Origin of the sequence: Ginsengibacter hankyongi (genome assembly GCF_008710285.1) — a bacterium.
GTDB lineage: Bacteria > Bacteroidota > Bacteroidia > Chitinophagales > Chitinophagaceae > Ginsengibacter > Ginsengibacter hankyongi.
Window position 1 is genome coordinate 1 of sequence record NZ_VYQF01000006.1, and the last position, 57,121, is coordinate 57,121.

General features: G+C 38.0%; 65 protein-coding genes and 2 pseudogenes (1 of these 67 cut by a window edge). 37 read left to right on the forward strand and 30 right to left on the reverse strand.

Going from position 1 to position 57,121, the window contains the following annotated elements; genetic code table 11:
* Positions 1-867: relaxase (locus FW778_RS23230; RefSeq protein ID WP_202552319.1), on the forward strand; the 867-nt coding region annotated here is incomplete at its 5' end.
* 11 nt (positions 868-878) lie between these two features.
* Positions 879-2,864, forward strand: a complete 1,986-nt coding sequence (mobC, locus tag FW778_RS16975; RefSeq protein WP_150416019.1) for a conjugal transfer protein MobC — start codon at positions 879-881, stop codon at positions 2,862-2,864.
* A 647-nt stretch (positions 2,865-3,511) separates the two neighbouring features.
* Here mobC and FW778_RS16980 read toward each other — a convergent pair.
* Positions 3,512-4,123 (reverse strand): 2'-5' RNA ligase family protein, encoded by a 612-nt coding sequence (locus FW778_RS16980; protein ID WP_150416020.1) that lies wholly within the window; start codon positions 4,121-4,123, stop codon positions 3,512-3,514.
* A gap of 2 nt (positions 4,124-4,125) precedes the next feature.
* Positions 4,126-4,653, reverse strand: a complete 528-nt coding sequence (locus FW778_RS16985; protein WP_150416021.1) for a hypothetical protein — start codon at positions 4,651-4,653, stop codon at positions 4,126-4,128.
* 85 nt (positions 4,654-4,738) lie between these two features.
* Between FW778_RS16985 and FW778_RS16990 the strand changes: the two genes are divergently transcribed.
* From FW778_RS16990 to FW778_RS17035, 11 genes and pseudogenes are all read left to right on the forward strand, one after another.
* A complete protein-coding gene (locus tag FW778_RS16990; RefSeq protein WP_202552320.1) occupies positions 4,739-5,176 on the forward strand; it encodes a LexA family protein in 438 nt (145 codons plus the stop codon).
* Positions 5,164-6,429 carry a Y-family DNA polymerase gene (locus FW778_RS16995; RefSeq protein WP_150416022.1) on the forward strand — a complete coding sequence of 422 codons (1,266 nt, stop codon included), beginning with the start codon at positions 5,164-5,166 and terminating at the stop codon, positions 6,427-6,429. Before FW778_RS16990 ends, FW778_RS16995 begins: the two co-directional genes overlap by 13 nt.
* 3 nt (positions 6,430-6,432) lie before the next feature.
* Positions 6,433-6,930, forward strand: coding sequence for a hypothetical protein (locus FW778_RS17000; RefSeq protein WP_150416023.1), 498 nt, complete (start codon positions 6,433-6,435; stop codon positions 6,928-6,930).
* A 64-nt stretch (positions 6,931-6,994) separates the two neighbouring features.
* Positions 6,995-7,768 (forward strand): SOS response-associated peptidase, encoded by a 774-nt coding sequence (locus FW778_RS17005; protein ID WP_150416024.1) that lies wholly within the window; start codon positions 6,995-6,997, stop codon positions 7,766-7,768.
* Between the two features lie 52 nt (positions 7,769-7,820).
* Positions 7,821-8,036, forward strand: a complete 216-nt coding sequence (locus FW778_RS17010; RefSeq protein WP_150416025.1) for a hypothetical protein — start codon at positions 7,821-7,823, stop codon at positions 8,034-8,036.
* Positions 8,037-8,301: 265 nt separating this feature from the next.
* Entirely contained in the window at positions 8,302-8,739 is a 438-nt protein-coding gene (locus FW778_RS17015; RefSeq protein WP_150416026.1) for a DNA-formamidopyrimidine glycosylase family protein, read from the forward strand.
* Between the two features lie 442 nt (positions 8,740-9,181).
* Positions 9,182-9,689 (forward strand): annotated as a pseudogene (locus FW778_RS23765) (AMP-binding protein); the annotation flags it as partial.
* Positions 9,690-9,935: 246 nt separating this feature from the next.
* The gene (locus FW778_RS23770) at positions 9,936-10,250 is read left to right on the forward strand and encodes an AMP-binding enzyme (RefSeq protein WP_394349803.1); all 315 of its coding nucleotides are present in this window, start codon (positions 9,936-9,938) and stop codon (positions 10,248-10,250) included.
* Between the two features lie 391 nt (positions 10,251-10,641).
* Positions 10,642-11,532, forward strand: a complete 891-nt coding sequence (locus FW778_RS17025; protein WP_150416027.1) for a hypothetical protein — start codon at positions 10,642-10,644, stop codon at positions 11,530-11,532.
* A 613-nt stretch (positions 11,533-12,145) separates the two neighbouring features.
* Positions 12,146-12,760 carry a hypothetical protein gene (locus tag FW778_RS17030; RefSeq protein WP_150416028.1) on the forward strand — a complete coding sequence of 205 codons (615 nt, stop codon included), beginning with the start codon at positions 12,146-12,148 and terminating at the stop codon, positions 12,758-12,760.
* A gap of 199 nt (positions 12,761-12,959) precedes the next feature.
* Entirely contained in the window at positions 12,960-13,703 is a 744-nt protein-coding gene (locus tag FW778_RS17035) for an ankyrin repeat domain-containing protein (protein ID WP_150416029.1), read from the forward strand.
* Positions 13,704-14,065: 362 nt separating this feature from the next.
* Here FW778_RS17035 and FW778_RS17040 read toward each other — a convergent pair whose 3' ends face one another.
* Positions 14,066-14,731 (reverse strand): NADPH-dependent F420 reductase, encoded by a 666-nt coding sequence (locus FW778_RS17040; protein ID WP_202552323.1) that lies wholly within the window; start codon positions 14,729-14,731, stop codon positions 14,066-14,068.
* Positions 14,732-14,938: 207 nt separating this feature from the next.
* Entirely contained in the window at positions 14,939-16,204 is a 1,266-nt protein-coding gene (locus FW778_RS17045) for a serine hydrolase domain-containing protein (protein ID WP_150416030.1), read from the reverse strand.
* A gap of 273 nt (positions 16,205-16,477) precedes the next feature.
* Between FW778_RS17045 and FW778_RS23600 the strand changes: the two genes are divergently transcribed.
* The 5 genes from FW778_RS23600 to FW778_RS17065 all read left to right on the forward strand — a co-directional run bounded on the left by FW778_RS23600 (position 16,478) and on the right by FW778_RS17065 (position 19,249).
* A complete protein-coding gene (locus FW778_RS23600; protein WP_262714418.1) occupies positions 16,478-16,606 on the forward strand; it encodes a hypothetical protein in 129 nt (42 codons plus the stop codon).
* Positions 16,607-16,662: 56 nt separating this feature from the next.
* Positions 16,663-17,307: a hypothetical protein gene (locus FW778_RS17050; protein WP_150416033.1), complete on the forward strand. Its 645-nt coding sequence runs from the start codon at positions 16,663-16,665 to the stop codon at positions 17,305-17,307.
* Positions 17,308-17,699: 392 nt separating this feature from the next.
* On the forward strand, positions 17,700-18,152 hold the full coding sequence (locus tag FW778_RS17055) for a hypothetical protein (protein WP_150416035.1): 453 nt from the start codon (positions 17,700-17,702) through the stop codon (positions 18,150-18,152).
* A 77-nt stretch (positions 18,153-18,229) separates the two neighbouring features.
* Positions 18,230-18,790, forward strand: coding sequence for a hypothetical protein (locus FW778_RS17060; protein ID WP_150416037.1), 561 nt, complete (start codon positions 18,230-18,232; stop codon positions 18,788-18,790).
* A gap of 189 nt (positions 18,791-18,979) precedes the next feature.
* The gene (locus FW778_RS17065) at positions 18,980-19,249 is read left to right on the forward strand and encodes a hypothetical protein (RefSeq protein WP_150416039.1); all 270 of its coding nucleotides are present in this window, start codon (positions 18,980-18,982) and stop codon (positions 19,247-19,249) included.
* A gap of 82 nt (positions 19,250-19,331) precedes the next feature.
* Here the strand turns inward: FW778_RS17065 and FW778_RS17070 are convergent.
* From FW778_RS17070 to FW778_RS17080, 3 genes and pseudogenes are all read right to left on the reverse strand, one after another.
* A pseudogene (locus tag FW778_RS17070) lies at positions 19,332-19,594 on the reverse strand (transposase); the annotation flags it as partial.
* Positions 19,595-19,799: 205 nt separating this feature from the next.
* Complete coding sequence (locus FW778_RS17075) at positions 19,800-20,456, reverse strand: NADPH-dependent F420 reductase (RefSeq protein WP_150416043.1); 657 nt, start codon at positions 20,454-20,456, stop codon at positions 19,800-19,802.
* A 276-nt stretch (positions 20,457-20,732) separates the two neighbouring features.
* A complete protein-coding gene (locus FW778_RS17080) occupies positions 20,733-21,371 on the reverse strand; it encodes a helix-turn-helix domain-containing protein (protein WP_150416045.1) in 639 nt (212 codons plus the stop codon).
* Between the two features lie 142 nt (positions 21,372-21,513).
* On the opposite strand from FW778_RS17080, the gene FW778_RS17085 reads away from it, so the two are divergent.
* Together FW778_RS17085 and FW778_RS23240 are read left to right on the forward strand one after the other, a co-directional pair.
* Positions 21,514-21,747, forward strand: a complete 234-nt coding sequence (locus FW778_RS17085) for a hypothetical protein (protein WP_150416046.1) — start codon at positions 21,514-21,516, stop codon at positions 21,745-21,747.
* Positions 21,748-21,912: 165 nt separating this feature from the next.
* Positions 21,913-22,062, forward strand: coding sequence for a hypothetical protein (locus tag FW778_RS23240; protein WP_202552324.1), 150 nt, complete (start codon positions 21,913-21,915; stop codon positions 22,060-22,062).
* A gap of 81 nt (positions 22,063-22,143) precedes the next feature.
* Here the strand turns inward: FW778_RS23240 and FW778_RS17090 are convergent, their stop codons facing one another.
* From FW778_RS17090 to FW778_RS17100, 3 genes are all read right to left on the reverse strand, one after another.
* On the reverse strand, positions 22,144-22,551 hold the full coding sequence (locus tag FW778_RS17090; RefSeq protein WP_150416048.1) for a VOC family protein: 408 nt from the start codon (positions 22,549-22,551) through the stop codon (positions 22,144-22,146).
* 17 nt (positions 22,552-22,568) lie between these two features.
* On the reverse strand, positions 22,569-23,171 hold the full coding sequence (locus tag FW778_RS17095; RefSeq protein ID WP_150416050.1) for a thioredoxin family protein: 603 nt from the start codon (positions 23,169-23,171) through the stop codon (positions 22,569-22,571).
* Between the two features lie 64 nt (positions 23,172-23,235).
* A complete protein-coding gene (locus tag FW778_RS17100; protein ID WP_150416052.1) occupies positions 23,236-23,808 on the reverse strand; it encodes a Crp/Fnr family transcriptional regulator in 573 nt (190 codons plus the stop codon).
* Between the two features lie 456 nt (positions 23,809-24,264).
* Here FW778_RS17100 and FW778_RS17105 point away from each other — a divergent pair, with 456 nt between their 5' ends.
* Complete coding sequence (locus FW778_RS17105) at positions 24,265-24,894, forward strand: endonuclease III domain-containing protein (RefSeq protein WP_150416054.1); 630 nt, start codon at positions 24,265-24,267, stop codon at positions 24,892-24,894.
* 11 nt (positions 24,895-24,905) lie between these two features.
* Here FW778_RS17105 and FW778_RS17110 read toward each other — a convergent pair whose 3' ends face one another.
* Positions 24,906-25,178 carry a hypothetical protein gene (locus tag FW778_RS17110; protein ID WP_150416055.1) on the reverse strand — a complete coding sequence of 91 codons (273 nt, stop codon included), beginning with the start codon at positions 25,176-25,178 and terminating at the stop codon, positions 24,906-24,908.
* A 419-nt stretch (positions 25,179-25,597) separates the two neighbouring features.
* On the opposite strand from FW778_RS17110, the gene ligD reads away from it, so the two are divergent.
* Positions 25,598-28,219 carry a DNA ligase D gene (gene ligD / locus FW778_RS17115; protein WP_150416057.1) on the forward strand — a complete coding sequence of 874 codons (2,622 nt, stop codon included), beginning with the start codon at positions 25,598-25,600 and terminating at the stop codon, positions 28,217-28,219.
* A gap of 22 nt (positions 28,220-28,241) precedes the next feature.
* A complete protein-coding gene (locus tag FW778_RS17120; RefSeq protein WP_150416059.1) occupies positions 28,242-29,018 on the forward strand; it encodes a DNA-formamidopyrimidine glycosylase family protein in 777 nt (258 codons plus the stop codon).
* 201 nt (positions 29,019-29,219) lie between these two features.
* Here the strand turns inward: FW778_RS17120 and FW778_RS17125 are convergent, their stop codons facing one another.
* Both FW778_RS17125 and FW778_RS17130 read right to left on the reverse strand, forming a co-directional pair.
* Positions 29,220-29,921 carry a hypothetical protein gene (locus FW778_RS17125; protein ID WP_150416061.1) on the reverse strand — a complete coding sequence of 234 codons (702 nt, stop codon included), beginning with the start codon at positions 29,919-29,921 and terminating at the stop codon, positions 29,220-29,222.
* A 77-nt stretch (positions 29,922-29,998) separates the two neighbouring features.
* Complete coding sequence (locus FW778_RS17130; RefSeq protein WP_202552325.1) at positions 29,999-30,586, reverse strand: Crp/Fnr family transcriptional regulator; 588 nt, start codon at positions 30,584-30,586, stop codon at positions 29,999-30,001.
* A gap of 120 nt (positions 30,587-30,706) precedes the next feature.
* On the opposite strand from FW778_RS17130, the gene FW778_RS17135 reads away from it, so the two are divergent.
* The 9 genes from FW778_RS17135 to FW778_RS17175 all read left to right on the forward strand — a co-directional run bounded on the left by FW778_RS17135 (position 30,707) and on the right by FW778_RS17175 (position 39,112).
* On the forward strand, positions 30,707-31,324 hold the full coding sequence (locus tag FW778_RS17135) for a TetR/AcrR family transcriptional regulator (RefSeq protein ID WP_150416064.1): 618 nt from the start codon (positions 30,707-30,709) through the stop codon (positions 31,322-31,324).
* Positions 31,325-31,373: 49 nt separating this feature from the next.
* A complete protein-coding gene (locus tag FW778_RS17140) occupies positions 31,374-32,714 on the forward strand; it encodes a TolC family protein (protein WP_150416066.1) in 1,341 nt (446 codons plus the stop codon).
* Between the two features lie 8 nt (positions 32,715-32,722).
* Positions 32,723-33,778, forward strand: coding sequence for an efflux RND transporter periplasmic adaptor subunit (locus FW778_RS17145; protein WP_150416068.1), 1,056 nt, complete (start codon positions 32,723-32,725; stop codon positions 33,776-33,778).
* 6 nt (positions 33,779-33,784) lie between these two features.
* Positions 33,785-36,832 (forward strand): efflux RND transporter permease subunit, encoded by a 3,048-nt coding sequence (locus FW778_RS17150; protein ID WP_150416070.1) that lies wholly within the window; start codon positions 33,785-33,787, stop codon positions 36,830-36,832.
* A 427-nt stretch (positions 36,833-37,259) separates the two neighbouring features.
* On the forward strand, positions 37,260-37,739 hold the full coding sequence (locus FW778_RS17155) for a DinB family protein (protein WP_150416071.1): 480 nt from the start codon (positions 37,260-37,262) through the stop codon (positions 37,737-37,739).
* Positions 37,740-37,867: 128 nt separating this feature from the next.
* Positions 37,868-38,173 (forward strand): hypothetical protein, encoded by a 306-nt coding sequence (locus FW778_RS17160; RefSeq protein ID WP_150416073.1) that lies wholly within the window; start codon positions 37,868-37,870, stop codon positions 38,171-38,173.
* A 10-nt stretch (positions 38,174-38,183) separates the two neighbouring features.
* Positions 38,184-38,564, forward strand: a complete 381-nt coding sequence (locus tag FW778_RS17165) for a hypothetical protein (RefSeq protein ID WP_150416074.1) — start codon at positions 38,184-38,186, stop codon at positions 38,562-38,564.
* A gap of 28 nt (positions 38,565-38,592) precedes the next feature.
* Positions 38,593-38,874 (forward strand): hypothetical protein, encoded by a 282-nt coding sequence (locus FW778_RS17170; RefSeq protein ID WP_150416076.1) that lies wholly within the window; start codon positions 38,593-38,595, stop codon positions 38,872-38,874.
* A gap of 13 nt (positions 38,875-38,887) precedes the next feature.
* Entirely contained in the window at positions 38,888-39,112 is a 225-nt protein-coding gene (locus tag FW778_RS17175; RefSeq protein WP_150416077.1) for a hypothetical protein, read from the forward strand.
* Between the two features lie 144 nt (positions 39,113-39,256).
* Here FW778_RS17175 and FW778_RS17180 read toward each other — a convergent pair whose 3' ends face one another.
* Positions 39,257-39,955: a hypothetical protein gene (locus FW778_RS17180; protein WP_150416079.1), complete on the reverse strand. Its 699-nt coding sequence runs from the start codon at positions 39,953-39,955 to the stop codon at positions 39,257-39,259.
* Positions 39,956-40,119: 164 nt separating this feature from the next.
* The gene (locus FW778_RS17185; RefSeq protein ID WP_150416080.1) at positions 40,120-40,413 is read right to left on the reverse strand and encodes a hypothetical protein; all 294 of its coding nucleotides are present in this window, start codon (positions 40,411-40,413) and stop codon (positions 40,120-40,122) included.
* 658 nt (positions 40,414-41,071) lie between these two features.
* On the opposite strand from FW778_RS17185, the gene FW778_RS23245 reads away from it, so the two are divergent.
* Positions 41,072-41,230, forward strand: coding sequence for a hypothetical protein (locus tag FW778_RS23245; protein WP_202552326.1), 159 nt, complete (start codon positions 41,072-41,074; stop codon positions 41,228-41,230).
* A 683-nt stretch (positions 41,231-41,913) separates the two neighbouring features.
* The gene (locus tag FW778_RS17190; RefSeq protein WP_150416082.1) at positions 41,914-42,114 is read left to right on the forward strand and encodes a hypothetical protein; all 201 of its coding nucleotides are present in this window, start codon (positions 41,914-41,916) and stop codon (positions 42,112-42,114) included.
* Positions 42,115-42,154: 40 nt separating this feature from the next.
* Here FW778_RS17190 and FW778_RS17195 read toward each other — a convergent pair whose 3' ends face one another.
* Complete coding sequence (locus FW778_RS17195; RefSeq protein ID WP_150416084.1) at positions 42,155-43,093, reverse strand: hypothetical protein; 939 nt, start codon at positions 43,091-43,093, stop codon at positions 42,155-42,157.
* 517 nt (positions 43,094-43,610) lie between these two features.
* Positions 43,611-45,968, reverse strand: coding sequence for a cold shock domain-containing protein (locus tag FW778_RS17200; RefSeq protein ID WP_150416085.1), 2,358 nt, complete (start codon positions 45,966-45,968; stop codon positions 43,611-43,613).
* A 386-nt stretch (positions 45,969-46,354) separates the two neighbouring features.
* On the opposite strand from FW778_RS17200, the gene FW778_RS17205 reads away from it, so the two are divergent.
* Together FW778_RS17205 and FW778_RS17210 are read left to right on the forward strand one after the other, a co-directional pair.
* The gene (locus FW778_RS17205; RefSeq protein ID WP_150416087.1) at positions 46,355-46,705 is read left to right on the forward strand and encodes a DUF6876 family protein; all 351 of its coding nucleotides are present in this window, start codon (positions 46,355-46,357) and stop codon (positions 46,703-46,705) included.
* Positions 46,706-46,766: 61 nt separating this feature from the next.
* Complete coding sequence (locus FW778_RS17210) at positions 46,767-47,291, forward strand: hypothetical protein (protein WP_150416089.1); 525 nt, start codon at positions 46,767-46,769, stop codon at positions 47,289-47,291.
* Between the two features lie 344 nt (positions 47,292-47,635).
* Here FW778_RS17210 and FW778_RS17215 read toward each other — a convergent pair whose 3' ends face one another.
* The 12 genes from FW778_RS17215 to FW778_RS17270 form a co-directional block, all read right to left on the reverse strand.
* Complete coding sequence (locus tag FW778_RS17215; protein ID WP_150416091.1) at positions 47,636-47,971, reverse strand: 2Fe-2S iron-sulfur cluster-binding protein; 336 nt, start codon at positions 47,969-47,971, stop codon at positions 47,636-47,638.
* A 120-nt stretch (positions 47,972-48,091) separates the two neighbouring features.
* On the reverse strand, positions 48,092-48,529 hold the full coding sequence (locus tag FW778_RS17220; RefSeq protein WP_150416093.1) for a hypothetical protein: 438 nt from the start codon (positions 48,527-48,529) through the stop codon (positions 48,092-48,094).
* A complete protein-coding gene (locus tag FW778_RS17225) occupies positions 48,529-48,921 on the reverse strand; it encodes a group III truncated hemoglobin (protein WP_150416094.1) in 393 nt (130 codons plus the stop codon). The genes FW778_RS17220 and FW778_RS17225 overlap by 1 nt, the downstream gene beginning before the upstream one ends.
* 4 nt (positions 48,922-48,925) lie before the next feature.
* On the reverse strand, positions 48,926-49,333 hold the full coding sequence (locus FW778_RS17230) for a cytochrome C (RefSeq protein WP_150416096.1): 408 nt from the start codon (positions 49,331-49,333) through the stop codon (positions 48,926-48,928).
* Positions 49,334-49,594, reverse strand: a complete 261-nt coding sequence (locus FW778_RS17235; protein WP_150416098.1) for a hypothetical protein — start codon at positions 49,592-49,594, stop codon at positions 49,334-49,336.
* A gap of 45 nt (positions 49,595-49,639) precedes the next feature.
* The gene (locus FW778_RS23830; protein WP_150416099.1) at positions 49,640-50,647 is read right to left on the reverse strand and encodes a cbb3-type cytochrome c oxidase subunit II; all 1,008 of its coding nucleotides are present in this window, start codon (positions 50,645-50,647) and stop codon (positions 49,640-49,642) included.
* A 13-nt stretch (positions 50,648-50,660) separates the two neighbouring features.
* Positions 50,661-52,835, reverse strand: coding sequence for a cbb3-type cytochrome c oxidase subunit I (locus tag FW778_RS17245; protein WP_150416100.1), 2,175 nt, complete (start codon positions 52,833-52,835; stop codon positions 50,661-50,663).
* Positions 52,836-52,881: 46 nt separating this feature from the next.
* Positions 52,882-53,367, reverse strand: coding sequence for an RrF2 family transcriptional regulator (locus FW778_RS17250; protein WP_235906383.1), 486 nt, complete (start codon positions 53,365-53,367; stop codon positions 52,882-52,884).
* Between the two features lie 59 nt (positions 53,368-53,426).
* Positions 53,427-53,816 carry a cupredoxin domain-containing protein gene (locus tag FW778_RS17255; RefSeq protein WP_150416101.1) on the reverse strand — a complete coding sequence of 130 codons (390 nt, stop codon included), beginning with the start codon at positions 53,814-53,816 and terminating at the stop codon, positions 53,427-53,429.
* Positions 53,813-54,349: a DUF4142 domain-containing protein gene (locus FW778_RS17260; RefSeq protein WP_202552327.1), complete on the reverse strand. Its 537-nt coding sequence runs from the start codon at positions 54,347-54,349 to the stop codon at positions 53,813-53,815. The genes FW778_RS17255 and FW778_RS17260 overlap by 4 nt, the downstream gene beginning before the upstream one ends.
* 99 nt (positions 54,350-54,448) lie before the next feature.
* Positions 54,449-55,120, reverse strand: a complete 672-nt coding sequence (locus FW778_RS17265; RefSeq protein ID WP_150416102.1) for a sigma-70 family RNA polymerase sigma factor — start codon at positions 55,118-55,120, stop codon at positions 54,449-54,451.
* 160 nt (positions 55,121-55,280) lie between these two features.
* Positions 55,281-55,907 (reverse strand): GNAT family N-acetyltransferase, encoded by a 627-nt coding sequence (locus FW778_RS17270; RefSeq protein WP_150416103.1) that lies wholly within the window; start codon positions 55,905-55,907, stop codon positions 55,281-55,283.
* Between the two features lie 238 nt (positions 55,908-56,145).
* Between FW778_RS17270 and FW778_RS17275 the strand changes: the two genes are divergently transcribed.
* The gene (locus FW778_RS17275) at positions 56,146-56,625 is read left to right on the forward strand and encodes a low affinity iron permease family protein (RefSeq protein ID WP_150416104.1); all 480 of its coding nucleotides are present in this window, start codon (positions 56,146-56,148) and stop codon (positions 56,623-56,625) included.
* Between the two features lie 141 nt (positions 56,626-56,766).
* On the opposite strand, the gene FW778_RS17280 is transcribed toward FW778_RS17275, so the two are convergent.
* Positions 56,767-57,121, reverse strand: the 3' portion of a protein-coding gene (locus tag FW778_RS17280; protein ID WP_150416105.1) for a collagen-like triple helix repeat-containing protein. It continues 233 nt past the right edge of the window; only the last 355 of its 588 coding nucleotides appear in the window; its start codon lies beyond the right edge, outside the window — the gene reads right to left on this strand; it ends in the stop codon at positions 56,767-56,769.

Genomic DNA, 57,121 nt, shown 5'->3' on the forward strand with positions numbered 1-57,121 from the left:
AACATCGGAAAAAATCAATCTGCAAAGGCAAGAAAGGAAATTGAAATTGCCTTTAAACTTATAAAACCCGAAGACCAGAAGAAAGAAAAATCAGAAGAAATCACGACATTGGATTTGCGTCGTTTGACTTACGGAAAATCTCCAACAAAAAGAGGAATTACCAATGTACTTGATGCTGTGCTCCCGAAATATAGATACGCTTCTCTCGCAGAACTAAATGCAATTCTTAAAATATATAACCTGGTGGCTGACCGCGGAAAAGAAGGTGGAATTATTTTCAAAAAAAATGGGCTTATTTACAGGATACTCGATGAGAAGGGAAATAAGATTGGAGTTCCCATTAAAGCGAGTTCTGTCTACAATAAGCCTACCCTCTCCTACCTCGAAACAAAATTTAAAGAAAATGAAGTGTTGAAACAAGGTCATAAAAAGAGTTTAAAGACCACCCTTGACTGGATTATGTTAAGGCCTCCGAAAAATTTAGAGGCATTTAAAGAAGCGCTTGAAAAAGAAAAAATAAATCTCGTTGTCCGGCAGAATACTGATGGCATCATTTACGGCCTCACTTATATTGACCATAAAACAAAATGTGTTTTTAATGGCAGCGATATCGGGAAAGAATACAGCGCCAAATCCATTCTCGCTACATGCGGAATCGAGCAATTAATTCCTAAACAGGAGTTATCTGCGGAATTCAAAATCTCAACTTCAAAAAGCGGCAATATGCACACTGAGATCGACAGGCAACCTGAGTTGAAAAAGAATTTGCTAAGTGCACTTGATGCAGTCCTTTCCCCTGAAGAAACATTTAATTATGTTCCTTATCACCTTAGAAAACAAAAAAAGAAAAAAAGAAAATCACCATAAAATTATATAAAATGCAAACCGGGGAAAATGAACAGGGCTTAAGGAAGATCCTTGACATGACGAGAATGATTAGCATTGCGCTGTTGCTTCTCCATATTTATTATTACTGTTATGCCGCATTTAAAGCATGGGACTTTCGGTTGGATACAACGGACCGGCTATTACAAAATATTTACAGAACAGGTTTATTCAGCAACTTCAATAAGTCAAAGCTGATTGCATTGGGCATGCTTATTATCTCCCTGATTGGAGTAAGGGGGAAAAGAGATGAGAAAATCAGTTTTAAGAAAGCATTCTATTATATCATAATCGGATTATTGCTATACTATTTTAGTTATACAATTATGCTCTTTAAGGTTAACATTTTTATCATCGCTGAATCTTACATTACGGTAACCGCACTAGGATTTATTTTTATTCTTACCGGTGGAAGTCTGTTGTCTCGGATCATTAACACCAGGCTAAATAACGGTGTCTTCAATTCTCTCAATGAAACATTCCCGCAGGAAGAAAGATTGTTGCACAATGAATATTCCATCAATCTACCGGCCACGTATAACCTAAAAGGGAAATTGCGTAAAAGCTGGATCAATATTATCAATCCCTTTCGCGGACTACTGGTAATGGGTTCGCCTGGCAGTGGCAAATCTTATTTTATTATTCAGCACATAATTAAACAACATGTTCAAAAAGGGTTCAGCATGTTCGTTTATGACTTTAAGTATGATGACTTAAGTAAGATTACCTATAATCAATATTTGAAAAATAAAAAGAACTATAAGGTAGAGCCGAAATTCTACGTTATAAATTTTGATGACCTGAACCGTTCAAGCCGTTGCAATCCGCTAGACCCTTCAACAATGAATGACATTACCGATGCAGCGGAATCTTCAAGAACTATAATGCTTGGCTTGAACCGGGAATGGATAAAGAAGAGCGGCGATTTTTTTGTCGAATCACCCATCAATTTTGTTACGGCTTTAATCTGGTTTTTGCGAAAATATAAAAATGGAAAATATTGTACGCTTCCGCACGTGATTGAACTTGCGCAAGTATCCTATGATAAATTATTTTCCATATTAAGAGCAGAACCGCAGATTGAAGTTTTGGTTAACCCTTTTGTAACTGCTTACCTCAATGAAGCAAAGGAACAATTGGAAGGACAGATCGCGAGCGCGAAGATTAGCTTAAGCAAATTATCTTCTGAAAAATTATATTATATCCTTTCCGGAAATGATTTTTCTCTTGATATAAATAATCCCATACAACCCAAAATAGTTTGCATGGGTAACAATCCACAAAAGACTTTAACTTATGGGGCTGTTTTATCGCTTTACATTACTGCTATCACGAGGGTGATGAATAAAAAGAACTGCAACAAGAGTTCTTTAATTTTCGATGAATTTCCGACGATCTATTTTAATGGAATGGATAACCTTATCGCCACCGCCCGTTCCAATAAAGTTGCGACGACTTTAGCTGTGCAGGACGCAAGCCAGTTAAAACTTCATTATGGAAAAGAACAGGCAGATGTTATTATGAATATTGTTGGGAATATCATCAGCGGCCAGGTTAGCGGTGAAACTGCCAAACAACTTTCAGAAAAGTTTGGGAAGATTTTACAGGACAGGCAGAGCATTGCGATTAATCGAACCGATACATCCATTACAAAATCAAAGCAACTGGATCTTGCCATTCCGATCAATAAAATCTCATCACTTTCAAGTGGTGAATTTGTTGGAATGGTTGCTGATAATCCTGATGAGAAAATTGAGCTAAAAGCTTTTTGTGCCGAGGTTATTAATGATCATGAGGGCTTATCGAAAGAACAAGAAAGGTATAAGGAATTACCTGTAATTTCAGGCATTAATACAGGTGATGTTTTGAACAATTTTCTTCAGATTAAAAAAGATGTGGAAGAGATTATTCAAACAGAAATTGAACGGATGATGGATACCCCGGGATTGATGGACCTGATAATTAGAAAGAGTGCGTAAGGTCATTCTCAAAAGGGAAACAGAACGTATTGAAAGCTCAGAAACTAATATTATTTAAATTTCCATGATTGTTAGAGAGCAAGTGTCAGTAGATCATTGAGCTGGCTCTTATATTGCTCACATTTATTTTCCAACCTTTCTTTTAACCCTAACAATTGCCTTCTTTACTCAAAACATAAACAAGCAGGCCATTATTCTTTTCATCCTCATCAAACACCATATAGTCGCAATTAAAGACCCTCACATGACAGGTATTTTATCATCATGATTTGTGGCCTCCACAAATTTAAGCAATGGTGTTGCGGTAGGTTGATCCGGAAATTTGAAGGTTAAACCGGTATCCAAATCATTAATAGATAGTCCGACAATTGTGCTGTTGTGATGTGTTTTTATGGAAAGCATCGGGTATTTATCATTAAGAAGATCAACGGTAATTTTTTTTATTCCATAATCCTTAATGCTGACAAACGTTTCTCTATCAAGACCAGGCAAAGTATAGGGTGACCCAAAGTTCTAGTTTACTTCCTTTTGGAATAAGCATTACTCCCTTAACATTATCAAAAAACTTCTGCAGTTCTTTTGAATGTAAAGAATTACGCCCTTATTTTCTTGCATATGAGTTCTCCTCGTCTTTACAGTCAAGGTGGTTAGAATAATTCACCCTGTTTTATATCAACGGGCAAATTCTGAAAATCAAAACTTTCAATTGGTTTAAATTTATTTTCACCTTCCTTCTTTCTCAATAGTATCATTCTATTTGCAATAAACTTTCCAGTGAAATGAATGTGACTGTATTCAACCCATCCCTTTTCGTATTGCCAGGGCTTAAGTTTTCTTGCTATGGTAATATGGGCGTCAGTGATAAAATGCGGTTTATTGTCAGCATCAAATTTCATCAGGCGTTGACTATCTTCTCTAATCTTTCTCACCAGTTCTATTATTTCATTCCTGCTTGTAACATTTATGAATATAGTATGCGAAGGAAAGCTGCCAAAATCTTTTAGTTCAATTTTTATAGGATGGAAAGCCATTGCGACAATCCTCAATCGGTTTATGATCCTTTCTTCAAATGCCTGTATTTGCTTAAAGGTAACAAGGATCAGTTGCGGGAGATAGACTGACTTATATTCTATCTTGTACTTTTCTATAAAATCCTTTTGGACAGCCATTATCTTTCGGGCAAGGTCGTCGTGTGGGGTTAGAATAATTTTATATTCGTTTACCCTGTACCCCGGAAGATTGATGAGAGGTGTGTCCATTGTCATTTAAATTTCCGGTTACAAATAAATTCTTTTTTGCATTCATGCACAACTTTATGAACAATCTCCCGGTCAATCGGTGCAGGGTCTATCATCCGTACAGAAATGGATTCCCAATTAGGTTTGCCCTCCTTTAAATTAAACTGGTAATCACCATCAAAATGTATAGAGTACGGATAATCATCTCCTTCGCGATAGGCTACCCATACCAACATATTCCTCTCACCATGTGTAATTTCGAACTTATACCAGTCCTCATGCATTACTGCTAAAAAGCTTTTCAGTTCATTCTGCATCGCAAGTAGGTAGGGCCCATATCTCTCTTCGCTAACAACCCAACCGCCATCATCTTCGCTTGTGATAGCCTCAAAACTCACACCATTAGAAAACGTTATCATAAGGCCATATTGAACAGGATTCTTTGTTTCGCCTAAAATCTCCGCGAGCATTTTCTTACCATTAACTACGCATTTAATAGTTACCGGCTCTTTAAAGGGCTTGTAACCTGGCTCAAATATCTTTTGTTTCATGAAATATAATTTTATCTCAAATTTAAAAAAACTAATTAATTTAGCAAAATAAAACTAAAAAATGTACCAACACCTAAAATAATTCATGATGCAACCTGAACAAGTCATCTCAAAAAGTTCAATATTAATTTTCGAAGGTAAGGTGCCCACAGGCTTTCCTTCACCGGCTATGGATTATATGGAAAAGCGTATCGACCTTAATGAAGTATTAATAAAACATCCCCTGTCCACTTTTATATGCGAATCGGAAGGATTGTCGATGATCAATGCCTTTATACCGCCAAGAGCGAAATTGATTGTGGACAGATCAATTACACCTAAAAATGGAGATATCGTTTTAGCCTCCATAAATGGAGAATTCACGGTTAAATATTTAAAGAAGAACGATTTTAAATGCTGGCTTTGCCCTGCCAATTCTACGTTTAAGGATATAGAAATCACCGAAGAAATGGACATGCAGGTCTTTGGCGTCGTAACAACAATACTGATAACTCCGAATGAAATAAAATCATGTATGCATTAGTGGACTGTAATAATTTCTATGCAAGCTGTGAACGCTTGTTTCAGCCACATCTCAATGGAAGGCCTGTCGTTGTATTAAGCAACAACGATGGATGCGTAATTTCGAGAAGCGATGAAGCGAAAGCACTCGGTATTGCAATGGGTACGCCTGCATACATGAGTGAACCTTCCTTCAAAAAAAACGATGTAAAGGTTTTTAGCAGTAATTATACCTTGTACGGTGATCTCAGCGATAGGGTGATAAAAACACTCGCTGCATTTGCTCCCAGGATGGAGGTGTATAGCATTGATGAGTCTTTTCTGGATCTAAGCGACTTATACAACACCGATCTTCTTCAACTCGGAATTAACATTCGCAAAACAGTTCTGCAGAACATAGGAATTCCAGTATGCGTCGGCATTGCTCCCACGAAAACATTGGCCAAGATGGCTAACCGTTATGCAAAGAAAAAATATAAATCTGTTGGAGTTTTTTACGCTGCCAATGAGCAGCTGAAAAATGAAATGCTGGAATATACTGAAGTTGGGGACATTTGGGGCGTCGGGCATCAATATGCTTTATTATTAAAAAAAAATGGTTTTCACACTGCCAAAGATGTAACCCATATACCAGCAGATTGGATGCGACAAAACATGAGCGTAGTTGGCCTGAGAATGCTAAATGAACTAAACGGAATACCTTCTATTGAGTGGGAATATGATGCTAAATCAAAAAAAAACATCTGTACCAGCAGATCGTTTGGAAAATTAACCAATGACTATTCACTCATAAAGGAAGCGGTAAGCAACCACGCCGCAACATGCGCATTAAAACTAAGAACTCAAAGTTCCGTGTGTACAGAAATAAATGTTTTTATTGGTACCAATCCACATAAGGTCGAACATAAACAGTTGCATCATGCCATTACCATCCGGTGTTCCACTCCAACCAATCTTACAAAGGAAATTATCGGCTATGCCCTCAAAGGACTTGATATTATCTTTCGCCCTGATGAATACCTTTACATGAAGTGTGGAGTAATGGTATTAAATATAATGCCGGAAAACTCGGTACAGGCAAATATGTTTGATGGTGTGCATCGCTCCAGGGATAAGATACTTTCAAAGACCGTTGACCTGGTAAACAAGTCTATGGGTAAAGATACTGTGAGGATGGCAGTTCAGCGTTTCGAACGACGATACAAGTTACGAGCCGGCCATCTGAGCAGCAAATACACAACTGACATTAACCAGATATTAAAGGTGAGAATTTAAAATATGCTACAGCCTTTCGTTCCATTCGAAAAAATTCATTTAAAACAACTTATTGATTTAGGATGTATTTATATTGTTACGCAAACTTATCACCGGGTTGATCATTTTAAGGAAAGAAAAGAAGTACAATTATTATTAACTGATTATAAGGATTTGGGACCAGCCACCATGCACTACAATGCGGTAAGGAGTGATAAGTATGCGGCAATTATAAATTTAAAAAACCGTAAACATCTGGCCAAGATTGAGGAGATGATGACGGGAAATAAATACGACCTGTTTTGGGGAATTTTAAAAAGTTCCGCTGATTTAAAAAAAAGATTAGAGGCATCGTATAAACCTAAAATTCGCCAATTTTTAATGACCAAAACGTCCTGGCGAATTGCTACGGATGAAGAAGTAAAAACCCAGTTTGAAGTAACGTTCGGAGAGCTGTTTTTAATTCTGAAATGGCGCACGCAAAAATTAAGAATTAAATTTGAGGAAATAGAAAAAATATGAATATTTGTTGATTTGCGCATATTTGCGAAATACTTGATATGATTAAAATCAAAGAAATTAAATAATGTGTTACGATATAAGTTTTACAATTAATGTTCGTGAGCTATCAGATTACTTTCCGGATTTGGTTTTCGATGACCAGTTGGAAATTAATTTTCAAGGTGCCGTTCACATAATGGGGCATGGTTATGGAAAACATCCTATAATCTATTATAATAAAGAAGATAATCGTATTCACTGCAAAGCTATGGAATGGGGATGTATTCCATTTTATGTAAAGGATGAAGATACCTTTAAGAAACAACGTGCTACTATGCTAAATGCCAGAAGCGAAAGAATATTGGAGGATACTAAAAGTTATTGGTATAAAATTAGGAACAGACGCTGTTTGATACCTATGAATGCGATGTATGAACACCGGGAAATAGAAGGATGGCAAAAGAAGGTTCCATATATCATCGGACTTAAACACCAGGATACTTTTTTTATACCGGGATTATATTCTGTGGTGGAATTGCCCGATAAGTCAACAGGGGAGCTAATAAAAAGATGGACTTATACCCTTATTACGAGGGAGGCAAACAGCGTCATGCGATTAATACATAACGGAGGCGATAACAAATGGAGAATGCCTTTGTATCTAACGCCTGAGCTTACCCGAAAATGGTTAAAGGATGATTTAACACTTGAAGAATATAAGGATATTTTAAATTTCGAGATGCCTACGGAAGAATTACAATATCATACGGTGTATACAATCAGAAGTCCTAAATCACGCCCTGATGACAAAGAAAAGAATGAATTTTATGAATGGCCTGGGTTACCCGAATTAATATGAGAGTTCTTAAAAAAGTAAAGCCGTAAAAAAAAGAATCATCAACTAATATATTATGACCGATAAGTATGTTACAATAGACGTTTCAGGAGTAATAATTGTCATAGCTGAAAGAATAGATAATTCGGGAATGACTAAGGCTATCCTTAAAGTTGCGATCGACCCCACCGAAGCCGCAAAATTTACTAAAGCACAGGAAGAAAAGTGGACATCAAAAAATAATAAACGTATGCAAGCTATATGCAAGTTTATGAATGAAAATGATTTGTGATAGTTTAATCCCGAGAAATGTTGTAAGGCCCTATAAAGGAAGATGAAGGTTGGCGAGATTTACAAGCTGAGATAAATGTGTCGGCATAAAAAAGCTCCTGAATAAAATCCAGGAGCTCCTTGCGTCGGCCGTTCCAAAATAGAACCAGACCAAAAATAAGATTGAAGTTTGAAAACGTTGAGTGTTTTATTCACAAACAATCCACTTTCAGACGAATAAATTTACAGAACGCTACAAGATATTGTTTACATATTAGTGTTATAAAATGTCCGAATTACCCGATATAGATGTATTCTCCGCTAATTTGAATTCAATTTTTGCGGGGAAAAAAGTGGTGAAAGTAAAAGTAGTTAACGGTAACAAATTAAAAGATAAACCGCAAGATATTATAACTAACGTACAAGGTAAAACGCTGAAATCGATCTACAGGTCAGGAAAAGAGATGAGATTTGAATTTAAGGATGGCTCTTTGTTAGGGATGCACCTAATGCTTACGGGAGATGTTTTTGTTTTTGATAAAGAAAACGATCATAACTCTACGATCATTGAATTCCATTTTAATAATGGTAAAGGCCTGGCCTTAACTGACAGGATGAAAAATGCCAATGTGAAGCTCAAGCCGGAAGACAAAGACGCTGTCGAGGCATTGGATAAAAGGCCGACAGGCAAGACACAGAGCACCATATTTTACTTTACAAAATAGAGGATTTGTATGTTGAAGTTTATTATTCCAAAGAACACAACATCAGAACAAAATTCAATCCTTTCAGCGAGAATGAACTACTCGACGTTTACTTACCTAAAAATTAATATTGAAGAATAAAAAACCAGGTGTTAATCTGACCGTTTAGTTATGTTGCCGATATATTTTCGTCTAACCGTCACAGTTACCTTTGGTATAAGATTTAAATAGACCGGGATGTTTCTTAAAAGTTTTCAACAATTCGATAAACCTGCGGTACTGGCATGATTTATGACCTATAAGTATAATCTCATGGATATCGGATCGGAAGGGGTGGATTAATATCTGCCCCTTTTTTATTCAAGTTGTTTGAGTAACACTTTTCGGCTTATTATTAGTAATTGTACTTGATACAAATGCCGATGATCCGTTGTTTTTATTCTTTACATCCGGCACTACGGGTATGCCAAAGGTGGTAACACATACACATATTAGTTATCCAATAGGACATTTGACCACGGCTTCATGGATTGGTATAAGGCAGGGCGATGTGCATTACAATATCTCACAGCCGGGCTGGGCAAAATTTGCATGGAGCAGTTTTTTTTGCGCCCTGGAATGTTGGGGCCACTATTTTTGCTTTTTATCAACCAGGGCGTTTTAGTGCGAGTGAACAACTGTCCATGCTTGAAAAGCATAAAATCACGACATTTTGTGCGCCTCCTACTGCATTACGCATGCTCATACTCGAAGATCTTAAATCCTATTCCTTAAGCATACGGGAGTGTGCGGCTGCCGGTGAACCATTAAACCCCGAGATCATTGAAGTTTGGAAGAAAGGCACTGGCCTCACGATTCGCGATGGATACGGACAAACAGAAAGCACCTTGCTCGTTGCAAATTTACCGGGCGAGCAATTAAAATACGGATCCATGGGGAAACCAACTTTCCTGTATGATATCGTTATCGCTGATGAAGATGGAAATGAATTACCGCCGAATGGTGAAGGCGACATTACAGTGAAAACCAATACCGGCAGAACCAATGGATTATTTACGGAATACTTTGGCGAACCGGATAAAAAGAAAGAAGTGTTCAGGCATAATTTGTATTACACGGGTGATAAAGCATATAAAGATGAGGATGGGTACATCTGGTTCGTTGGCAGGGATGATGATGTTATTAAGTCTTCTGATTACCGGGTAGGTCCTTTTGAAGTGGAAAGTGTTTTGCTTGAACATGAATGTGTGGTGGAATCTGCAGTGGTTGGGAGCAGGCATGCCGTAAAAGGATTTGTGGTAAAAGCATTTATTGTTTTGAGTGCAGGCTATGCTCCGGATGAACAAATTGCTAAAGAAATTTTTGCATTCGCTAAAAAGAATCTGGCGGCTTATAAGACTCCCCGCATTATTGAATTTGTAACAGAGCTTCCTAAAACGATCAGCGGAAAAATAAGACGCATTGAACTACGGGCCAGCGAAGAACAGAAGATAATTCAGCATCTAAAAGGAGACCATGAATATTATTTTTAACGAGTCGTGATGATGAACAGCACTCAACATTTAGATACCATATTTCAATCGTGGTCGCCCTTAATTTACTTAGTAGGCTAACAAAACGAAACTAGCCTTTCCTCTTAGCACCCTCTCTACTTAAGAAACTTACCTCCACACAGTGTGTCTCTACTTTTCGCCCTGAGCTACGGAGGACAAGGCCGGCCAAACTATAAGAGCTTTGGCTTTTAAAGATTGAAGGCTGTTCTAAAATAGAGTATTTGTATATATCTTCATCAACAGTTTTTCAACCCGATAACTATCGGGTGGGCTAGCGTTGCCGGCTAAACGAATAGGGTGCCAGCATATCAGCCAGTCCAATCATTGATGGGCAACCCAGGGGCAAATCGAGAATTTAAAAATATAACAAATGATGATTAAGGGCTTTATTGCGCTTTTACTACTTACTTTTTCGTCATTTGTATTTGCACAAGGGAACTTACTGGACAGAAAATACAAATTAGGGGATTCTTATCAGTACAAATTAACCTGTATAGAATACCATAATGGCAAATGGGAATCAACTATTGTTTCAATTTGTAAATTAAGCGTTGGACGGGATAGTAATGGAGTGTATTTTGACGAAATTCACTGGGTAAGCAAAAAGGTATTTTCACAAAAAGATACCATTGACCAAAAAGAAAAAGCAATATTAGTTAAACCATATCATATTTCACTTCAGAAAAATGGGAAGCTCGATTTGCCTAAAATTGAAATCCCTGCAATGACCGAACCGATACAAGATTTTAATACTTTTTTTGTTGCAATAAGCCCCCAAATGGGAACGACCGAACTAAAGTCAGCAGGAGATTCTATTTCAAAAAAAGATTTAGTGAAAGCAGACTTTTCAAATGGCGACTTCATACTTAAAGGAGATGACTGTTTTTCTATCAAATTAAAAATGACAGGTGTTACAAAAATAACAGTGATGACTGAAGTTGATTTTTTACCTCCACAAGTAATATGCTTTCCATACTTGCTGGATGACATGAAAACCCCTGTTATTGACGGCATAATCAATAATTTTCAAATGGTACAGCCAACAGGCAATCAAAAATTTAATGTCCAATATGGGAGAGAAATATTTTACATAAACTCTATAAACCAAAGAAGTGATGGCAAGCTTTTAAGCGCTACAATGAATAATACATTAAACCTAAAGTTGAAAATAAATTGTGACAAAGATTATAAAAATAGCCAGACCGAAATACCGTTTACTATTCAACGTAACCTTAAATTGGAATTACTCAAAATTAATTGAATTGTGAAGGGCTTACCCATTTGGTTCCTATGTAAAGCGGTTCCTGGGGAAAGATAATTATAAAGGGCTCGCATAATATTTTGGCAAAGCAGATTTATAAAATTGAAATGAATTTTGGCGCTAATATTAGCCCCGCAAGAGTTCTGAACCATAACAGTTTCCGGCCATTTAAACAATTGACCTTTTCGCATGTTTCTTTAATTCACTTTGAGGTTAATATTAACTTCAATAATTATTAAAACAATAGCTGATTATACTAAAAATGATTATTAAAAAGATTGATGATAAAAGTGTATTTATTCAAACTCAAATAACATGAAATGTACAGAAAAGTATAATAAAAGAGAATAAGGATGTTATACACTGACCTATATATTTTATCTTTTCATACCCAAAGGGTACGGCTTATGAATACCTATCATCATCTGTTCACATATAAAAAGAAAGATTGACAAATAGCCATACGTTTTGTTGAGCTAAATAAAACGTTTACTTTAGACTGGTAGTTGCATTGACTCACCTAAACAATACAAAAAACGAAACGATTGGTATATGGAAATTAAGAACTTGTATAAATTGGGAGTGTCGTGCCAGTTGATAAAACTCCAATTAAATGACAAATCTTTTTAATGCCATTCTATTATCTATAAGTCATTGTAAAAGATGGATTCTTACGATTTTTATTATTTATTGTGTTTCCTGTTTGACTGGAATTATTATGGTACATTCTGGTAATTCATTTGCTTTGTCTTACGCAGACAAGATAGTTGGCAATGCCAACACCAATGACAATGCATCAATTAACTATCATAAGGGCAACAGGTTTAAAGCAGCTTTAATTGACTTTAGTGGAAATCTGTTTATCGGTTCAATTACGCAATCATTTTTGGGGCTTGGAGTAATTTTTCCATTCTTTACCACTGCATATCAAGGTTGGATTGGTGGAATTATTTCAGTTGACATGAAGCATCAAAGCAGATTAATAAAACCAAAAACGGCTTTGTATTATATTATTGTACTTATTTTAGAATGGATACCATATTCATTAACGATAGGCTCAGGGCTTGCACTTGGTATTAAAACTTATAAGCTAAATAAAGGTCGAAAATTATTCAAATACCAAATAGATCAATCCAGTTTAAAAGACGTTTTGCATATTTACTTATTTGCTATTCCTATATTTTTCTTTGCATCATGTTTTGAATTTTTAAGTAACTGGAATAATTAAAGCCTGCTCCAATGATGAATGACGGAAGAACAATCTGCATTTAAGCGGCTATCAGCTAATATTGGGCATACGGAATTCTTTTCGGCATTTGTTGTTAACTTCAACTAAAATTTTTCAATTGGGCTAAAGTTGTGGACTGAACGATATTAATGTCCAGCGGGCAGCAAGCGCTCACGTAGCGGTTATTTTATTTTTTTAAATGGACTATCTACGAAAAATAATAGGAGACTTTGAAATACATTCTGTAGAGAGCATCAAAGAATGCTTTGGAAATGGTGTTGACCCCAATCAGTTGTATAAAGGAAAGCCTCTTATTTACGAAATGATAAATATGTATTTACGAGGACCTAAGTTCAAAAACTGTATTAAAGCATTCGTGGACTTTGGTTTAAAGTTCGACGACAAAGTTTTATTGTCAGTTCTACTTGATGACGCAGCCTCACTTGACAAACTTTTGGCTGACAATAGGGACTTATTATTCAAGACATATTCCTTAGACTGCACTTTTACGCCACTTTATGAAGCATCTCTTTTACATATTTGTGCGGAATACAATCACTTAGCTTGTGCAAAAAAGCTTGTAGAACATGGCGCAGATATTAATATAAAAGCAGGGCTTGATGATAACGGCTTCGGTGGACAAACCCCAATTTTCCATACGGTTAATCAACATGCAAATACTTGCATAGATGTAATGAAATTTTTTATTTCTCAAAAGGCAGACTTGACCTTAACCGTACAAGGATTCATTTGGGGAAAAGGTTACGAATGGGAAACATTTATTCCTTCAGTTAATCCTATAAGTTATGCAATGATGGGACTACTTAGGCAATTTCAAAGAACTGAACCACAGATTTATGAAGTTGTATCTATACTATTAAAAGCTAATTATGGAATAGATTATTTTCCAGCAAATGTTCCAAATAAATATTTGAGCAGTTAATAATAACAAAAGAAAAAACAACCGCTAACAAGAGGTGACCGGTGCACAATTGCCACTTAATAAAAATAGCTAAGGCGCAAAATCCATCAGAATAGTTTCAACAAACAGATAAGAAACAATTTCGACTAACCTTTACTGTTACCCTCCATAAACCCTATTACAAAAAACGATGGATTTCAAAAATGAAAAAGTTTTTATGAAAGGCTGAGAGGGAAAATTTCTTTTTTGGTGACGGCAAAACAATCTACTGACAGCAGAAGGCTAGTGCTAACAATGAACTTTTAATTATAAATTTGGCAATGGTTACGAGCAGACGAAATTCTTCCACAATGGCACACAACCCACCCTTCTCCAAGCTTAAACTACCTCTTGAGAAGTTTAAAAGCGATGTTTCTGCCTTTCCCTTGCATGATGGCAAGATTTATCCAGGACAAGGCAAATTTTTCTAACAATTCCACTTTGTCTGACTTGCCAAAATCTATACAAGAGCCAAAACCTGCGTCTTTAGCCAATTGAGATGCAATTGATTTTGCTTTCTCACTATCACCAGCCATATACATATCGATTGCAACACCATTATAAATTGGATTTGACATGTTTTCAAATCCTGTACTATTGAAACACTTTACAATTTCGGCATTAGTTTTATCAGCAAGACAGTGGTAAACGGTTGGATAAGGTTCAGGCTTATTCACAACAGCATTTGTAGCATCAAGAATCACTTTCCCTTCAACATTACCCATTTGCTCTATAATTTCAAAAATGGCTGTTGGCGGTGTAGCTATTAAAACAACTTCTGATTTTGCAACGGCTTCTTTTATAGAAAAGACTCTTGTATTTTCATTGTTCAATAATTCTTTTCCTTTGAAGTTTGAGATATTCTGAACCCCTAAATATATTTTGTGCCCCTTCTTTGCCCAGTTTGTTGCTAATGCACCGCCTACATTCCCCGTACCAATTATTGCTATTTCCATCTCGTTTAATTTAATATTTTGGCAATTTAAAAAGATTGTTTTCAGATTAACCATTCGTCCACGCTGCTATGACCAATTTTTCCGTTTCTGCAACCGCTTTTGTCTACAGTAAGATGCAAAAATAGGTGGACAATGGAAGAACAACTTTGTGAGATTTATAAAATTGAAATAGATTTTAAAGGTCCATATTAACCCCGGTAACTAGCGGTTTTTAAGGTAAGATAATTACTTTGAACCAACAATCATAAAATACAGTCCAGATCAATTGTCGATCAATTGATACGCTGAGGCCCAAAAGTCGTGCGTAATAGCTGGAAGTTTCAGAAAGTCCGGACGCCGCTGAATCATGAGTACACCCACCAATTGTTCTTTGGGGTCAACGTACCATGATGTGCCAAAAGCCCCGTCCCAACCAAAGCGACCGGTTACTTCACCAAGATCCGTGTTCTTGGTCGTAACGCCCAACCCCAGGCCCCAGCCACGCGTATCCCAGAAGTTCTCAAAGAATGGCGATGCAGCCTTCTGCTCTGCAGTGAGATGATCCATGGTCATCAATTCGATGGATGGCCTGGAAAGGATGCGCTCCCCGTTATAAGTACCCTTGTGCACCATCATGAGGCCGAAGGCGGCCATGTCATCAACAGTGGAGACGAGTCCTCCTGCACCAGCTTCAAACAGAGGAGGCTGGGCTACTTGTCCACCGCGTGCCTCATCTAACACAACGAGTTCTTTGGTAAACAGGTCCGTTCCGTAGCAAGTTGGGAGCCGGTCGATTTTCGCTTCGGGTACAAAAAATCCCGTGTCCTTCATGCCGAGTGGTTCGAAAATACGCTCACAAAGAAACTGGCCAAGCGATTGGCCTGAAACGCGGCTGATCAGCACACCTAATATTTCGGCACTCATGTGATACAGCCATCGTTCGCCTGGTTGAGATGCAAGTGGCAGGTTTCCTAAACGTTTCATGAACTCGTCAGGTGTGCCGGGGAATATCCATTCAGTTAGTGGAAGACGCGCCTCCGTCATAGCCTTTTGTAGCGGACAGGTGGGCGAAGTAAATGCAACTTCACCATACCCCGAACGAAAGGTTAAGAGATCGCGCAGGGTAATGGGGCGGTTAGAAGGTATGGTGTCATCAAGCTGGCTATCGATGGTTCTTAGCACTTTCCGGTCCTTCAGTTCCGGTAACCATTCATCGACCGGATCATCAAGCCGGAGTCGGCATTCTTCTACCAACATCATGGTGGCCACTGCCGTGATGGGCTTTGTCATGGAGGCCAGCCGAAATATCGTATCCCGCTGCATAGGTACATCGCTGTTAAAGGCCATAGTGCCTATCGCATCCACATGCTCATGCCCGCGGTGGTGTACAAGGGTTACAATACCGGAGGCCCATCCACTATAGATATAGCGTTGCATGGCCGAATGCATTCGGTCGAGTCGCACAGGAGAGAAACTGCTGTCGCCAGATACTTGTGTATGTTTGAGTATCTTTCTATTTTTCGGAGAGTGAAGTTTGTGTTCTTGCATGATGATGAGTTTTGTTTATGGGTGTCAAATGAATAGTTATAACCAATAATTCTTTACGGCATGGGGTTTTGGGATTGATCTTTAGCGGCAATAAACATTAATTAGTAAACAGCCTTTTATAATAGCGCAACATTGACCGTCTAAGTTAAATTAAGCTTCCACTCTCGTCTATGCTTACTATCAGTATTGCAAATGTTTGTTGTCATGCATCTGATTATCACGATCAGAATATTTTTTGTAGAATAAAGATTGTTATGGACTAAAAGAAGTAAAATGCCTAACAAACAAAGAGAAGAGAGCAGGCTTACCGCTGCCTGCCTTGACATACAGAAGGGACTCCCATCAGAACTTCATGCTGAATGCACGAACTTATTGTCAGATATCAACTCAAGTTGTGACTGAAATCATTTTCCATAAATTATTGTTTTATCATATTTACTTCATGGAAAAACAAAATTATGGATCCAACAATTTACAAGATAGGGTTTTGGTCAGGACTAATTGCCTTTGCAGCATCAGTAGCATATGTTATTGTTCAATTATTGCAGGTCATAAGTGTTTTCAATTCTCCAATGGATGAAATTCTGATTTATGGAACTTCACTTTGCATTGTTATACCTTTTGTTCTTGAAATACTTGTACTTCACTATGCAACTCCCAGTGAAAAAAAGTTTTGGAGCCATGGGGCTCTGATTTTCGCTGTTATCTACGCGGTGTTTGTTACTGCAAATTATGTAGTCCAACTTGGGACAGTAGTTCCAATGAAACTTAAAGGTGTTTCACAGGAAATTCGTATTCTTGAGCAGACACCACATTCTCTGTTTTGGGACTTTGATGCTTTAGGGTATATATTCATGGGGTTAGCAACCCTAATTGCTATCCCCGTATTTGAGAAACATGGGTTTCAAAAATGGGTTAGGATTTCTTTCATAGCTAACGCACTTGTAACCCCTTTGATTACAATTGTATATTTCTACCCCGTGTATTCAGAAAAACTACTTGTTCTCGGTTTCCCTTGGGGAATTACAGCGCCATTGGCAATGTTACTCCTTGCTCTTATGTTCAAAAAAAATTACAAAACGAGAAATAATATCAACGAATAAACAGGTGTGCTTCATTACAACAATAGTACAAACGCACAACGAAGTATCCTACCTGCCTAAATTCTCCTGAGAGAGTTAATATTATATCTACATCAGTTAAAGCTAACCAGCAATTGCCCCGCGTAGGCAAGAAAATTCCACATTCATCTCAGCAAACAGATTAATCGCGTATCGGATTGAATCTTACTTAGCTGGCTGAAATCTAATTATTATGAGTTCACTGGCAATTCTGATGAAAAGCGCTTTGGACAAGTTGAGTAAAAGTGAAATTTTATACAAACATGGGTGGACTACATATTATTGGATTCTGAAGACATAACTACTTTTCTACGTTAATCGATTAAATGCAACGTTATATTTAATTTTAGTGTCAAGATTAGAAAACCTCAGGAATGCAAAAGTTACATTTGGTAATAGGATTTTCTATCTTACTGTTTTCCTGCAATAAAAGTGATCCGATTACAACCCCGAACTGTAAAAATCCAACAGGAAGTATTATAGGGCGTTGGGATCTTGTAGCCAACAGGTCATATTCTATCCCAGGCGCTCCAAATCCCAGCTGGCAAACGACCAATAAGAGCAATATTGTAACGATCATATTCTCGAAAGATTCATCATTTAACTATAATAGCAACTTCAACTTTAGTATGGATAATTATAACCGATTTACTGTAATTGATTCTGTTGATTTTAGGATCTATTCTACGAGTCCTCCTTCAGGAGGGAATTTTCCACATTATCTATCCGTATTTGTAAAAATGAATTTCCCCAATGAAATTGTGCTTACCTACATGGGAGTAGACGCTGGCGTACAAGAAAAATATGACTACAGTTGTACTAACTGATATTGAACTGAGAATTCTTCCTTGATCTGCCTCATTAAAAGTTCTTTATGCAGACACTATATTTTTTTGCGACAATTTTGACAATTCTTATTTTAGGTGTTAGAATTGTGATAAAACTTATTGGTAATAAGCCTATTTCCAAAACAATAAAGATATTCTTGGTTGTTGTTTTAACTTATATTTTTCTATGGACAATTTTCTTGTATAAAAGCGGACTTACAACCAATAATTTTGGAGAAGACGTTTGCTTCGACGATTGGTGTGCGACTATTTTATCATACGATAAATTTGAAAAAATTGGGGACCAAAATTCATTGGGACAGTTTATTGTTTTGACAATTAAAATGACAAACAGGGCAAGGGGAATTGATCAAAAACCATCTGAACCAAGAGTGCATATAATTGATGAAAAAGGGAATAGTTGGGGCGTTTCTCCTGTTGGACAGAATGCCTTTGAAAATTTAAAAGGATACCAAATTCCTTTAGATCAAAAACTTGAATTAAATCAATCTCTACAAACTAAATTAGTATTTGACATACCCAAAACTGCGACAAACTTAAAGGCAGTTATTGAAGAAGGACCGTTTATTACAAATCTCTTACTGCAAGAAGATAAAAACGTATTTGAATTAAAGTGAGAAGCACAACGCTCAATAAAGGGCTCCTGTTAAGGCTAAGCACGAGAAAAATAGTTGTTTAAAAATCGTATTTAAGTATCACATGATTCTTCATATCGATAATGTCAAGTGTAATTTATCATAAAGTATTGGGTAAAAGCTTCCGGTTAAAAAGCTTTTCATATCTTCCCTTATAGGTTTAATAGTTGAATGATTACGAACGAAGAAGATAAATCAACGCGATATAAAGAGGTAATAAAAAACAAGATCATCCTCCTCGCTGCTATATCTATGATGGAAGCAAAGAAAGAATTGGATAAAAATGGGAAAAACAACAGAAGTGTGAATCAGTTTTCGATGATAATAAATGAGCCTTGGTTTACGGCTTTTTGCAGATTTAGCTATCTAATACTATTATTAGGTCCAAAAGATGCTCGGAGAATGATGGAGGATTATTGGGGAGGATTTTCTAACCGCTAAAACGAACATGTGCATGAGGAATTTTTAATCCTGTGTAAAAGTTGCTCCCACTAAACTGAGCATGCCCGGAATCTTCACTGCATCTATCCCAGGGCGTCCATAAATCAATCGTCCCTTCAGCCGTTTTTAATTGCTTGGTACTATGACCATTTTTACGATTGCCTTTAAGGCGTCGATCTTCATCCAGGTGATCTTCAATTCAGTCCGTAATGCCACTTCCAGGAGATCTTTTAGCAAAGGAACGAAGGGCCCCATCCTTGCCAAACAAACTTTTGCTCGAACGAAATTGCTCAAGGTCTTCTTCTTTAATGCTTCGTAATCGAACTCTTCTTTTTTGTTTTCCATAAAAAAACTGTGTTTTAAAGTTCCTAATCATTTTGGAACTTTGACACAGTTTATTTTACAGCCTCCAATACACCTACTGAAGCTCTGGCTCGAGTAATATTAATTAATAATCTGTTTCATTGCTGCAGGCTTGTTTGTTTCAGGAGATGTTGTCTTAACTCTTTCCTGTGACTAATGCCTGATGTATGGAAACAACCAGTTCAGCTTAGCTTACAATTTTTATGTTGAATGCCCCATTGTTCGTTGCCGTGTAAATCTGTAACCATAAAGGCAAAAACATTTCTGTTCCTCTCGCCGTGGTGATGTCGCCCAAGTCGAGAATGTTTGCTTCATTCCACCCGAATGATTTTAAAATCTTTTTCACTTCTTCTTTTGCATTGGCATCGTTACCGCTTACAAAAGTACTGTGGTCACCCCCATTGATCATGGCAGGCTTCACCATCAGTCCACACCACATGGTGTTGAGCGCTTTTACCACTTTGGTTTGCGGAAATGTCTTTTGAATTTCTTCACCGAGAGAATTGGTATTCACTATTGCAAGTGAAGGCGGCATGCCGTTTGAAAAGTCAAGCGGGTTGGCAATGTCCACGATTATTTTGCCGTCCAGGTCTTTTTCGGCTGCCATTTTCAACGCCTCAATGGAACCAACACCTGCGGTACAGTTAAAAATAATTTCTCCAAAACCTGCTGCCTCAGCAAACGTTCCTGCGCTTGCTTTACCGTTGTGTTTGGCAACGAATGCTTTTGCTTTTTCATTTCCCTGAGTCCTGGATCCCATCATCACTTCATGTCCCAGCTCAATCAATTTTGAACCGATGGTGTCTCCCACCATTCCTGTTCCTAATACTGCTATTTTACTCATGTTTATATTTTTAGATGTTATTAAAATTTCACCATACAAAGGTGACCGTTTATTGCCGGTTAGTAATGGTCAATAACTTGGTTCTAATGGTAGATTCATAAAAAGATTTTGTTAAGAAAACAAAATTACTTCCCCTGCAGCAGGTTATTGCTGCAGCTTTAATATTTTCTTTTAGCCGGTTTTTTTTGATGTGCTTTTATGCGGTACCTGGTTTAAGATCAGGAATAGCTTACTCAATTTTCTACAAATTGCCTTGTGATTTCATTTGGCACCTGCCTATGATTTTTTTGATTTTCTGAATTCAAGGGGCGGCTGGTCAGTATGCTTTTTAAAGAACTTGCCAAAGTTGGCAGGATCAGAGAAGTTAAGCTGGTAGGCGATTTCGGCAATATCAAAATCTGTGAACCGGATGAGAGATTTTGCTTCGGTTAATAACCTTTCGTTAATGTAAGATAAAGCGTTTTTGCCGGATACAGATTTTACTGATTGCGAAAGATGATTGGGAGTAACATTCAGCATCTCAGCATAATCTTCAATCGTTCGCTTTTCAATGTAGAAGTTGTTTACCAACTGGACGAATTTTTGAATCAAAATCTGCTGCGGTGTAGTAAATCCTTCTTCCCACTGTTTAAAGGCATTGGTAAAATCCTTCAACTGGTACAACAATGCCAGCAATCTTATGGAAGCAACGATATGCTGACTTCCGGTTGCTTTTCCATAAGCCGAAAATACTTTTTCAAAGCCAGGCGCAAATTCCTTGAACCTGGAATTATTCAGCTTGAAGAAGTTTGTATGCAGCATATTAAAGAAGGGAAATTCCTTTTCAAAATCTGGTTTGAAGAATGAAAAACATTCCTTTTTAAAATAAAGAAGATACCCGTTTGCAGTCTCATCGCGGTAAAAACTGTACAGCAAACCAGGAGATTGAAAAACCAAAAAGGAATTGAGGCTGGTAACATTGGTATTATCATATGTGATTTTAGTTTTCCCAGCGTTTGAAACAAGTGCAATGAAATAAAAATCCTTGCGAAACGGGGGTTTTGTTTATCTTCATAATATGAAAGTTGCATTATTATTCATCCTTTCCTTGTTCACAATTTCAACAATAGCACAAACAGAAATCAAACTCGAGGATGTAAAAAATCATATAGGCGACTCCGTTAGATTACAAGCCACGATTTATGTTGGCAAATATTTGAAACCGGCGAAAAGTTCTCCAACTTTTTTAGATGTTGGCGGCAATTATTCTAATGCTCCTTTAACATTGGTTATTTGGGATGATGTACGCTAACAATTCCGGGATGCACCAGAGAATGCATTTAAAGGAAAGCAGGTATTTATCACAGGAAAATTATTTCTATGCAAGGACAAACCAGAGATTGTTATCAACAATTCGGAACAGCTTGTTCAGGTTGTTGCTGCACCCATTGAAAAACATTAAATTTAGACTAATGCAATGACCCTATACGAATTCAATTCTTTTGATGAACAGGAACAAGCAGAAGCTGTTTGGAGTGCCATACATAGAGGCGAAAGAAGGGACAGCGAACATAATGTACGTACTTTGGAATTTGTAGTTGGTTTGGCGGGAAAAGAGTCAGTCTAATGATGCACAAATGCTCAATACCCGTACTGATATTGAGCATTTAATACCTTGCGAATATTTCAATGCAATAATGGCGTTATTTTATTCCTCAGCGTGTAGTCCAACCCTGTTTCCTTCGCTGTCTATTATCAAAGCAATAAACCCTGCTGGAATTAGAAATTTAGGTGCGATAATTTTCCCGCCCGCTTGTTCCACTTTGTCAAGAACGGTTTGAATGTTTGGACTCGCGTTTATATACACCATAGTTCCATTAGTTGATGGGCTGTTCCTTTCTGATTTAGACAATACGCCAGTAACCCTTCCTGACGTGGCCTGCACAACATTTGGATTAAATGGAAAGAACACAGACTCATCGGCTCCGTCTTTTCGTATCACCATTTCAATACCAAGAATGGTTTCATAAAATGTTTTTGCTCTGTTGATGTCGGAAACGGGTATTTCAAACCAGGTAATGACATTGGTCGTTTCATCGATTTTCTCTAATTTCATTTGCTGCGTGTTTTAAGTTATAGTTTTACGTTTAAACAATCCGCTTTTGTGGCCCAAATACTTTCGCTGTAATTTTGTATAAGCCTCTCCCAATATGGAACAAGACTTTCCGCATTTCTTTTGTTCTGAAAGTAGGAAGCAACACCTGCCCAGTAAAGTGCTTCCGGTATTGATGGTTTGTTTGCAGTGGTTGCTATAAGGGATTCTAAAATTTCCAAAGCGGTATTGGGTTGTGCTTTTCTCAACGAAGCCATTGCTCTGCCGATTTCCAGCTTAGCTTCAAATTGCGGATCATTAAGGTAGCCTGTAATTTTCCTTACTTCACTTCCATCATTGGAAAAAACTATGAAAGTTGGAGTCCATAATATTGGGGAACAGTCAATTTTAGGAACATTTCTGTTGGTGATGTCATACTTAACGAAAACAAAGTAGTCATCAAGATACGAGCGGATCTCGGTTTTTTCATAAGTGGTAATTTCCATTTTTTTACACCCCTTGCAATTGGGAGCCCAAAAATCAGTTAAGACGGGTATGTGTTTTTGCTTAGCTATCTGAAAAGCTTTCGCGACTTCAGATTCTGTGAAATATTTTGTAGTTCTGTTTTTCATTAACTCTTGCATATATGAATATTTATGCAAAGTTTCCCAATAAGAATATCTTTAACCGGTGACATTCGTCACAAAATCAGCTTGTTCTTCTTCGTCTTCTTATCCTGCTTAAGGTCTCTCTTGCCACACCAAGAAAAGATGCTAATTGAGCAAGAGACACCCGTTGTAAGATTTCCGGGTGTTTGGTTTCCAGATATTCCAGTCTTTGTTGTGCAGAATAAAGCTTGAATAATTTTGAAAACTCTTCTTGTTTCGCTGCAAAAAGACGAATACAGTTTCGCCCCAGAGTTTCTATTTCGGGTGTTTCTTTAGCTGCCAGAAATAACTTTTCCTTGTCAAAAATAATGGTGCTTAGCTGCTCACAGGCAACGAGATTGAATTCAGATCTTTCTCCGCTGCCAAAACTGATGATGTTGGTTGCAATTTCGTTTTCAAAGAAAAAGCCTGTGTTCTTCACAACTCCATCAATATCGTAATAACTTTTGCAAAAACCCTTATCAATGTAAAATAAAGAATCGCAAACTTGCCCTTCCTTTAGCAGAAATTCGTTTTTCTTAAATTCTTGTTTGGTCAATGCAAGTTGCAATAGTTCCCAACTTCTTTCGGAAAAAGGTGTTAGTGAGTCAATATATTTTAAAAGGTTATTCATTGTTTCTACGAGATTCTTTAAAATAAGGCAGAACGGGCAGGGTTTGTTGCGGTGCTGGAATTTTATATCGTTCGAATCACTAACGTTAGCTCAGTGAAAAACATAGTTGAAGATATGCATAAAAGCTGAAAAATGAACGCCAGCCAGGCTGCTGATAGCGTTCCTAGAGATGAGGAAATGCAGATCCTTTATCAAGGCTAATGTAAGGCGCCTTTCGGTTTGTCTCAATGCAAAAACCATATATTTTCCCTTTTCTATCATAATACAAGTGTCTTGCATCAAAGAAAATAACAACTACGTTCAACATGTATTTTTTTCACAGATCCTTTTTGAATTTTAGCACAAAAAAAATCCAGCCAGTTAACTTCATTTCATTTCGCGTGGCTGGCTTTTTTTTGGTATGAGTGACGGAACATTTCAACACAATTTGTTAGATTTATCTAATCAATCAGAAATATGAAACCACCAAAAATCAACTGGTCAGAAGCTATTAAGCCATTACTCAAAAAATATAAAAACACACCACATCCATTACAGTCAAAAAATCTGTACCAGCAAGTGGCGATGGTAGTTTTGTCTGCACAAACAACCGACAGTATTATTAACCAAATAGCGCCCGAACTATTTAAAGCTTTCCCTAATATGCAGGCTCTTTCCAAAGCAACAGAAGATGCAGTGATTCCTTACATTACTAAAGTTCGAAACTTTAGAAACAAAGCGAAGTGGTTAACAGGTATAGCAAAGCAGATAAAAAAAGATAGCAACATTCCACAAAACCTCGATCAGCTTGTAGAACTTCCCGGTATTGGTCGCAAGTCTGCCAATGTAATCTTAAGATTTGCGGGCGCACCACCAGAAGGAGTGATTGTTGATTTGCACGTACTGCGTGTAGCACCACGCCTGGGTATTGCTTCGGGAGACGATGCAACTAAAATGGAAAAGCAACTTATGGAGAAGCTTCCAAAAGAGCAATGGGATGTAGGAATGGCGATGTCTCACCTGGGAAGAGAAATTTGTAGACCCAAACCCGAATGTGAGCGATGTCTAATGAATAAAGTTTGTGCTTTTTATAATAAGTGGAACTAAGCTATTTTATCTTAGTAATCAGGGTAGTCCACAAAAATTAATGAGGAGTCAAAAATTTGCTCATCGCTTACTTCCCCGTTAGTCCATTCCACCATTGTCGCAAACCAGTTAGGGTGAGAGGGTTCGTGAAAATTTAATTCTTGCATAGCATCAGTTGGATTTTCATATTCTTTTGACCGAAACAAAATATTATTTCTATCAACCTGCCATCCATCAAGTATTCGGCCGTTTTCTTCAACTCCAAATGACGCCCCGTATAAATATGTTTGGTAAGTTTTAGCCATAAAATTATACGAGGTTAACGGTCATTAACTATTCAAAAATTTAGCCAGCTAATATAACCAATATATAGCTTTTCTCAACTGTAAGAGAGCCATTTGAGTAAATAATCGAACTCCTCGCTATTGCATCCAACATCTTTTTGTGCGTTCGTGTCAGCCTATAACCGGTCTAAACTACTATTACTAATTTTCCTTTTTCATTCATAGTTGACCGTTAGGTTTTAATAAATACTCAATGTAAAAAATTATTATCTTAGTATTCACTCGCTTTCAAAAGCAGTTAGTTCTTGCAGCACTTCGCTGTAATTCTATTAGAAAACGGCCGCCGCATATACTGGGGCCCTTTTGTTTTTTAATAAAAAACGCTTTATCGCTTTTATCTTAAATTTTATAATTGGCATACATTTTACTTCAATCTTTGTATGTCCTTAACCGAATATAAGAAAAAGCGCTTCTTTGATAAAACACCCGAACCCACAGGCGGCAAGCCGACAGATAAGAAGCTTCATTTTGTAATTCAAAAACATAATGCATCTCACTTGCATTACGATTTCCGGTTGGAATTAAGAGGAGTTCTAAAAAGCTGGGCTGTACCGAAAGGGCCTTCAATGAAGGCTGGCGAAAGACGGCTTGCAATGCTGGTGGAAGATCATCCTTGGGATTATCGGGACTTTGAAGGAATTATTCCATCAGGTTATGGAGCGGGAACAGTGATCGTGTGGGATGAAGGAACTTATGAAACGAAGATTATTAAAGAGCAAGGTAAACATACGCAGGAGCATTCGATCACGTCTCAATTCTGGAAAGGTGAAATAAAATTTACGTTGCATGGCCATAAAATAAAAGGCGACTTTAAAATAACAAAGGCAAAAGATAAAGGAGAAAATGCATGGTATCTTATGAAACTTAAAGATAAATACGCCACTACAAAAGATGTAACAGCAAAAGATAAGTCAGTGCTATCTAAAAAAACTTTGGAGCAGGTAGCAGCAAAGCCGGAAAGGGAATGGGAAAGCCATAAACCTGCTAAAAAAGTAACAGCTACAAAAAGCATTGCTGAACCAATAGTATTAAAGAAAGGCATAAAAGCTCCAATGCCGGCCAGTCTTAGTCCAATGCTATGCACATTGGTAAAAGAACCTTTCAATAAAGATGGATGGCTATACGAAGTGAAGTGGGATGGCTACAGGGTTGTTGCTTTTAAAAATAAAAACAAAGTATCGTTGAGATCAAGGTCAGGCATTGACTATTCAGACAGGTACATAGTAATACGTAATGCTGCAAAGCAGCTTGAAGGAAATTTCGTAATTGACGGAGAAGTAGTTGCCTTTAATGAAAATGGTGAAGTAAGTTTCGATGCTGTTCAAAAAGCCAATCCTGACGCACGACTGGCTTATTATGTATTTGATATGGTTTGGTATGATGGAAGGGATATAATGCAATTGCCTTTAATTGAAAGAAAAGAAATATTAAAAACCATTACCGCTGATAATGAAACGGTAAAATTCAGTGACCACTTTATAGACGGTGTGGAATTATATTCACAAGCGCAAAAGCTTGGGCTCGAAGGCATAGTTGCAAAAAATGAATTAAGTACGTATGAGCCCGGCGGCCGGGGCAGCGACTGGCTTAAAATACCTACTGCTAAAAGACAGGAATTTGTAATTGGTGGCTGGGCAGAATCCGCAAATGGAAGGGCTTTCAGGTCATTGCTTTTTGGCGCATATAATAAAGACAAACAATTGGAATGGATCGGGCGCTCAGGCGGTGGTTATAAAGAAAAAGAGATGCCTGGCATTTTAAAGAAACTTAAAGCGCTTGAAATAAATGAATCCCCTTTTATAAATAAAATACTGGATACAAAAGGTGCAGCAATTCATTATGTGGAACCTGAACTGGTTGCCAATTTTAAATTCGCCACATGGACAACGTCAGGGCGTATACGCAAACCCGCAACCTTTCTTGGTTTTCGATATGATAAAAAAGCAACAAATGTTGTCCGCGAAGTGCCCTTAAGCACAAAGGAAGAAGATAAAATAATTGAGATCCCTAAAGTAAAAGAATCTAAAACAAAAAATAAAGTGGCGCCAACAGAGAATAGTAACTGGCACGAAATTGAACAAATACCTATAACATCCGAAGATAAAATAGTGATTGAAAAATGTGCCGTTGAGTTTACCAATGTTGAGCAGGAAATATGGAAGGGTGTTACCAAAGCTGAACTTATTACTTACTACAATGACATTTCGCCATATATTTTGCCGCAGTTGCGCAATCGGCCCCTCTCACTGCACATAAAGCCACATGGCGCTACTGCACCTGGTTTGTATATAAAAGATATGGAAGGAAGGCAGCCAGATTGCGCAGGTATCTTTTCTACAAAAAGAAAACATCCTAAAGCCGGCAAAAGAAATACCATTGATTACCTTGTTTGCAATAACACACCTACCTTACTTTATCTTATCAACCTGGGCTGTATTGATGTAAACCCATGGACCTCCACTACTGATGATTATCTGCACCCTGATTTTATCGTGATTGACCTTGACCCTACTGATGACGATTTTAAAAAGGTGATCAATACAGCGCTTGCTGCAAAAAAAGTATTTGATAAGCTAAAGCTAAAAGCGTTTCCTAAAACTTCGGGAAAAACTGGTATGCATCTTTTAATACCCTGCAAAGGATTCACATTTCCTGTCGCAAGGACAATAGCTGTAAATATTTGTAAAAAGATAAATGAACAAGTACCGGAGATCAGCACCGTTGAAAACACTATTTCAAAAAGAGGAAACAAACTTTTTATAGATTATAATCAAAATGATGAGGCCGATACAATTGCTGCCGCTTATTCTATTAGGCCGGCAAAGCTGCCTACAGTGTCCACACCCCTCGAATGGAAAGAAGTAACTTCAAAATTAAATCCGCATGATTTTACGATTAAAACCATTGGTAAAAGGTTGGATAAGAAAGGTGATTTATTTAAAGACATTCTTAATGAAAAGACAAAGCTGGCCAATTCAAAAATATTAAAGAAGTTATTATAAGTTCATTATAAAAAAATTAATAATGCCTGAATTACCTGACATAGAAGTATTCTCCGCTAACTTAAATTCAATTTTTGCAGGGAAAAAAGTGGCGAAAGTAAAAGTGGTGAATGGCAATAAACTAAAAGACAAACCGAAAGACATCATAACTAACGTACAAGGCAAAACGCTAAAAAGAATTTTCCGCTCAGGAAAAGAAATGCGATTTGAATTTACTGATGGTTCTTTGTTAGGGATGCACCTGATGCTTACAGGAGATGTTTTTGTTTTTGATAAAGAAAACGATCATAACTCCACTATCATTGAATTTCATTTTAACAACGGTAAAGGCCTCGCATTAACTGACAGGATGAAAAATGCCAATGTGAAACTTAACCCGGAAGACAAAGAAGGTGTAGATGCACTGGCTAAAGCTTTAAATTTTAAATACCTCAAAAAAATCCTGGACAGGAAAGCGCAGATTAAAAATGTCTTATTAGACCAGGACCTCATCCGTGGAATTGGTAATGCCTATTCTGATGAAATATTATGGGAAACAAAGATCTCTCCTTTCTCTGTTTCCAGTGCAATACCCGATGATAAAATTAAAGAGTTGGCTAAAACAATTAAAAAGGTTTTAAAGAACGCAACAGCTAAAATAAACAAGAATTATCCCGGAAGGATCCAGGGAGAAGTAAGAGACTTTTTGAATATTCACACAAAGAAGAAGGATAAGAGCCCGACCGGCGCACCAATAAAAATGGAAAAGCGGGGGATGTTAAAGACTTTCTATACAGATGAGCAAAAATGGTATAATTAACTCACGAAGCACGATATTTATACTCACAAACCAATTCAACAGCTGATATCACGAATAAAATAATTAAAGATGAAAATAAAATTTTAATCTCTTTAATGGTCATAGCTTGAACGCCTTTCAACCTGCAAAAACAGTTAACAAAATGTATCAAAAGTTCTGCTGAAGAATTTTAGCTATCTACATTACATCCGGCAAAAAACTTTATAATTTTTCAGCATCTGCACGCCGACTTGAATGCTGTGTGCTTAAAATGCGAATAGATGCCAAATGAGAAACAATTACCATAGGTACTACGATCCCCGGAAGGAGGATAAATGGGAAAAAACCTAAGGCTATGTCCGGTTGCCCAGCCCCAATTACCCCAAAATTCGGAAGGGAAAGAACTGCAATAATTGAGGCGTTGATAACCAAAAGCAGGCAAATTAGATTCCACCCTATCAAAATTGCGCGACTTAAATTTTTTTTGACAAATCCGAAATAATAGATGACCGGGGCAGTTAACCCTGAAAAAAGATCGAAATTGGAACCTTCAAAGGTGATGGCTTTAGGAACGTACTTATAAACAAAAAGAAAATATAAAACGACTTCGACAAATATCGCCACACTATGTACCAATGTAAGCTTCGCAATGTTAAGCCGGTCGATGAATAATTTTCCCTTTGTGGTCAAAAAAAGAATTATAATTAGAGCTATTGGTGGCCCTACCAACAGAGGCAATTTCGGCGAAGCATCCTTAGATAAGTAATAAAAACCTGAAACGCCAAGCGATGCCTGTATAGCAACCCAACCAAGCGAGATCCATAGAAAGATTTTCGAGGCGTGCGTTGCCCTATAAAAAAGGTAAATCGTTAAAGCAACAGTTAGTTCGAAAATAGCGGCCACATAAAAAGGCAAATGTTCCATGTCGTTCAATTTTTGGTACAAAGGACGGCAGAAGAAGATTTGTCCTGGTTGCCAAATGGCAAGAAATGGCGGGAAAACTAGCAAGCTTTTTTCAAAAAGTTCCTTCTTATCCTGCTTAGAGAGGTGTCGGTTATTCCAAGATAGGAGGCGATGTGTTTCATTTGCGCATGCTGTAATACCTCCATGTTGTTTCTAAGTAGTTCTCTGTAGCGCTCTTCAGCACTTTTATTGATCATGGATAAAGTCCGCTCTTTATAAGCTACAAATTCCCTTACCATCATCATCCGGGAAAATTCCCTGAACTCGGGCATCGCATGAAAAAGCTTGTTGATTGATTCACAAGATGCCAGGTAACCCTTACATTCGGTAATCGCTTCTATATACTCTGTTGAAGGGATATCTAGAATAAGTGAGGCAATCTCGAAAACAACTCGATCCTTCGGATAGAAATAAGTCGTAACCTCGTTACCATGAAAGTCGTAGGTGAAGGCTCTCATAAAACCGTCGGCCAAATAAAAATAGCTGCTGTTCCTTCCAGCTTTAAGTAGGTAATCATTTTTCCCCAGGATTCGTTCTTCGAAATGATCGACAATCTTTTCCAGTGCCTTTTGACTAACCATGATATTTGGTGTGTTAGCTTTGATAAACTCAATTAGCTTTTGCATATTCATTATTTTTTAACTTTATCCTGATGTTGAAATTATTTTTTTGCAAATCCGAAGCAAAATTAAAAAATTTTTGAAATATTGAACAATGTTCATTTATTTTGCATTATCGTTTGAATTATGAGTACTGCTGAAAGAAAAACTAAAGAAAAAGAAGAATTAAGGGCCCTTATTCTGAAAGGCGCAAAAAAGTTGTTCATAGAGAGAGGCATAGAGCAAACTACGATCAGAAACATTGCGGATGAAATAAACTATAGTGTGGGTACAGTTTATGTATATTTTAAGGATAAGAATTCAATTCTCCATGAATTGCATACACTCGGTTTTAAGCAACTAGGCGGTGAAATGCGTGTCCTCTTCAGTGTTTCTGAGCCTATGGAGCGGTTAGCAGCTATAGGTCGGGTATATATCCGTTTTGCGGTAGATAATCCAGACATGTATGACCTGATGTTCAACATGAAGGCGCCGATGGAATACTTGCACCGGATAGAAAAAGAGGAGTGGAATGAAGGTAAAGCTACTTTTAATGTCTTGAAAACAACGGTAGAAGAATGTATAAGGCAAGGTTATTTTATAGGCCATCAACCTGAACCGTTGTCGTTTGCAATATGGGGTGGCGTGCATGGGATGTGCTCTCTCTATATTCGCGGTCGCATTAGAGCTGTCAACCTGGGAGATCCTGAAATTGTACTTATTGCTGCCCATGAAGAATTTGTGAAGCTCCTGAATAAACAATAAATTTTTTTACACCAGATATGAACATTGTTCAATATTAAAACAACATTCAATGAAGAATACATTTTACGCCATATTAATCTGCTTGGGAAGCAGGGTAGCCTATGGGCAAGATAACCTCGAAAAATATATCGTCTATGGGCTAAACAATAATGAGAGCATCAGGACGCAGCAGTTCACCTTGAAAAAAAGCATTTATGCATTGCGCGACGCCAAAAGCCAGTTTTTCCCCGACCTAAGCTTTATCACGACTTATACAAAGGCTGGCGGGGGCAGAAGCATCGATTTACCCTTGGGAGATTTAGTAAACCCGATATACGCGACGTTAAACCTATTGACGCAAAGTAACAGTTTCCCTGTAATAAAAAATAGGAGTGTATTGCTAAACCCGGATAACTTTTACGATGCCAAATTTCATGCAACGATGCCTTTGCTGGATCTCGAATTGAATTACAATCGCAAAATAAAGCAACAGGAAGTGACCTTGCAGCAAATTGAAGTTGATATTTATAAGCGAGAACTTATAAAGGAGATCAAATCATCCTATTTCGGTTATGCACAGTCAGAGCAAGCTACGCTTATATATCAGTCAGCCTTGAAAGTGGCTGAAGAAAATCTTCGAATCAATAATGCCCTTTTTAGGAATGACAAAGTCACGCGATCGACTGTGTTGAGAAGTGAAAGCGAACTTAGTAAGTATCAATCGCTGCTCGAAACGGCTAGGCAAGAACAAAGGTCGGCTAAGGCTTATTTTAATTTTCTGTTGAACCGTGCACCCGAAACGGAAATCGCAATGGATAATTACAATGAGCCGGCCACAGGCCCGGCCCTCGTTGATTCAACTGTTGATAAAAGGGAAGAACTTAAGAAATTAAATACAACGCTGTCGATCAATGACCAGGTAACCAGCCTCAACAAATCGTACATCGTTCCTAAACTTGGAGCCTTCCTGGACTTTGGTTCACAGGCGTCTGACTGGCAATATGGCGACCGCACCCGCTATTATTTTGCTGGCGTCTCGCTTAGGTGGAACCTATTTGCATCGGGGAAAAATCGCTACCGTGTTGCCCAGTCAGAAACAGACAAGGAAATCATTAAATCTCAAATCAATTATACCAATGATCAGCTTAAACTCCAGTTGATTTTAGCACGCAATGCTTATAACTCGTCGTTGGCGAAATATACCTCAGCGCTAAAACAGCTTGCTGCTTCCGAAAAATATTATCAGGACGAGCTCAAGCTATACAAACAGGGCCAGGCCCTTTTCATCGAATTGCTCGACGGGCAGAATCAACTGATTGGCGCGCAATTACAACTTAATGTTTCACTATACGACACCTGGATAAAAGCGGCTGATATTGAGCGCGCCAACGCAGGATTCGGATTAAAATAAAAAAAGTCATGAAAAATAAATTAACTATCAGGACAGCATTCATACTCTCTTCGGCGATATTGGTTGCCTGCAGCCAGGGAAAAAAAGACGACATTGGTATGCTCTCACTTAAAGTAATCCCGGTAAAGACAATTAAACTTTCTTTGGTAGATAGTGTTGCGAGTATAAATACCACAGGCCTTATAACAACTGAAAACGAGGCCAAATGCGCTTTTAAGATCGGTGGGATAATCGATCATATTTACGTACAGGAAGGTCAGAGGTTCCGCAAGGGGCAGTTGCTCGCAAGCCTTAAGCTAACCGAAATCCAGTCTGGTGTGCTTCAAGCTCAACTAAATCTGGAAAAGGTGCATCGCGATTACCGGCGTGCCTTTAATCTTTATAAAGACAGCGTAGCAACGTTGGAGCAATTGCAAAACAGCAAGACAGCGCTTGATGTGGCCCAAAAGCAACTGGATGCAATTGCGTTCAACAAGCAATACGCTTTTATATACGCTGAGCAGGACGGCTTCGTGGCTAGAAAGATCGCCAACGAGGGTGAAGTGATAGCTGGAGGCAGCCCCGTTCTGGCGATCAACGTCAATGACGGTTCTAAGGGATGGGTATTGAAAGCAGGCCTTTCGGACAAGGAATGGGCGGCCGTGGAAGTTGGTAACCGCGCCCGTGTCCTCATCGATGCGTTTCCTTCGCAAAAATTTAAGGCCACGGTTTTTAAAAAGGCATTGGCCGCTGACCCGATGTCCGGCTTATTTGAAGTTGAATTAACACTTTCGCTTGAGAAAAATCTGCCCGCAGCGGGCATGTTTGCGGAGGCATCCATTAAAACCAATAAAGCGATCAGGCAAAAATGGATCCCTTATAGTGCAATGATCGAGGCGGACGGTAATAAAGCTTATGTGTTTGTGCCGTATCATCAAACCGAAGTAAAAAAAGTTCCCATAACAATCGGCAGCTTTGATACCCAAAAAGTTAAGGTGGCATCAGGCCTGGAAAATGTGTCGGAGATCATTGTGTCAAATACGGCATTTTTGAACGAACAATCAAGCATAACTATTCAAAATTAAGACACAATGAATCTTACTAATTTTTCAGTTAGGAATTACCGGTTCACATTGGTGATCTTTATCATGATCGCTGTCGTGGGAATGATTACGCTACGCACTATGCCCCGCGCCGAGGACCCGCAAATCAATCCTCCGGCATATCCGATCACCATCGTTTATCCCGGTACAAGTCCCAGGGATATGGAACAACTTGTGGTCAAGCCGATTGAAGATAAGCTATATGAACTAAGTAATGTCGATAATATTCTGACCACTATCGACGATGGACTGGCTGTAATAACGATCAATTTTAAGTACGGCGAAAACATTGATAATAAATACCAGGAGGTAGAGCGGGAAGTAAATGCACTTAAAAGTGACCTTCCGCAGGATATCTACAAGATAAACATAGGCAAAGTTGACCCATCGGATGTAAATGTATTGCAAATAGTCCTTGTCAGCGAAAATGCATCTTTCAAAACACTCAAAAAGTTTGGCGATGACCTGAAAGAGCAACTGCAAAAAGTAACTGACCTGAAGAATGTCAAAGTTTCGGGTACTCCGGACCAAATCGTACGGATTGAACTGCAACTGGACAAGATTGCTGCCCTGAAAATTCCATTAAAAGTCGTGCTCGCCAGCCTGCAAAGTGAGGATCTGAACATCCCGGGCGGTAATATTAATGCGGGAAACCAATCATTCAACGTTAAGACGGGCGGCAGGTATAAGAACCTGGATGAAGTAACCGGCACCGTTGTTTACAATGCCAACGGAAAGATCACATACCTTCGGGACATTGCTTCAGTGAGTTTTGAGAACGACGAAGAAAAGCACATAACCCGCCTGAACGGCCACCGCTGCATTTTGGTGGACGCTGCGCAGAAAAACGGGGCTAATATCAGCCAGACACAAAAGAAATACCTCCCGGTTCTGAAAGAGTTTGAAAAAACACTTCCGGCTAACATTAAGCTGGTGAAGGCATTTGACCAGGCCGATAATGTAGACAAACGTCTCTCACATCTCGGTGTCGATTTTCTTATTGCCATCGGGCTGGTGCTTTTTACTTTGCTGCCCCTTGGTAACAGGGCATCGCTCATTGTGATGGTGGCTATTCCGCTGTCGCTGGCTTTGGGTATTGTTGGTCTAAACGTTTTCGGATTCTCGCTCAATCAATTGACTATTGTCGGGCTGGTAGTCGCATTGGGACTGCTTGTCGACGATAGTATTGTTGTTGTGGAGAATATAGAAAGATGGCTGCGTGATGGTTATTCCAAAAAAGAGGCCGCGATCAAAGCCACCCAACAAATTACCCCTGCTGTGATCGGGTGTACCGCTATGTTAGCTATATCCTTTTTGCCAATGTTATTCCTGCCAGGGGGACCCGGCGAGTTCATCCGGGGGCTTCCAATGGCCGTAATATGCAGTGTACTGGCGTCAATGATCGTTTCGCTCACGGTGGTGCCTTTCCTTGGGAGCCGGGTATTAAGGGATCATATCGATCCAGAGGGCAACGTCTTCTTGCGTGCGCTTAAGAAGGGCATCAGCACCACCTATTCAAGGCTTATGCATAGTGCTCTGCATAGACCCGTTTTGACCCTGCTCATCGCTTTCGGGTTATTTGCTGCATCCATAGTACTTTTCCCGGTGATTGGCTTTAAACTATTCCCAGCATCAGAAAAGCCAATTTTCCTCGTCAATGTCCGGATGCCACAACAGACGAGCCTGTCAGACGCAGACCGGATCAGCAGGATGGTTGAGGACAGCCTGGGGAAAAGCAGACTGGTGAAGTATTACACAGCAAACATCGGCAAAGGAAATCCACAGATCTACTATAACGTGCCTCAACACCCGGAAAAATCTGACTTTGCGCAAATATTTGTCCAATTAGATGAAGATGCAAGACCACTGGCTAAAAAGCACCTAATCGATACACTGAGAGCACGTTTTGCTTCGTTTCCTTATGCCAGGGTCGAGGTGAAAGACTTTGAGCAGGGTCCGCCAATTGATGCACCCATCGCGATAAGGATCTTTGGGGACGACCTTGATTCACTCCGCAAGATTGCTTTCCAGGTTGACCGTATTATCGACGATGATAAAGGAACCGCTTACGTAGACAACGACCTTAATACACTTAAGACGGATATTAAGGTCAATATTAACCGGCAAAAGGCGAGTACGCTTGGAGTGTTTACCGCCGATATTGATCGCACCCTAAGGCTTGCGATAGCCGGCCTGAAAATAGGGACGTTTACTAACGAGACCGGTGACGATTATGATGTGATTGTCAGCTCTAAGCACGATAAGTTTGCTATGCTTGATGTATTTAAAAATCTTTTCGTTAACAACACCATTGGCACGCCAATACCTCTGTCGCAATTGGCGACGATCAATTTTGAGACCTCACCCGCCGCGTTCGGACATTTCGATAAAAACAGGTTTGTCGAGATCACCGCATACACACAAAAAAATGTCCTCGCGAATAACGTTCTGAAGAGGATCATGACTAAACTGAATGCGATTAGAATGCCCCAGGGCTATTATTATAAACTTTCTGGAGAGGCTGAAAGCGAAGGAGATGCCTTTGGCGGTGGCTTCCTTACTGTGATTCTGCTGACCATATTCCTTTTTGTGGCGATACTAATCCTGCAATTCAAGACTTTTAAAGGAATGCTGATTGTGTTATCTGTTATACCGCTTGGAGTGGTTGGCGGAGTTTTGATGTTATGGCTATCCGGAAATCCGATGTCTTTCATTGCTATTATAGGATTTATCGGGCTCGCCGGAATTGAAGTTAAAAATTCCATCCTGTTAGTAGATTTTACGAATCAACTGCGCATAGAAGGAATGTCTCTGGAAGAAGCCATCGAAAAAGCAGGCGAGATACGTTTCCTGCCCGTAATACTGACCTCACTTACGGCTATAGGGGGCCTCATACCACTGGCACTGAACCCAAATCCGCAAATATCACCGCTGGCCCTTGTACTGATCGGTGGCCTCATTAGCTCAACTATCCTGTCAAGGATCGTTACTCCAGTTATGTATAAACTCATTCCACCGCAAATAGAAGCCATATGATGGAGAGATTTCCTACCATATGATAAGTGATTTTTGAGAGATAATCATGAATTTTAAAAAAATGCAATTCTTATGCTCAAAAAATCTAAACCTTTATTAAGAAGTATCATTCTTTGCTTGATTGTCGGTATTGTCCATTTGAGAGGGTTTGCCCGGAACCCGCTGAGTTGCACATCAACTTGGAAAAAACCAAAGGACACAGTTGTGACCCGGAAATGTTGCAAAGGAAGGGCACAAAGTAAGACGGTTGAGGTTGAAACTGATGGGCCCGGTGGCAAATGCGAAGGACTGACTTTGTTTATAAAAATCTAAGTAGCTAATTCCGGCTGAGGGCCGACAAAAGCCGGGGCAAATTATAGCAAGCTAAACTTAATTTTCTCCATTTAAATTAAACATAATAACGACAACAAGATTTATATTGATTATTATGACAACACACATAAAAACAATAAGAGATGCGAGAGCTTGGCTGCTTGAACAGGTAAAAGATGTTAGCATCAGTCAATTTAACCAAATCCCTCCGGGATTTACCAACAACATTTGCTGGAATATGGGACATCTGGTAGCTGTGCAACAGGCAATATGTTATAAAAACGCCGGGTTGCCCCTGTCGATAAGCGATGATTTTTGGAAAAAATTCAGGTCTGGTTCCAAACCCGACGTCATTTTTGGTGAGTGCGACATAATACAGATTAAACAATTATTGATAACCACATTGGACCAATTAGAAACTGATTACATCAACCGGGTGTTTGCCAATTATACCGCCTGGTCTACGCGAATCGGCACTAAGATAACTAGCATTGATGATGGTCTTGAGTTCCTCGCATTTCATGAGAGATTACATTCAGGTACTATCACTGCCCTAAAAAGATTGGTTTCAAAGAATGATTTGGATAATGCTTAAGTCCAAAGGACAGATTTTATTGGCGCTCTAGGGAAACTTTGGAGTGTCATTGAAAAGGAAATTCAATTGACAGCATTGATATAAATATTCAAAAAGAAATAATTGTTGCAGAAGAAGAATTGAATATTTTGAAACTGCAGATCAGCGACCAATCGAAATCAGAATTAATATTTCAGCAGGAGAAAGCTCAGGCCCGGGAGAATTTAAATAACTTGCAGGTCGATATTAAAAGCGAAGATCTCGCCACAAGAGAACGGGCCACAAAAGAATTGCCAGGAGCAAAAGTAAAACTGCAGGAGTATCAAAATCACATATCCAAAGATTACAACACACTAAGGATTGCAGAAGAAAAATTACGTTTTCTTAAATCAAAAGAACACATCATTAAGCTTCAAACCATTTCAGGCTTTTTAGAATATTTCACCATTCAATAAAATCAACGTTATGAAAAAGTTTCAGTTAATATTTTTATTCATCATTCCATCCTTTGCTTTCAGCCAAATAGAAAAAAAGACAAAAATCTATTTTAAGGTTAAGGCGGACTGTAACTGTGTTCTTCAATTTATACGAGATGATAAACCTTTCGGAGAACCTGTACCGATGGCACCAAAGTCGTTTATTGTTTTCGTTGACAAACAAACTAACGGCTTTTATATTACTTGCGGAGAAAGCAACACAGGATATTTTAAATTTCAATATCAACCAGGGCAATATATCTATACACTCACAGGTGGAATGCCATGTGACAAATCGGTTATCGATCCGACAACTACTTTCAGGTTCGCAATAGAACCCGACTCTTCCATCACTCCATCATTTGATTAACATGAATCACTTCATAAAATTTATTGCCATGGCAACAATAATATTATTGGCTTGTAGTAAAGAACGGCCACAAACGTCCAACGAACTTTTAATCCGGATATCAAATGAATGCCGCGCCAAAATAAAAATCTACGACACAGCAGAACTCAATAAGCTTTCAGACGTTTACGATTGCACTTACCAAAGTATTTTACCAATTCAATTAAGGCCGGGCAGATACAAGATCGTTGCAGAAAACCAGCAAATGAAGAAAGTATCAATACTCTTTAAGAAAGAGAATTACAGCCAGGAAATAACGATTGAATTTTGAAAAAGACCTTTTTATGACAACCGTAAAGAGCCTGAAAGTTTTTAAATACCAGGTTGCAAAATTAGCAAGGCAGAAAGACGCCAATCTTTATCATTGTTACTGCTACGGGAATATTTTTAGAATTGCAACTGCTAAAAAAGTTATGGATTTTGATTTCACAGATTTTAAAAGCGAAGAGAGAATAATTCATTTCATGATGATAGCCATTGCAATTTTAAAGAAACATCTCAACAAGTAAATATTACTTTTTGATGATGCAGAAGAAAAAGTGCAGGAAAAAAGAAAAGTTGTAAAAGCGAATGTGCGAAGTAATTAGGGAGTGAGAAGTGAGCAGTGCTTTGTGTGTTCGCTTTACAAATGAGACTTGGTAACCGCAATCTTATTATTTTAAGGCTGGATTGTCGATAAAGTAACGTTGATCTTGCCGCCTAACTTTTTGATAGTATTCGTTTCCATCCATGTCTTTGTAGCGTAGATTCAATTCGAAATTGACTAAATTCCCGTTCCAATAAGTCTTATCAGTATTTGGATATCCAATAATACTTAAAAGCTGCCCACTATCAACGATCGTGTTTGGATTTATATCGTTTATAGTTACGAACTCGGCATTGGTTTTTTCAATAGAAACGTTATTCGCTGTACCTCCCTTGTTTTTTAGTACTAATTCAAATTGCTGCGGGTTAGATCCACCACCACTGTATATGAAGTGAGGTTTTATTTGAAGTAGCCGCTTTTGTTTTGCTAGATCTAGTTTCGCCGTTTCCGATATTTTTCTTTCAATAAAAAAGTCGTTTAGAATTTGTACCTGTTTTTCTAACAGCTGATTTGAATCAAACATTAACGTTGATTGATATTGAAATTCCGCGGCGTGTTTTGTAAGTTGAGCCACTTGCTCTTTTAATTGAATATTTATTTCATTTTGATTACTCGCCATGTCTCTTAAACTATTCAGTTGTGCTTGCTTGCCTTTGTCTTTAATTATTAATTTCACAAAGCTCCACATCACGAAAGGAATACCAATAGCAGCGGCAATTGAAGAAATCCAGTCGGTAATCATTGGTGTATGTAATAAAATGATCATATTGTTTTGCGGCTAACGCTTGTATTTCTGTTATAAGATATAGTTCAATCTAGCGGTTTTTTTTTGTATTGTTTGTATTGATTGAGAGTGGATTCTCTTAACGACAGCACGAATAGTATAATAGCCAATAGGTGATAATGAATGAACGTTTTTATTGTATACTGTTAATCTTCAATAACCTGATAGTCCGCATCGTTACCAAAAAGCTCTCTATACTTATCAACAACCTTCAATCTAATTTCTTCGTCAAGATGTCGCTGTTCCAAGTAACGAAGACGAATAGCTGGTGGTTTTTGGTTTACAACATATGAAAAAAAGTCCAAAACCGTTTTTCTCTTTTCCTGATTGTTAAAATAAACCTTGTAGTCTAAATTAATTTGTTCAAGGAAAGCTTCAAATGCTATCCGATTCTCTTCGTCGTTCAGTAAAATTTGTTTTTGTTCTTCCGTTAAGTTCATAAAATTTATTTTAAAGGTTAAGTTGTATCGAATAGAGGTTATGATGTTCCTTTCAACATTGCAACATTAAAGCAAAAATTATTTTCTATTAATAAATGATTCGTTATAGGAAGTTTTATTTTGGAATAGGCTATTATTCTCTTATTCAGCCAAAAAAAGCCGCCCATTTACAAAGCAATGCACGGCTTTTTTTCGCTTCATTATGTTACGTCTCAATCATTGGCACACCTTGCAGCCGTATTTATTCGCTTCGCTACATTGCGCTTCACTTCGCTTCTTTTCGCTTCGCTGCATTTCGCTACGCTTCCGCTCCTTTTCGCTCAGCTCATTTCATACCGCTGACAAAAGCAACGCTTCTAAAAGTCTCTAAAGATTCAAGCCCTGTGATTGATTTCGGTCGATGGCTTCCTACAATACTTCGCTAAGTTAGGCAATGGCGCCACCGCCAGCTCCTCTCATCTTTAGTACAAATTCTGCGCAATAATTCTTCAATCAACTTCAAGACAGCCGACAAAAAAAACCAAGCCATAAACACAAAACCATCGCTTCGCCTGTCACACTGAGCTTGTCGAAGTGCCATCGTTTATGCTTGGTTTTTTTTATGCCTATTGCCTTACTCAGCTACGTATCGTTTTTTTTCATTTTTAAATCTTTCGTTATGTATCAGTTCAGTTGCTTGGTTTCTCAGTATTATTCAGGTTCTATCCTGGTATCTGTTTGGCATGTTGGCGGTTCTGTTCCTTATGTTCATGCTTCAGTTTGTGGCTGGGTTCGTTCTGCTTCCTGCCTTCCCTGGTTTGTTGCAGCTCTCCTTTAGTGGGGGGCTTTTTTTTGATTTTAAGTAAGGCAGATATTGCAGGAAAAAATAAAAAACTCAATACTAAATATCACTTCAATAAACACAGCATTACTCATTCACTCTCTCACTTCGCTTCGCTCAGTTCGTTCCTTCATTTCGTATAGCTGTGAACCGTTAGTTTATATTCTTCACCAGTCATGCAGCCGAATAAAATGCTTTAAATTTTTGCTGTAATCTTAGTGGCATTTTATTCCGCTGCATTGCCAGGCTTCCAGAACCAAAAAAATGTTTTAGCTAATCTAATTTGCAAACCGCAGAACAAAGACAGCCAGCGCTTCCATAGTTCCCATCCGCACAAAACCTTGCGCCTTGATTAAGCGGGTAAAGAAGTCTCGTCAGCAGCGGCCGAAAGAAAAAAAACCACGCCAGGCAGGATCCGTTCCTCACCGTGCCTGTCATGGTTTTGCTAAGCTTCGCTGCTTCCTCGGTGGCTGTTGTTGTGTGCTTTTGCCAACGCTGAAGCCCGGAGAAAAAGCCCACACAGCCACTCTGTAGGTCGGTCGCAGCCGGGCAGTTTTTCCCTTCGCTTATGCTTCGCATCCTGACGCTCAAAAAACTTCCCTGCTCCCTATGCTCACCCTGCGGGCAGTAGCGGCGCTGGTCACAGCCCTTGGAGTTTTGCGCTGCCGTGAACCACGCTTATGCTTCGCATTCTGACCGGCAGCGCAAAGCCACGCTGTGTTGCGGCCTTCGGCTTTCCCGGGCTTTCAGGGCCCGTGAAAAGCCTTCCGGCCTCTCCCCGCTACTGCCAATTCGCAGCGGGTGAGCGCTATGGAACTTCAACAATAGGTATTGAAAAAATGCAGGTAGGCGTTGAAGTTAGATTGGAGATTTTGAACTGACGTAAGCGGCTTGCTTGTACTTGTCGCTAGTTAAAAAAAATTAATCCTTCACAAATTGTTTCTTTGCATGATATATGTATGCGACCTCCTTTCCTGGTAGTTTTGCTTCTTCTTCCAGTAGCTTAATATGAGAAAGATTCATTTGTAAGAGATTTTTAAATGGGCTAATAAATTCCCCAGCTTGGAAAGCCATAAGTATTCCTGCGCCTGCAGTTACCATCACCTCGAGTAAAGTATTATTGTACTTTAGTTTGTGCAATTTAAAATGCTTCATATAATCATTATACAAGTATTCATACTCGTCTTTAATATCACTTAGGCTTGAAGCAGAAATGGCAGTTTTATTTATCCAATTTATTAGAGCTAAATATTTATTTTTCACGTCCTCGTCTGACCTGAATTCAATAATTTCTTCCCAAGGAGTGTTTAATGCTGGTTCGGGAATATCATTCAAAAGAAATTGGATAATTTCACTCTTTTTGTCTACACTATTAAAAGAACTATTTGTTCTTAAGGCAGGATAAAATTCTTCGTTATATTTCTTTCTTAAGTTAATAGAGTCCAACCGTACTGAAATATCATGTGATAAGAAGAAATGATTTAACGCTTTTTGCTCGTTATTCTTTATATCTTCTTCTGTTAGATTCTTGTTAGTTTCAGTGGAATCTGATTGAGGCATAAGGCTAAGAAATTCTTGTATTAAAACATTGGCTTCTTCATCGTTGGCAGGGTTGTCGTATTTGAGTGAAAAAGGGTAGGTTTTAACAATTTGGTTGTCAATTAGGAATTCCCAAATAGTTCTCTCATATGCTAACGATTTAAACTCTTCTTTCAAAGTAGTTGGGTCAGTGTTTAAGATATTACTAAGTCTTAACTCACTAATATAAATACTATCAAAAAATAAAGAATGTCTTTTGAGAATAGGTTCATCAATAAATTGCGTGAACATTACATAAGGATAGACAATGTTTTTTGACATTAATGTAATTTAGGAATAAGTAGGTCCAATTAAGCTTGCCGCTAACGTGTGTATTTCCGCTAATATACGCTACCTCATTTTACAAAACAATTTACATTCAACATCCCTTTATCATCCCGCTGTAACACCTAAACGATTTTTTTAAAAGAAAAAAAGCAGGCAAAAAAAAAGAAAAAGTTACTCCGCCGCAAGCCATCGCACAACCCATCATTTTTTGCAAAAAAACCTTCCGGCCTCTCCGCGCTACTGCCAATTCGCAGCCGGTGAGCGCTATGGAACTTGAACAAACGGAACTGAAGAAAAGCAGCTAGGCGCTGGAGTTATGTTTGAGATTTTGAACTAGCGTTAAAACAATTTGCGATCGTATTACAATAGCAAGATGTTAGCCGGTACAAATGCTGATTTGAAAACTGAAGTTGAAGATAAATACAAAAAGTCGATAAAAGTTCGTCTGCTGATATTGAACTTGACAGCCGATTGCCAAGTGTTATCGGCTGCCTTTCTCATCAGGCCGTTTTCATTCTACAGCTACTTTTAAAAATCTAACGTTGTGAAACTGTTTAACTGCTCTTGCTTTTTCAAGGTCATTAGATAAATCCAAAATATTACCACAAGTTCTGCAAGTTAAAATCTCACCCTTGTGCTTTTTGAAGTCAATAGGTTCTGAAATTAACTGTAAATCTTTGTCTTGTTCAAAGTCAGGAATTTGAAAACCTACTTTATGATATTTATTTAATTTTTCTCTAAACGATTCATACGTGTCGTTCCCCCTTTTTATTACAAACCACCATTTGTCTAATTTATTCTTTCCGCTTTTGTGGACGTGCTTAGATTTGTCCTTGTTGATCATAAACCAATTTAAAATCCGTTCGTATTCTTCAATGTTTATTTCGTTTGATTCCATTGAGTCTCCACATTTGTTGCATGATATGATTCCTAACTCTCTGTGTCCTTTCAAATGGCATTTATATTCAGTGTGAAGAATATTGTCATAAATCCATTTTCGTCTTTCAAGTTGTTGTCCGCTACAACAAGAATGGCAGTAATTGCATACATACCAACCACAAGATTCGGAATCAAATTCCTTTGGTTTACACTTAACACAATCTCTGCTATCAATTTCCATTTCGCAATAACCGTTCAAGCAATGCGATAAGTAAATTTCTTTCCCTTTTTCTGAACAGGTTTCCGTTCTGCAACTAAAATTATTCACACCGTAAAACGCATATTGCGATTTACCTTTTGGGTAAAGTATATGATTGCACTCTCTACATTTAAGGTGTTTTAGAAACCTATTTGCCTTGTTAATGATATTGAGATATATTTCTAAATCCGATTCTTTAAAATCTACATTTAAAATTGTTAGAAAATCAAGAAGTGAATACTTTTCCCAATCTGATGATTTATGAAGTTCTCTAGTTGGTTTGAAACATTTTTGATTAGCACACCACCAATATTCTACTTTTTCATCTGAAAGTAGTGGTTCTTTGGTTACTTTATTTAATGCCTTACGCCCGTCACAAATTGGGTGATTTTTCGCTTTGTAACGTTCGTTTCGGTTATAGTTTATGTTTCGATCAATTACTTCCCCCGCTTCGTTTTTCACCTCGTGAATAGAAACGCTACACCTTCCTTCGCATTCATCAAAATAACCTGAAATCTGCAGAATGTCTTTGGGTTCTTTAATTTGTTTTATAATAAGGTCATAGATTCTATGTTGTGCAGAACTTGCTTCTTTTCGTATTTCCAGATTAGTTTGGTTTTTTAATTCTGCAATAACATTGAGGATAATACTTGTTGAATAATCAAGATGTGATTCGTCAATTTGCTCTGCAAGTTTGCTGGTTTCAAAATCAAATACATTTAATGAAGTTAATTCTTCAACTGAGATGTCTGTCTTTCCCTCGTGAATGTATTTAAGAACTTTCTTCACAAACTTTTTTTGGTCTGAAGGTGAAAGCATAATTGTGTAAAATTTGTAGGCATTAAAATCTAACGTTTCGTAATAATCTTCGAGCCACAAATTGAGTTTGAAATAGTCAGTACAAATATTGATTGTTGCGTTTAATATTTTTTCATGTATTTCCGATGCGAATTCCTTTGATATTTCGAGAAATTCTTTAATGACTTTTAGCTTGGATTCAGTGTCAATGTTTTCAAAACTATAAAGAACTTTGAAAAATATGTTTGATTTATCTTCTTTTGAACACCTACCAAAAATTATTCGCTTTATTTGCAGTGTAGTAGAAAGAATTATGCTTGCAACAAAATTGATTTGGCAAGTTTCTATAAAACCGTCTAACCAAAGTTTGTGTGCTAATTCTACTGAAATATTTTTTTCAATGTGATCAGAAATTTGTCTGTAGTTGTCAGGAAAAAAACTTTTGCAGACTTTTAAAAGTCCTTTCAAGTATTCGGCATCTGCAATGGATTCTGTTTGTAAATGTGTATTTACATAGCTCCGAAATCGTTCAAAAAATTGTACAACTATTTTCTTATCAGTAGTCTTTTCAAGAAGTGAAGTGATTTTTAAGTGAACTCCTTTTTGAATGGTATTGTAATCGGAATATTTTCCTTTCTCTGTCAGGATAGAAAGAAAATGATTGAACAAAAAATTCAAATCTGTTTCGGTATCTAAATACTTTACATCAATGGCTTCAAGTTTACCTTTGTGTCTTTTTGATTCTTGAACTGTAAAAACAACAATAGCGTTTTCTTTAAATGTGTTTATATTTTGTCCTTGTTCAATACTGCGTTCGTGAAAAAATAGGTCACCTAATTTAGCATGCTGAATGAAGCCGTAATTAGCGTCTCTCGCTTCGTCGTGAAACCACTTTACAAGTCCTATGTATTTTTCCGTGTCTGAAGTTCTCACTTTTTAATGATAGTTTATGGTTGCACTGTATCTGTTAAGGTTACCGATACTGTTGTATTTCCGCTAATATACGCACCTCATTTTACAAAACAATTTATATTCAACATCCCTCTATCATCCCGCTATAACATCTGAACGTTTTTTTTAAAAGAAAAAAAAGAAGGCAAAAAAAAGAAGAAGTTACTTCGCCGCAAGCCCCTACACAATCCCATCATTTTTGCAAAAAGACTACGGCATAAACACAAAGCCCACGCTTCGCCTGTCACACTGAGCTCGTCGAAGTGCCTTCATTTATTCCGTTTCCTTTTTGCAAAACACGTTGCGGCTACGTGTTGCTGTTAGTTTCTTTTTTTTCCTTTTTTCTTTTAAAAATAAATTTTACAATTATGAAAAATGCAAATCACTTCTTCGGTTCCAGCAACGGTTCAGAAAATCTTTACAGGCATTCTTTTACAAAGTTCATTTACACAGATGGCGTTCAATCCATGGTGCGGGATTGCAAAGCTTATTGGTTGATTGATTTAATCGTTAGTCATCAAACGTATGATGCTGTAAAAAAAGAAACGTTCCAGGTGTGGGATTTACACCGGGTAAAAGATGATGAGTTTACTATTATTTGTACCGATGGCAATCACAACAAGGTTACGCATCAGGATATTCCCTTCAGCGATTTTCCTTATGATCTTGCTACCGTGTGGCTCGTTGATGGCTCCATAATGTTGCCCACCGAATATTAAAAAAAATAGCGGCCTGCAATGGCCCGCTTCATTTATCCATTTTTCTTTAATAAATTATGATATGAAAGTATCCAGTTTAACGCTCAACGTTGCCTGGCAACTCAACAGCGACAGAAACTTATTAAATCAATTTTATAAGTACGGAGAAGCTCACCAATTCATTTATTTCACCCATACGCCCTTCTATTATTCCTATCCAATTTTTGGCAAGATCTGGCCCGATGGAAAATCTTGCCAGTTTCACCAGGTGCAAACTTGCTGCAGTATTTGCGGCCAGCTCTCGGACCGGAATTATGCAGGTTACGGAACTCTGTTATTGCAACGCACCGGCGCCGATCAGCGCATGGATCTTGTCTGCATAAAACATAAATCCGGATCCCAATTCAATCCGCTGCTTTTTTCAAAGCAGCAATTATCAATTTTTAAAACTTTATCAAAAAATGCGTTCAAATCGCAGCATATCATGAACACAGATTTAATGCAAATGGCCATAATAAGTAAAGGGGCTTATCAGCCCCTTCTATCTCCTGCAAGTCACCACACGAACAGAAGAATTATTTCCTCCCCTCTGGTCTCGAATTCTTAATAGTCTTTATAGTCATTTACTTTAGTAATAATTAATTTTAAAAAAATAATAATTTTGTAATTGAGGATGATCAGTTTAAACTTGGTATTGGATAATTGTTGAATTTACTCGACTGAACCTCGACTAAAAAAAATGGATCCTTGTAAATGAATAGGTTACGAGTCTGCGACGAATCCGCTCGGGACCTCTGGTAAAAAGATCGTAGCGATACGATCTTTTTACTTTTCAGAACCCAACACGGGAAAAGTGAATATATGAGCTTCGGACTTTATATAAAAGATCACTTTACATAAAAGATCAGATGTTTATTATTTTAACGGACAATGATTCGAAGAAACATTAATTCAATAATTATAGCAAATCCGAAATGTAGCATTCTTCAATTCTTCATTAATAAGTACCTGGCAGGCCAACCGGTAATTTGGATTTGTCATACCTATTTTCTTCATGGTTGCTTCTTCATTTCTTTCTAATAAATGCAAATTATCTTCTATATCCATTATTTCGACAACACACGTTCCGCATCTGCCCATTCCTTTGCATTCACCAAAATCTTCCACATAAATTTTATCGGTTATTAATGCCATAAGATTCCTGTATTCGCCGGTATAAGTTTCTATAACATAAGATGCATCTTCGCCAATTACGGTAAACCGTATGTCAGATTTCTGTATAACCATGAAAGAGTTTTATTTGAAAATTGTGTTAGGTTTTATTTATAGCAACCGGCACAATTTAAAATTGCTTATAAAGACCAAGCGCCACGTTTTAGATTGCAGGTGACGGAACTGTGGTATTTTCTATCGTATTACTGAATGAAGAATTCCCCCACCAAAAAAAATCAACAATAGAAGCTTTATAAATTCAAAACAGATATAATACAAATGGTGATTGGATGATGATAAATTTGTTCCACCTTTTATAGCTTTAACCCTCTTGCTCAATGCGGGGAGCAACCAGGCCGTCTGCACAACAAGGCTTATAATTACTATAAGAAAGAATACTTCAAGCAAAGACTTCAATTTGCTTTCATAAAAAAATAAACTTACGGATATGATCGTTGCAAGAGCCCATTCCACTTTATTAAGAGCCCCAAATACTACTTTACCGATACTTAATCCAATAGGCATTGTAATGCCGGGCGCCCTGAATTTCAGCCAGGATTCCATAAAACTTATTGCGCCGATAAAGCCTATCCAAATGAAAGTACAGGAAGCAATAAAAATAGTGATGTCCATTATAATAAACTTTTGAAGGGATTTCCGGTGTAATATTTTATTTTGGATTCAAACAGCTCAGCCATTTTGCCTGCACGCCATTTTGCATCTTCTGCTATTTCACCAATGAATAATTCATCTACGGTCTGAATAAAAAGTTCCATCCATTTTTCAAAATGAATATGAGATACCGGCAACCCCGCATGTGGCGGAAAAGGGCTTCCGTAATAAGTATGCTCACCTAACAAAACAGTCTGCCAGAAGGTATACATTTTCTCAAGGTGCTGCGGCCACCGGTCGTGTATCCTGTCATCGAATATTGGCCCAATCAGTTCATCTTTTCTTACTTTTTCATAAAAAGTATCTACTAATCTTTTAATATCATCCAGCGATGCAATCCTTGTACTATTCATATTATTATTCTTTCATTGACAGGTAAGTGATAAGGTAATACAATACCCATCCGGTAAAACCAATTATCAGTATCCATACCCATGAAGGGATACTTTGAGGTGTTTCGCTCCCTTCAATCAGGAATTTTGTTTGATCACCTTTTCCATAGGCGTTAACCATAAGTGGAACTACACCATCCACCACTGCATTTTCTTTTATTCCCTCAATAGCAATGGCGGGCCCGTTTCTTACTTCAAAAGGGATAATGCGAATGCCTTCTTTCCCCGTGGGATCTTTACTTACAATTTTTAATGTATGTTTTCCGTCCACCATTTTCCGGGTATCTAATTCAAAATTTACCGGCGAAACAAATTCAGCGATCGGTTTTGGTTCCTCATCCAAAAAGATAAATATGGTGCTCCTGTCTTCCATTTATTCGTTGTTTAAAATGAGTCTTTTAATATGGCTTTGTGATTGCTCCCCCGGTCGTACGAGCCACTTTACAGAAAAGAAAAGTGTAAAGAGAACAATGATTACCGCTATCGAGATGATTACATAATCCCAATTACTACCGGGGCCTCCTCCATGAGTAATCCCTTGTAATAACTTAGGTTGTTGCTTTTCACATGCGGGGCATGCAAAAGTGAAAAGACTTACAAACGTAAGCGCAATAGATAATAATATTATTTTCATGGAAGGAAACTTTTATTTTTTTTAAATAGGTTCTATTTTCTTCGTTTATTTTTGAGGGCTTGTTTTTACTACATCCATTAATTTTTTAATTTCTTCCGGTGTAACTGGTTTTGCATTGTTGCCCCAACTTGATTTTTCGTGATTCATTATCGCTGAAATTTCTTCGGCGCTTAAATTATTCATGGTGCCTACCGGAGGCATTGGCCCAAAGCCTTCCTGTATACGGCCACTATACCCATTCATGATAATATTTACCATCAACTCTGCATTATCATTTAGCACAACTTTACTTCCCTTCAATGGAGGAAACGCACCCTTTAAACCTTCGCCGTTTTCCTGGTGACAGCTCTGGCAATTAGCCGTATAGAGGGCAACACCATTTAATTCTTTTGAGCCTGCTGATCCACCCCCTTTAGTATCTTTTTTATATAAAAATGCAGGCGCAGCTGAGCCGTCGGGCAATATCGTTTGCTTAAGCGAAAGCAGGTATGCTACCAGTTGCATCGCTTCTTTGGTAGCTACCACTTTGCCGGTATCACCTTCCAGGTATTCCGCGGGAATATTTACAATTATGTCACCTTTCGCCGGTTCATTCTTTATTTCAAACAACCATGGATAAGCAGGCATAATAGATTGCGGTACCACAATCCTTGGGTTATATAAGTGAACAAGGTTCCATTCTTTACTTGCCTGCCGGTTACCAACATTAGTAAGATCGGGGCCTGTTCTTTCGGAACCCAAAAGTGTAGCGGTGTTTCGCCAAAAGTCCTGGCGGTGATCGCCTGCATAATCTGCGGCTATGCTTGGGCGTGAGCCCCAAACTTTATCCATATCTACATTACGTACCTGCTGGGTGTGGCAACCAATACAACCATTGGCTATATAAAGTTCCTTCCCTTTGGCTGCTTCCGGGCTTAATGGTTCTGAATTTGGAAGCACTGCATTATTGTTTTGCATATGGAGCGCCGGGAGAATTGCCACCAAAATAGTTAAGCCGGCAAAAAACAAGGCGGCGGTTCCAAAAAGTTTTTTATGATTGTTAAATAATTCCATTTATCAGTGTCTTTTATTCAATTATGCCAAAATCATTTTGTTCATTTTTCAATTTTTCTAATGCAATATCTTTCACGTCTGCAACAGCGCTGCCGGCAAGCATTTTATAAATATTATAGGCAAAAAATAAATGAGAAACCCACATAAGGCTGCCGCCAATGGCACGCCAAAGCCAATAGGGCGCCATGAAAACGACCCCGTCAATAAATGGTTTCCCCTGCATCCACATCATCCCTTTAATGGTACTTCCATACATTAACGGCACAGTATAAAATAGTAAGCCTATTAATGCTAACCAGAAATGTGCGCCTACCGTTATCTGGGGTGGCTCTTTGCCGGTTATTCTCGGCACAACTGCGTATATGCCTGCCCATACAAAAAAACAAATGATGCCGTACATGGTAAGATGCGAGTGAGCTACCGTAAAATCAGTAAAGTGCCAATATAAATTGGCGGTTCGAAAAGCTTCCGCAGTTCCCTGCATAGATCCTGTAAAATAAAACAGGATCCCCACCAGGAAAAAGGGTAAGGTATAGCTGCCGGCTATTTTATACCATGCACCTTTAAAGGTCATCAGGAAATTAGTAGTACCGGCCACAACGGGAATTATCATGCCTGCACTTCCTGCAATAGCAACCGTTTGCAACCACCATGGAATAGCACTGAATACAAAATGGTGCGTGCCAATCAATGTATAAAATAATATCTGTGTCCAAAATGCAAGAATACCCAGGCTATATGAATAGATAGGTTTGTTCAATTGCTGCGGCAACATGTAATAAACAATACCCAGGGTAAATAGCATAAACCACATGCCTACCCCCTGGTGCATATAGTACCCCTGCACAATAGTATCGCCCAGGCCGTTTGACCAAAAAGGAATATAAGCTACTAATACAATAATTATCGCAAATATTACCGCAGCAATCATATACCAATTGGAAATATAAATTTCTTTAGTTTTTCTTTTAGCAACGGTTTGCAGAAAATTAATTAACGTCAATACCAACCCGATGGCAAATAATAACATTACCGGCCAGGTATATTCACGGTATTCGCCACCGCTATTATTAATGCCTGCCATAAGGCAAAGCGTTCCGGCCACCACTGAAGCATTAATAAGGATTAAAGTGAGCCAGCCCTTTTTAATACTGGCAAGAGAAGTATTACTAACGGTAGGTACAATGTAATAACCAAGTCCCAACATACCCAACGATGCCCATCCCCAAAAAACTACATTTGTGTGAACGGGCCTGAGCCGGCCAAAACTTAACCAACTCAAGTGGTCAACGTCGGGTGCCACGAACTTAATACCAAGATATTCCCCTATAGTAGTTCCAAATAAAAGCCAGAACGTGGCACAGCCAATATACCACAGGATCAGTCTAGACAACTGTGCATCTATATTAGGTCGTTTCAATGCTTTTTTCTTTATGGCAACTACCGGCAGGGTGCTGTTAGTATTTATATTGATCAAACCTTTTTCATCTTCCGCTTTCAATTGACCGGACAACTCGTTATTAAGTAACTTATAATCCAGCGCAGCCTTGCGTTTTATTAAAGTTTCTTCTATAGTATCATCGGGCAATATTTTCAGAAATGCGGCTAGCTTTTCGGCCTCTTCAATGTTTTGTTTACGATTGTATTGTTTAATAACATTTTTTACTTTGATAATCATTAAAACAATACCCAACAGGATAGGGATAAGGATTAAAATAATGGTAATGATAACACCTGTATTACCTAATATGGAAGCAATGTTTTTACCGGATGGTTGCGCATAAATGCTTTGGTTAAAAAGCAAGCTCACCGCTAAAAAAAACAAAATCAATAACATCTTATTAGCACCGTTACCTGGCGTGTCATGTTGTTTTTTTTGATTTTGTTTATACTGTATAAATTCTTCTATTTGCTTACTATCCATGTTACTGATATATTGTTTCAGGCGGCCTTCTTCATCTCCCTGCTTTTTCTTTTTAGCCGTACTAATTGCCTCGGAAGTTTTTAGTTTTAGAAAAATTACCGCAGCCAAAAAAACTGTTACAACAATAAACAGTATAATCATACCCCCATTATGAACAGCCACGAATGGTGCAGTCTTACCAACCGTTTGCGCTTTCAAAAGATCAGAAAAGCAAACGGATATCATAAACACTAATAATGATCTTGAAACAAACTTTGCGCACATAATAAATATATTAATACCTTTTTATCTTTTGTTTTATGAAAATTTTTTATTTCCGCCTCAGAAAAGTCAGTTTCTTTTCCAGTTTCTTGCTAAATTCTCCAATCCTGGCATCTTCCAACATATTATAAATATCTTCGCGTACTTTTTTAAATTCGTTATGAATAGGACATGGCTTGATCTCAGAACAGCTTTTAAGACCCAAGCCACAGCCGGTAAAAAGCTTATTACCATCAATTGCTTTTACGATATCTGCTAAAGAGCAATTTGATGACTCTTCTTCAAGGTAAAAGCCGCCGGTGGGGCCTTTTAAAGATTGAACTAATCCTTTACGGCTTAGATCCTGCAGAATTTTTCCAATAAAATATTCAGGAGCATCAGTTGCCTTCGCGATTTCTTTTATGCCTACTTTGATACCCTTTTTTGATTTTTGGGCTATGAAAATCATCGCACGAATGGCGTATTCTACGGTTTTTGAAAATATCATTTCTTTTACAAAGGCAAAGATAAAAAAAAGAAATCCAATAAAAGACATAAAAGTCTTTTATTGGACAAAATAAATTATGACAGTTTTATTTGAGAAATATTAATTTATCATTCAACAAGTATCTTGCCTTTCATTACCTGGTGAATTGCACAAAAGTAATCAGCGCCCGATTGAACCACCATCTTCCACGAATTACCTGCTGCTATATTGGACGAAGTCCATGCTTTTGTATTTTCTTCTGTTACGCAATGCGTCACCATATCATGATTTACCCAAACTACGGTATCGCCTTTATGTACCGTAATTTCACCAGGATCAAACTTCATATCCTTAATTTCTATTGAATATACTTTATGCGCTGACGTTGTTGAAGAAGCATCCGTAGCAGTGTCTCCCGGAAGTCTGCCTCTTTCTTCCGGCGTACTGCAACTATTTAGAACGAATACAAGGAAGATATAAACAACGATTATTGTTCTCCGTCTTAGTTTTTTGTTCATTTTCCAGCAAATTCTTTTTGTACCATTTCGGCATGATCTAAATGTGCTTTTAGCGTTGGCACAACATCTTGTAATAATTTTTTCAATTCCGCATTTTGGCTTTGTGGTATTAGCACTTTTTCCACTGTGCTGATAACGGTTTTGTGATAAGAAACTTCATTGTCTATATAAGCCTTATCAAAAGCTTTACCTGATTTGGCACTCAACTGTTTTTTTGTTTTTTCTGCGCCAGACATGAGTTTTTGACTAAGGGCATTATCCTTTGGGGTAACTCCTAATTTAGTAACCAATGCTACTGCCTGTTTAATTACAGCAGTGTGATCATCGCTCATGGTTTGAGCAAATTTCAGAACATCTGCATTCTTAGATTTTGCCTTGGCGATCGCCGCATAGTTAACATCTATTTGATTAGCAACCACAGCTACAGATGCTATTTCCGGATCAGTAAGTTTTGGAGTTACCTGTGCGTATGCAGATGCGAATACCATCATAGCAAATACCATTACGGCATTAATTACTTTCATTTGTTTCATAATATTTTTTTTTAAAAGTTTGGGTGTACTTCAATAGAGTATCACACTGCAAAAAGGTTACAAAAAATGGAAAATTTAAAAAGGCAGGCGGTTTCTTTCTCACGAAAGTATTTTCTTCATTACTTCGTCCACTATCTTATCGCAATAGATAAGGTTGAATTCATAAATATCTTCAGGAGAGTATATCTTTTCTATTTCTTTGCGGAGCATCATTTTGGCACGGTTCAATCTCACTTTTACATTCGACGCCGTAATGTTCAACAGTTCAGCAGTGTCGGCAACGTTTAGCCCCGTTAGTTCTCTTAAGGTAAAAGTCATCCGGTAATCTTCAGGTAAATTCTTGAGAGCCCCCTCAATAACATTTTTTAATTCCTTATTTACAACAGACTTGTCGGGGTCGCTATGGTTGGTAGTTAAAAACATAGATCCGGAATTTTTGTTAATTGATATTTCTATAGCGGGCCTGTTACGATAACTAAGTTTTTGAGATTTATGATAACACTGGTTCAGCATTATTCTTATCACCCATGTTTTAAAAGAAGACCGGTGTTCAAATTTAGAGAGGCTTTGAAAACTGTTAATAAAAGCTTCCTGCATCAAGTCTTCAGTATCCTGGTGGTTATATCCATAGCCTCTGCCGGTTCGATAAAGATCAGGGTTGTACCGCCTTATTAAAATTTCAAATAACTCCGTATTTCCCAACAAGATTTCCTTGATGACTGCGGAGTCAGGGTATTGCTCAATGTTTTTATAAACAGCAGCATAATTCATAATATCGAATTTTATCTTGTGGATAACTCCTGGTGAATTAAGAGGTACCTCCAAACAAATTAGAGTAATCACGTAAGCGAAAGGTTACAGACATTCTGCTTTGTCTCAAATAAAAACGCCTCCCTCGTAAGGTGGCAAAATAATAATCAAAGAAAGGACTTCAACGAAAGTTATTCGCTTGTCCCAAAATTGTCTTGAACATTGGTGTTTCTATCACTTCTCTTATCGATTTTGGGGGTAATGGGTTTTTAGAATGTTCGTTCAGACTCAGCTGCAACCATTTTACATCATGCCAGTTTCCAAGTTTATAAATGCCTTCATAGAAAATACCCACCTCCTGAAATCCCAGGTTTTTATGAAATACTTCACTCCTTGTATTAGGCAAAACCAGGCCGGCGAACACATTCACTATACCCTGGAGTTTAAGTATGTTGAATAACGCCTGGTACAGCGCTTTTGCAACGCCCCTGCCTTGGTGTCTTGATTCTACATAAATACTTGTTTCCGCAGACCATTGATGGCCGGCTGCCAACCTGTACCTCTTGGCCAAAGTATACCCTATTACTATATTATTTACTTCACAGACTAATACCGGATAGTAATCGGCGGTATTTTTAATTTCCCTCGAAAAATCTTCCAGGTGCGGAACTTGATATTCGGGAGTTATAGTAGTTAACGTAACGAAGGGTTTATAAAGTTCTAATACCTGGCCAATATCAGTGGCGGTTATGAGCCGTATAACAGGATTATTAGTCAAATCAATTTCGTTTTTATTAACAGGAGCCATAAGGTAAATATCGTTTCATTTTAATTTGAATTTTAAAGATAATTTTTTACTAGCTGCAATCATTTTAATGAGCTACTTTTTTAATGAGCGTAAGCGAAACAAGCAGAGGATTGCAAACTGCAACTCAGGAAATTGCCGCTTGACATATTTAAGAAAGATGATTCTGATAATTGAAATAATAAAGGTGATTGAGGCGTTAATTAAAAAGGCATACGTCCTGCTAATTAAAAACGCTGCAATGAACATAAAAACCGGGGAACATAAAAAATACAGTTTCGAAAAATTTGCTTCCTCCGTAACAAAAGCAACGGGTGGAACTCCTGCATTCATGGTTGCCTTTTTTATAATATTAATATGGGGGGCTGCTGGACCTTTTTTTCATTATTCACAAACCTGGCAAGCCATTATAAGCACCGGAACAACCATTACAACGTTTCTAATGGTTTTCCTAATTCAGAAATCGCAAAATAAAGATTCACTGGCCATACAATTGAAGCTAAACGAACTGGTGGCGGCCAACGAGTTTGCAAGTAACAGGTTGCTCAATGTGGAAAAAATGACGGAAGACGAATTAAAAGTTATCCATAAATATTATTCCAAATTGAGTGAATTCACCAGGAATGATGAGACGATGATACAATCCCACTCAATTGATGAAGTTAGTGTTCTCCATGATTTTAAAAACGAAATGGAGCAGGAACTAAAAGATGCAGTATAGTTAATATAAATGGGGCTACGCTCCTTCAGCAACAGAATTTCGTTTACCCGTTATCGTTTTTCATCCAGGTAAAATATTTAATGGTACAGGTATACTTTTTTTTTAAACAATTCAGCATACCTGTACCAATTAAAATATATTTTAATCCTTCAGGCCGAGGTATGCTTTTACCTGGCTGTAATCATTCCAGTTAATCGTTTTTTTAGTTCCGCCAACTGACACAGGAAGAGCCGTTGTGCCACCGGGAATAAGAATATACCTGTATTGGAAATAATGATAACCCCTCAATGAATCCGAGCTTACATCAGCTGTAGATAACAAGTTAATTAACTGGCTTTGGTAGTAAGGATTTATGATAGCCCCTGTAAACGCAATATCAGTAATTGGTAGCGGGAAAATAAGCTGGTCGTTAGCCGAGTCACTTCCTGCGTTTAGAAAAACCTTTATATCTCCTCTGTTTATGATAGAATCAACCAACTTAGGTGCAGAAATTTGC

Bases quoted from the DNA above. Each gene is read 5' to 3' on its own strand.
- mobC (WP_150416019.1), top strand. From the start codon at position 879: ATGCAAACCGGGGAAAATGAACAGGGCTTAAGGAAGATCCTTGACATG.
- FW778_RS16980 (WP_150416020.1), bottom strand. From the start codon at position 4,123: ATGGACACACCTCTCATCAATCTTCCGGGGTACAGGGTAAACGAATAT.
- FW778_RS16985 (WP_150416021.1), bottom strand. From the start codon at position 4,653: ATGAAACAAAAGATATTTGAGCCAGGTTACAAGCCCTTTAAAGAGCCG.
- FW778_RS16990 (WP_202552320.1), top strand. From the start codon at position 4,739: ATGATGCAACCTGAACAAGTCATCTCAAAAAGTTCAATATTAATTTTC.
- FW778_RS16995 (WP_150416022.1), top strand. From the start codon at position 5,164: ATGTATGCATTAGTGGACTGTAATAATTTCTATGCAAGCTGTGAACGC.
- FW778_RS17000 (WP_150416023.1), top strand. From the start codon at position 6,433: ATGCTACAGCCTTTCGTTCCATTCGAAAAAATTCATTTAAAACAACTT.
- FW778_RS17005 (WP_150416024.1), top strand. From the start codon at position 6,995: ATGTGTTACGATATAAGTTTTACAATTAATGTTCGTGAGCTATCAGAT.
- FW778_RS17010 (WP_150416025.1), top strand. From the start codon at position 7,821: ATGACCGATAAGTATGTTACAATAGACGTTTCAGGAGTAATAATTGTC.
- FW778_RS17015 (WP_150416026.1), top strand. From the start codon at position 8,302: ATGTCCGAATTACCCGATATAGATGTATTCTCCGCTAATTTGAATTCA.
- FW778_RS17025 (WP_150416027.1), top strand. From the start codon at position 10,642: ATGATGATTAAGGGCTTTATTGCGCTTTTACTACTTACTTTTTCGTCA.
- FW778_RS17030 (WP_150416028.1), top strand. From the start codon at position 12,146: ATGACAAATCTTTTTAATGCCATTCTATTATCTATAAGTCATTGTAAA.
- FW778_RS17035 (WP_150416029.1), top strand. From the start codon at position 12,960: ATGGACTATCTACGAAAAATAATAGGAGACTTTGAAATACATTCTGTA.
- FW778_RS17040 (WP_202552323.1), bottom strand. From the start codon at position 14,731: ATGGTTAATCTGAAAACAATCTTTTTAAATTGCCAAAATATTAAATTA.
- FW778_RS17045 (WP_150416030.1), bottom strand. From the start codon at position 16,204: ATGCAAGAACACAAACTTCACTCTCCGAAAAATAGAAAGATACTCAAA.
- FW778_RS23600 (WP_262714418.1), top strand. From the start codon at position 16,478: ATGCCTAACAAACAAAGAGAAGAGAGCAGGCTTACCGCTGCCTGCCTT.
- FW778_RS17050 (WP_150416033.1), top strand. From the start codon at position 16,663: ATGGATCCAACAATTTACAAGATAGGGTTTTGGTCAGGACTAATTGCC.
- FW778_RS17055 (WP_150416035.1), top strand. From the start codon at position 17,700: ATGCAAAAGTTACATTTGGTAATAGGATTTTCTATCTTACTGTTTTCC.
- FW778_RS17065 (WP_150416039.1), top strand. From the start codon at position 18,980: ATGATTACGAACGAAGAAGATAAATCAACGCGATATAAAGAGGTAATA.
- FW778_RS17075 (WP_150416043.1), bottom strand. From the start codon at position 20,456: ATGAGTAAAATAGCAGTATTAGGAACAGGAATGGTGGGAGACACCATC.
- FW778_RS17085 (WP_150416046.1), top strand. From the start codon at position 21,514: ATGAAAGTTGCATTATTATTCATCCTTTCCTTGTTCACAATTTCAACA.
- FW778_RS23240 (WP_202552324.1), top strand. From the start codon at position 21,913: ATGACCCTATACGAATTCAATTCTTTTGATGAACAGGAACAAGCAGAA.
- FW778_RS17090 (WP_150416048.1), bottom strand. From the start codon at position 22,551: ATGAAATTAGAGAAAATCGATGAAACGACCAATGTCATTACCTGGTTT.
- FW778_RS17095 (WP_150416050.1), bottom strand. From the start codon at position 23,171: ATGCAAGAGTTAATGAAAAACAGAACTACAAAATATTTCACAGAATCT.
- FW778_RS17100 (WP_150416052.1), bottom strand. From the start codon at position 23,808: ATGAATAACCTTTTAAAATATATTGACTCACTAACACCTTTTTCCGAA.
- FW778_RS17105 (WP_150416054.1), top strand. From the start codon at position 24,265: ATGAAACCACCAAAAATCAACTGGTCAGAAGCTATTAAGCCATTACTC.
- FW778_RS17110 (WP_150416055.1), bottom strand. From the start codon at position 25,178: ATGGCTAAAACTTACCAAACATATTTATACGGGGCGTCATTTGGAGTT.
- ligD (WP_150416057.1), top strand. From the start codon at position 25,598: ATGTCCTTAACCGAATATAAGAAAAAGCGCTTCTTTGATAAAACACCC.
- FW778_RS17120 (WP_150416059.1), top strand. From the start codon at position 28,242: ATGCCTGAATTACCTGACATAGAAGTATTCTCCGCTAACTTAAATTCA.
- FW778_RS17125 (WP_150416061.1), bottom strand. From the start codon at position 29,921: ATGGAACATTTGCCTTTTTATGTGGCCGCTATTTTCGAACTAACTGTT.
- FW778_RS17130 (WP_202552325.1), bottom strand. From the start codon at position 30,586: ATGCAAAAGCTAATTGAGTTTATCAAAGCTAACACACCAAATATCATG.
- FW778_RS17135 (WP_150416064.1), top strand. From the start codon at position 30,707: ATGAGTACTGCTGAAAGAAAAACTAAAGAAAAAGAAGAATTAAGGGCC.
- FW778_RS17140 (WP_150416066.1), top strand. From the start codon at position 31,374: ATGAAGAATACATTTTACGCCATATTAATCTGCTTGGGAAGCAGGGTA.
- FW778_RS17145 (WP_150416068.1), top strand. From the start codon at position 32,723: ATGAAAAATAAATTAACTATCAGGACAGCATTCATACTCTCTTCGGCG.
- FW778_RS17150 (WP_150416070.1), top strand. From the start codon at position 33,785: ATGAATCTTACTAATTTTTCAGTTAGGAATTACCGGTTCACATTGGTG.
- FW778_RS17155 (WP_150416071.1), top strand. From the start codon at position 37,260: ATGACAACACACATAAAAACAATAAGAGATGCGAGAGCTTGGCTGCTT.
- FW778_RS17165 (WP_150416074.1), top strand. From the start codon at position 38,184: ATGAAAAAGTTTCAGTTAATATTTTTATTCATCATTCCATCCTTTGCT.
- FW778_RS17170 (WP_150416076.1), top strand. From the start codon at position 38,593: ATGGCAACAATAATATTATTGGCTTGTAGTAAAGAACGGCCACAAACG.
- FW778_RS17175 (WP_150416077.1), top strand. From the start codon at position 38,888: ATGACAACCGTAAAGAGCCTGAAAGTTTTTAAATACCAGGTTGCAAAA.
- FW778_RS17180 (WP_150416079.1), bottom strand. From the start codon at position 39,955: ATGATCATTTTATTACATACACCAATGATTACCGACTGGATTTCTTCA.
- FW778_RS17185 (WP_150416080.1), bottom strand. From the start codon at position 40,413: ATGAACTTAACGGAAGAACAAAAACAAATTTTACTGAACGACGAAGAG.
- FW778_RS23245 (WP_202552326.1), top strand. From the start codon at position 41,072: ATGTATCAGTTCAGTTGCTTGGTTTCTCAGTATTATTCAGGTTCTATC.
- FW778_RS17190 (WP_150416082.1), top strand. From the start codon at position 41,914: ATGCTTCGCATTCTGACCGGCAGCGCAAAGCCACGCTGTGTTGCGGCC.
- FW778_RS17195 (WP_150416084.1), bottom strand. From the start codon at position 43,093: ATGTCAAAAAACATTGTCTATCCTTATGTAATGTTCACGCAATTTATT.
- FW778_RS17205 (WP_150416087.1), top strand. From the start codon at position 46,355: ATGAAAAATGCAAATCACTTCTTCGGTTCCAGCAACGGTTCAGAAAAT.
- FW778_RS17210 (WP_150416089.1), top strand. From the start codon at position 46,767: ATGAAAGTATCCAGTTTAACGCTCAACGTTGCCTGGCAACTCAACAGC.
- FW778_RS17215 (WP_150416091.1), bottom strand. From the start codon at position 47,971: ATGGTTATACAGAAATCTGACATACGGTTTACCGTAATTGGCGAAGAT.
- FW778_RS17220 (WP_150416093.1), bottom strand. From the start codon at position 48,529: ATGGACATCACTATTTTTATTGCTTCCTGTACTTTCATTTGGATAGGC.
- FW778_RS17225 (WP_150416094.1), bottom strand. From the start codon at position 48,921: ATGAATAGTACAAGGATTGCATCGCTGGATGATATTAAAAGATTAGTA.
- FW778_RS17230 (WP_150416096.1), bottom strand. From the start codon at position 49,333: ATGGAAGACAGGAGCACCATATTTATCTTTTTGGATGAGGAACCAAAA.
- FW778_RS17235 (WP_150416098.1), bottom strand. From the start codon at position 49,594: ATGAAAATAATATTATTATCTATTGCGCTTACGTTTGTAAGTCTTTTC.
- FW778_RS23830 (WP_150416099.1), bottom strand. From the start codon at position 50,647: ATGGAATTATTTAACAATCATAAAAAACTTTTTGGAACCGCCGCCTTG.
- FW778_RS17245 (WP_150416100.1), bottom strand. From the start codon at position 52,835: ATGTGCGCAAAGTTTGTTTCAAGATCATTATTAGTGTTTATGATATCC.
- FW778_RS17250 (WP_235906383.1), bottom strand. From the start codon at position 53,367: ATGTCTTTTATTGGATTTCTTTTTTTTATCTTTGCCTTTGTAAAAGAA.
- FW778_RS17255 (WP_150416101.1), bottom strand. From the start codon at position 53,816: ATGAACAAAAAACTAAGACGGAGAACAATAATCGTTGTTTATATCTTC.
- FW778_RS17260 (WP_202552327.1), bottom strand. From the start codon at position 54,349: ATGAAACAAATGAAAGTAATTAATGCCGTAATGGTATTTGCTATGATG.
- FW778_RS17265 (WP_150416102.1), bottom strand. From the start codon at position 55,120: ATGAATTATGCTGCTGTTTATAAAAACATTGAGCAATACCCTGACTCC.
- FW778_RS17270 (WP_150416103.1), bottom strand. From the start codon at position 55,907: ATGGCTCCTGTTAATAAAAACGAAATTGATTTGACTAATAATCCTGTT.
- FW778_RS17275 (WP_150416104.1), top strand. From the start codon at position 56,146: ATGAACATAAAAACCGGGGAACATAAAAAATACAGTTTCGAAAAATTT.